The sequence below is a fragment of the Rhizobium sp. RU35A genome, from assembly GCF_900156005.1.
Classification (GTDB): domain Bacteria; phylum Pseudomonadota; class Alphaproteobacteria; order Rhizobiales; family Rhizobiaceae; genus Neorhizobium; species Neorhizobium straminoryzae.
Map to the genome: position 1 here is coordinate 57,672 of NZ_FTMR01000005.1, position 57,267 is coordinate 114,938.

Here is a 57,267-nt window from a genome sequence, read left to right on the forward strand (position 1 = left end):
TGCGACGGAAATCGGCAATCTCACCTCGTTTGATGCCGGTGCTGCCTTTGCCTGGCGCGCGGTCGATACACTCATCAGCCATCCGTCCACGCCGGTACCCCTGAAGGAACGTTATCTCAAGGCAAACGAGGGCTATTTCAAGGGTGACTTTGCCACCTGGCGGTCCGGCATTGTCGCGAAACTCGTTGCGGGCGAGGGCTCGCCCGTCGGGATCGACGAGTGGCGTCCAAAGGTGACGGCTGCACTCGGATTGATCGCCGATGTCGCCTCGCTTGCCATGGACAGTCTCAACGAAAGTGCGGCCAACAGCCGCTCAAGCGCGCAGGTGAAGCTTATCGGCTTCTCGGCGCTCTTCGTCATCGTCATGGCCATCGGTATCGGCGGCATGGCGACGGTGGTGCTGCGGGTCGTCCGTCCGATCGGTCGCCTGACGCGTTGCATGAACAGTCTTGCCGAGGGCAATCGCAATGTTATTGTTCCCGGCGCCGCCCGTCATGACGAGATCGGCGAGATGGCCCGTTCGGTCGAGGTTTTCCGCCAGGCGGCCATTCGCAATGCCCAGTTGGAGGCAGAGGCAGAGGAAAACCGCCGCCGCGCCGAAGCGGAACGGGAAGAGTTGCAGCGCCGCGCGGAGGAGGATGCCAATGACCGCCTGAACAGGGCAACGGGTGCGCTTGCCGCGGGCCTGAAGCGGCTGGCCGCCGGCGATCTGCTCTGCGAGATCCAGCAGCAGTTCGCGCCGCAGTTCGAGCCGCTGCGTCACGACTTCAACACGTCGGTCTCGCAACTGCGCGACATGCTGCTGTCGGTCGGCCAGTCGGCGACCGTGGTCAATGGCGGATCCGCCGAAATTTCCGGCGCCTCGGACAATCTCGCCAAGCGGACGGAACAGCAGGCTGCCTCGCTCGAGGAAACGGCGGCGGCGCTGGAGGAGATTACCACCAATGTGAAGATGACCTCGCAGCGGGCGGTCGAGGCGCGTGATCTTGTCCGTGGCGCCCGCGGCAAGGCAGATCAGTCGGGCGTCGTCGTCGACAATGCCGTGCGCGCGATGCAGCGTATCGAGCATGCCTCCGGGCAGATCAGCCAGATCATCTCCGTCATCGACGAGATCGCCTTCCAGACCAATCTGCTCGCGCTGAACGCTGGTGTTGAAGCCGCCCGGGCCGGCGAGGCGGGCAAGGGCTTTGCCGTTGTCGCCCAGGAAGTGCGCGAACTCGCGCAGCGTTCCGCCAATGCCGCCAAGGAGATCAAGGTCCTGATCGGCAATTCCGAAACGGCTGTCAACGAAGGCGTCAAGCTGGTCAATGAAACCGGCTCCGGTCTGGCGGCAATCGCTGAAGTGGTTCAGGCGATCAGCGGCCATATGGATGCGATTGCCTCTGCCGCGCAGGAACAGTCATCAGGCCTCGGGGAGCTTAACACCGCGGTCAATCAGATGGACCAGTCCACCCAGCAGAATGCGGCTATGGTCGAGGAAATGAATGCCGCCGGCGTCAGCCTCGCGCAGGAAAGCTACAAGCTCAGCGAGCTCCTGTCGCACTTCCAGCTTGGCTCCGCCCGCCAGCCGGCAGGTGTGTCGACCCAGCAACTGCGGGCAACGGGTACGCAGATGAGAGCCGCCGTCGCGCCGCCAGCGCCCCGCCCCTCGTCGGCAGGCCGCATGTCGGCTCCGGCACCGCGCATCCAGGGCAATGCCGCGCTTGCGCAGTCCAAGGACTGGGAGGAGTTCTGAGGTCCGGCCCGCTGTTCAATACGGCACATCAGGCATATATATTTCGTAGCGCTCCGAAAGAAATCGATCAAGAAACACAAGGCCCCGCACCGCAACGCAGTGCGGGGTCTCTCATATTTTAGGCGGTTTTTTAACCCAAATTTGGGATGGCATCCTTTAATCATTGTGCATTGCAACACAAATGGGATTGCCATGACACTCTCGCTCAAGTCCATTTTGGTCGGCATTTTCGCAGCGCTCAGTTTGCTTGTCAGCGTGCTGGTCGGCTCAGCCTTCCTGTCTTCCATCGGCGATTATCGCCGCTATGACGAAATCGTGCGGCTGGCGGCGTTGGACCAGGCCCTGTTCAACACCCTGCTGGCCTTCCGCAACGAGCGCGGCGACGGGCCGCCAGCTCTGGCGCTTCCGTCCGACAAGGCCGATGGTGCGATCGGCCAGTTGCGAAAGGACCGCGCCGACACGGTGCAGGCCTGGGCGGATGTCTTGTTCTCCCGGCCTTATGTTAGCGCTAACATTCTGGAGGAGCCGCTGCGGTCGGTCGCTGCGGACTATCGGATGGTGGAGAGCGTCCGGGAGCGTCTCGATCAGATGCTCACCCTGCCGCTCGACAGCCGCGACAAGGCTTTCGGCACGATCTGGATGAATGAGACCCAGAAGTTCCTCAACAGCATGGAGAACGCTTCCGGCCTGGTTGGCGAGCGCATCCGGGCCTTGGATCCGGCCATGGTGCCGGTCAGCCAGATTGCCTCGTCCTCCTGGAATGCCCGTGTGGCCGCCGGCAATGTCTCGCTCGTCATCAACGAGCCCGTCGCCAGCCATCGTGGCTTCAGCGAGGATGAATATGCCCGCATCATCGTCGGCGAGGCACGCATCAGCGCCCTCTGGCAGATCGTTGGCGCGCTTGTGGCACATCCGGCCACGGCACCGGAGCTGAAGGCCGCCTATGCCAAGGGCAATGCGGATTTCTTCACCAGCGATTTCGCGACCCGCCGCAAGCAGCTGATTGACAGCCTGCATCAGGGCAAGGCTCCGGCCATGGGGACCGATGAATGGCGCGCCGGCAACAAGGCGTCGCTGGCCTCCGTGGCCGAAGTGGCTTCCGTTTCCCGTCAGGTGCTGCTGCAGCGGGCCGAGGCGACGAAGTCTGACGCGCTCGGCCGTGCCGTGTCCTATGCGCTGCTGTTCATCGCCACGCTTGTGTTCGCCGCCGCTGGCATGGCCATCATCGTGCTGCGCGTGGCGCGTCCGATCGGCCGTCTCACGGACTGCATGGATGCATTGGCGCAGGGGAACCACGCCATCGGTGTTCCCGATCTTTTGCGCAAGGATGAAATCGGTGGCATGGCCCGTTCAGTCGAGGTCTTTCGACAGGCGGCCATCCGCAATGCGGAGCTGGAGGCCGAGGCCGAGGAAAGCCGGCGCAGCGCGGAGGCCGAGCGCGTGGAAATCCAGCGTCTGGCGGAGAGGGACGCTGATGCGCGCCTCAATGCCGCTACCCGCGCGCTGGCCGCCGGGTTGCAGCGTCTGGCCTCCGGCGACATGCTCTGCGAGATCGACGAGGCCTTCGCACCGCAGTTCGAAGCCCTGCGCCTCGACTTCAACCGCTCCGTTGCGCAGCTCCGATCGACGCTGCTGTCGGTGGGGCATGCGGTGACGGCCGTGACGAGCGGCAGCGGCGAGGTTGCCGGTGCGACGGAGGAGCTGTCCCGCCGCACGGAAGGTCAGGCATCTTCGCTGGAAGAGACGGCCGCGGCACTGGAAGAAATCACCGCCAACGTGCAGTCCACCTCGGCGCGCAGCGGAGAGGCACGCGATCTCGTGCGCGCCGCCAGCAGCCAGGCGGAGCAATCCGGCGTTGTGGTTGGCAATGCCGTTGCCGCGATGGAGCGGATCGAGACGGCTTCGCACCAGATCGGCCAGATCATCAGTGTCATCGATGAAATTGCCTTCCAGACCAATCTTCTGGCGCTCAATGCGGGCGTGGAGGCGGCACGCGCCGGGGACGCCGGCAAGGGCTTTGCGGTCGTTGCCCAGGAAGTGCGCGAGCTTGCCCAGCGCTCAGCCAATGCCGCCAAGGAGATCAAGACCCTGATCGGCAATTCCGAAGTGGCGGTGTCCGAAGGGGTCAGGCTGGTCAATGCCACGGGCGAGGGGCTTGGCATGATTGCCGGGCTTGTCATGGCGATCAACACTCACATGGACGCCATTGCATCCGCCGCACAGGAGCAGTCTTCCGGCCTTCGTGAAGTGAACACCGCCGTCAACCAGATGGACCAGGTGACCCAGCAGAATGCGGCGATGGTGGAGCAGATGAGCGCTGCCAGTGCCGGCCTGGCACAGGAGGCGATGCAGTTGTCGGCCCTGCTCCAGGGCTTCCGGATCAGCCCGTTCTCCCCGCCGGTGTCAGCACCGGCCCAGGGCGGCCGTCGCGCTGCATGATGCCAGGAGCCGCCGGCCCTGCTGACAGGCATGGCCGGCCATCACGTTTTCGCTTGGCGGATAAGGTCTCTTCCGCCCTCCGTGACTGAGGCGGAAGCCATCAGGAGGGGCGGCGCCACGGGTGCCGGCCTGCCCGCATCTGCACGGAGACCAGCCGCACCTTCAGCCGTGCGGCGCATGCCGGCGAGGCAGACGAAACCTGAAGATGATCCGGCGGGTTTGCCTGTCCAAAGCCCTTTGGTTCTCCGACTGCAAGGAACCATCGGTTATTTCTTTGCATCGCCCATAAACTGATCCTCAACCAGACTTCGTTGTCTACTGATCTTAGCCCGGGCCCGGGCAAGATTGATCATGGGGTCACTGCAGAGCACATGGGGCTGCAGTTGACGAGAGGGGGATAATCTATTGATTTCATTTGGCAGAATTCCGTTTCGCAAGGCGCTTTCGCTCCTCAGCTTCGTTCCGCTCGCTGCCGTCGTCGGCCTCGGTGCCGCGGTTGGTTGGAAGAGTTATGAAAACTACGACAAGCTTGAGCGCGCGCATGCGATGGCAATGCTCGCGCGCGGCGGCGGCGAGATGATGATGATCATGCCGATGGATGCCTCGGCATCTCCCGCAGAACGTCCGGCGATCCGTGCCACGACCGATCAGATCTACAAGGACATGACTGCACAACTCGGCCACCTGAAGGAACTCGGTTATGCGGACCCGTTCACCCAGAAGCTGGTGGCGGACCTTGAAGCGAACTATGCCCGCATTCCCGAATTCCGCCAGCTGCTGGATGCCGGCGACACCAATCCTCTGCTGCCCCTGCGTTATGCGCAGCCGATGGCCTCGGCTGCTCTGGCGCTGGCCTCGCGCGCCGGAAGCCTGACCGATGACGTGGCACTTGCGCGTGACATTCGCGGCTACCACGCCTGGATGAAGGTCAACGAAGGCTATCTCGTCCTGAACCGAATGGCCCAGTTCTACATCAAGAACGGCAGGTTCGGGAAAAGCGAGCAGGCGCGTTTCGATGGCGCGATCAACCAGATCCGCAATTTCGAACCCGCCTTTCGTGAACTCATCGCCCCTGATCTGCTGACGCGCTATGATGCGTTCTTCATGACGCCTGAGGGCGGGCTTATCACCAACATGATCAAGGCCATGGAAAGCCTGGAGGATTTCAAGGGCAAACCAGAAGAGTTCAGCCCCTTTGTCGAGGCGATGAACAAGCGGCGTGACTATGTGGCCGGCCTCCTGCGCGAAAATGGTGGCAAGCTTATTCAAAACGCCGAGGCCCGTCTGGAGTCTGCACGGACATCCATGATGCTGATCATGGGAGGCCTCACGATCTTCGTGCTCATGGTCGTCGCCTTTGGCGCGGCTATCACGCGCAGCCTTTCCTCTTCAATCCGCCGCATCGCACGCTCGATGACCGGTCTGGCGGATGGCGATACCGCCAGCAGCATTCCCTATACCGACCGCTCTGACGAGATCGGCGACATGGCGCAGTCTGTGGAAGTGTTCCGTCAGGCAGCAATCCGCAATGCACAGCTGGAGGCTGACGCGGCGGCAGGCCGCTCCCGCGCCGAAGTGGAGCGCGCTGAAATGCAGGCGCGGGCCGAAGCTGAGGCCGAGGAGCGCCTCGGCCAGACGACCCGCACCTTCGCGACCAGTCTTCGTCGTCTGGCGCAGGGCGATATGCTCTGCGAGATCGACACGCCGATGTCGACCCAGTTCGAGGCGCTGCGCGCCGACTTCAACACCTCGGTTCGCCAGCTGCGTGAGGCACTGCTCAGTGTCGGCCATTCTGTCTCCACCGTCACCGACGGTTCACGGGAAATCTCCGACGCGTCCGACAACCTGTCGAAGCGCACCGAGCAGCAGGCTGCCTCGCTGGAGGAAACCGCTGCCGCCCTTGAGGAGATCACCGCGAATGTGATCGCCACCTCCAAGCGTTCCGCCGAAGCGCGTGACGTTGTGCGTGAGGCCCGCAGCCGGGCGGACCAGTCCGGCGGCGTGGTGCGCAACGCCGTCGTTGCCATGGAACGCATCGAGGAAGCCTCGCGCCAGATCAACCAGATCATTTCCGTCATCGACGAGATTGCCTTCCAGACCAACCTGCTGGCGCTCAATGCCGGCGTCGAGGCGGCGCGTGCCGGCGAGGCGGGCAAGGGCTTTGCCGTGGTTGCCCAGGAGGTGCGCGAACTCGCCCAGCGCTCGGCCAATGCCGCCAAGGAGATCAAGGCGCTGATCGGCAATTCGACGGCAGCCGTTTCCGAAGGTGTGAAGCTGGTCAGCGATACGGGGCAGGGGCTGAGTGCCATCGAGCAACTTGTGCAGACGATCAACGCCCATATGGACGCCATTGCGACCGCCGCGCAGGAACAGTCCTCGGGCCTCGCCGAGGTCAACACCGCCGTCAACCACATGGACCAGGCGACGCAGCAGAATGCGGCGATGGTGGAAGAGATGAACGCGGCCGGCGCCGGCCTTGCCCAGGAAAGCTACAAGCTGAGCGAGCTTCTGTCGCACTTCCAGCTGGGCTCCGCGACGCAGCAGCTGCGGGCGACGGGCGCGCAGATGCGGGCGGCATCTTCTGCCGCGTCATCCCGCCCTGTATCGACGGCTCGCACTTCTGCTCCGGCACCGCGGGTGCAGGGCAATGCTGCCCTGGCCGCCTCCAAGGACTGGGAAGAGTTTTGAGCGCTTGCTCTTGCCGAAGCGCACAGGCAAAAGGGGCGGCCATCGGGTCGCCCTTTTCAATTTTGTCCGTCCAAGTCGAATCCAGCTTGCCTTGTTGATCTAAACCACATAAAGATATCTTTATATGTTGATTGAGATTGGGTCGCGCGATGAGCTTGTCGCTGGATAGCCTCGTTGGAATTCTGAAGACGGCCGGGGAACCCACCCGGTTCCGTCTGATCGCGCTTCTCGCGGGGGGCGATCTGACGGTGAGTGACCTGACCGATATTCTCGGCCAGTCGCAGCCGCGTATCTCCCGCCATCTGAAGCTCCTGGCCGAGGAAGGGCTTATCGAGCGCTACCAGGAAGGCGCCTGGGCCTATTTCCGCCTCAGGCAGGAGGGCGATGCCGCCATTCTGGCGCGCAACCTGCTGCAGTCCGTCGATGCAGGCGATCCGGTTCTGGCGCGCGACAACGAGCGTCTGCAGGCGGTCAAGCGGACCCGGGCTGAACGGGCCCAGGCCTATTTCAGCCGCAATGCTTCCGAATGGGATGCACTGCGTCGCCTGCATGTCAGCGACACCGATGTCGAAGCCGCCCTGCTGCGGGTGCTGGGCGAGGAGCCGGTCGACGCGCTGCTCGACCTCGGCACCGGCACCGGTCTTGTTCTGAAAATGCTGGAGGCCTCCTATCGCCGCGCCGTCGGTATCGATGCCAGCCGCGACATGCTGGCGGTGGCCCGTGCCAATCTCGACAAGGACGGCATTGTCAAGGCGAGCGTACGCCATGGCGATATCTTCAACCTGCCGCTCGAAGCAGGCGATTTCGATCTGATCACCATTCACCAGGTGCTGCACTTCCTGGACGAGCCGGAACGGGCCATCACCGAGGCGGCCCGGGTGCTGCGTCCCGGCGGACGCCTGGTGGTCGTTGATCTTGCCCCGCATGCTTTTGATTACTTGCGCGATGAACATGCGCATCTGCGCCTGGGCTTCTCCCACCAGACGGTGGCCGAGTGGCTCGAAAAGGTCGGTCTGACCGTATCCGACGTGATCGACCTTCCGCCGAAGCAAAAGGAGGCGGCTTCGGCATTGACCGTCACCATCTGGCTTGCCCATGCGCCCGCCGAGGCTGCAGTGCCGGCAAGGCCTTATCCCGTTCACTCTCTTCTGTCGGAAGTCGTGTCATGAACCCTGTTGCCAAAGCACCCCGTTCCGAATCGGCCCTGCGGGTATCCTTCGAGTTCTTCCCGCCGAAATCGCCTGACATGGAGCAGCAGCTCTGGCAGACGGTGCGTGAGCTTGCCCGCTACAATCCGGATTTCGTCTCCGTCACCTATGGCGCCGGCGGCACCACGAAGGCGCCGACCTTCTCCACCGTGGAGCGGATGATCGGTGAGATGCGCCTGCCGACGGCCTCGCACCTGACCTGCGTCGATGCCGACAAGGCGGAGACCCATCAGGTGATCGCTGACCTGCGCAAGCTTGGCGTTCGCCACATCGTGGCGCTGCGCGGTGATCCCGCCAGCGGCATCGGCACCGCCTACCAGCCGCATCCACAGGGCTATGCCAATGCCGCCGAGCTGGTGGCGGGCCTTAAGGAGATCGGTGGCTTCGAGATCTCGGTTTCCGCTTATCCGGAAAAGCATCCGGAAAGCGCCGATGTTTCGGCCGATATCGCCATGCTGAAGCGCAAGGCGGATGCGGGGGCTGACCGCGCCCTGACACAGTTCTTCTTCGACAATGACGTGTTCGAACGCTATCTGGATCAGGTGCGGGCGGCCGGCATCACCATTCCGGTCATTCCGGGCATCATGCCGATCCAGAATCTCACGCAGCTGAAGCGTTTCGCCAGCCGCTGCGGTTCCACGGTGCCGGCTTTCCTCGACGCGCGTTTCGAGGGGCTGGATGACAAGCCTGAGGATCGTGCGAAGGTCGCGGCCGATGTCGCGGCCGAGCAGATCGAGGATCTGATGCGGCGTGGTATTTTCGATGTCCATCTCTACACGATGAACCGCACGCCGCTGGTGGCGAGCGTGCTGCATCGTCTCGGCATTCTGCCGGTAGAAGCGGCCCAGGCCGGGGCGGCGGCCTGAGCCATCGTCAGGCGCGGGGCGAGTGACTCTCGCCCGGTCGCGGTTGTTCTTTTTTCAATCGGTATCGGTCAGCTCACCAGCCCTGACCATGGCCCGCTTCCCTCATCCGGGAAGCTGTCTGCTCAAACAAAGAGCATGGATGCAACGAACAGAAATGCTGCACCGACGAGAAGGACATTGAAGGAATGCGTGCGTCCCATGTCTGCCTCCTTGCGTTAACACACAGAATGTAAGTGCATTTTGCGAGACTTGAAAAGAAAATAATGTGCTGCATTGCGGCACGTTTTCGCCACAGTTGTGTTCGGCCTATGTTCAAGTCATTGAACATAAACGTCTTTTCAATTAACGGTCCTGGTAAATAAAGAGTGTAGAAAACTCTGCTCGTCGTTAACGCGCGTCACATTTCGTGAGGAATCGCTGCCTGCGAGGCGATGCATGTCGCGCTTTGCGACGTCCGGGTCTGGTGGAAATCGGCTGTTGCGCTGCAGCACGGGCGTGCCCCGGCAAGGGCAGTGTGCTGCCGATTCCTGATGCGACGGGTGTCCGGGCACCACAAGCAAAAGGGAGCGGATGGCGGCCGGATCGGCCCACACCCACTCCCGATGATGTGCATGCATGATGCGACGCTCCGATGGAGCCGGCGCGTGACGTCTGGACGCCCTCAGAGAGCGTTCAGCAGGGCCGGCGTCGGCCAGCCGTCGGCTGGCATGCCAAGGCGCTGCTGGGCCTTCTGTACCGCAATGCGTGTGCCGGACCCCAAAATGCCGTCGATATCGCCCACATCATGACCGACGCCGTCGAGCTTCGTCTGCAGCACCTTCATTTCCTCCACGCTGAGGCCCTGCTCGGGATTTCCCTTGGCATAGGCTGGCGCGCCGGAAAGACGGGTCGCGAAATAGGCGGCCGATGTCGTGTAGATGAACGACTTGTTCCACTCCAGATAGATCGAAAAGTTCGGGTAGGTGAGGAAGGCCGGCCCCTTGCGGCCCTGCGGCAGGATCAGCGCGGCCGGCAGGCTGCCGAACGTTGTGTTTCCGTCGCGGGGTTTCACGCCGAGGCGGAACCATTCCGAGGCGGGAATCTCGTTGCCGAGCCCGCTCTTTTCCCAGGGCAGGCTCTCCGGCACCTCGACCTCCTGGATCCAGGGCTGGCCGGCGCGGAAGCCGAGGCTCTTGATGAAGGAGGCTGCGGTCAGGATTGCGTCCGGCGCACTGGTCTTGACGTTGATGTGGCCGTCGCCATCGCCGTCGACGCCATGCGCGATGATGTCCTTCGGCAGCATCTGGACCTGGCCGATCTCGCCCGCCCAGGCGCCGGTATTGGTGGCGGGGTCAAGGTCGCCATGCTGCACCATCTGGATGAGCGCGATGAGTTGCGGACGGAAGAGCTCCGGGCGGCGGCAGTCATGCGCCAGCGTGACCAGCGCATTGCGCGTGTTGAAATCGCCCTGCACGGCACCGAAATCGGTTTCCATCGCCCAGAAGGCGGCGATCACGCCGGCCGGCACGCCGAACTCTTTTTCGGCGCGGGCAAAGACGTCCGCATACTGTTTCATTTTCTGCCGGCCGATGTCCAGGCGCCCCTGGCTGACCGTGCGCTGCGAGAATTCGAGGAAGGTCTGCCGGAACACGCCCTGCGCGCGGTCGCGCGACAGCACCTTCTGGTCGATGACGGCGCCAGCCAGCGCCTTGTCGGCCGCCGCCGCCGGAATGCCGATGGTAACGGCTTCCGTCTTCACCCCCTGCAGGAAGGACGCAAGGTCGCCACCACAGGCCGCGCTCTCCGCATTGGCGGAGGTGGCGAGAAGGGCGGCAAGGCCAAGCGCAAGGCAGGCGGGGCGGGTAAAGGCAAACGGCATCGGACAATCCTCATTCGGTCGAGCCCAAGCTCTCGGCGAGCTTTGTGACGGAAGATGGGCGACAGCCGGCTTTCGGCAAGCTCCGATATGCGACGTGGTTAGCGGCTTGCGATGGTGGTGCCGGCAGCGTTTACCTCGTTGAGGGCTGCAAGCCAGTCCTGCCACTCCTTCTTGGAGCCGGCAAACACGTTGATGTCGGTGCCGCCCTTGATGCCGGGGATGACGCCCGTCGACGTATACTGCCAGAACGACCAGCGCCGGCCCTGATAGGTCTTGTCCGGATGGGCGGCGACGGAGCGCACCCAGAAGGGGCGGTCCTCGAAGGTGCCGACGAGATTGTCGCGGTGGAAATCGACGGAGGTGTAGATGATCGGCCGCTTGCCGTAATAGGCCTCCAGCCGATCCATGAAGCGCTTCAGTTCGATGCGCACGGTTGCTGCCGGCGGGCGCGTGCGGCAGGTCTTGGAGGTATGGTTCCACTCGACGTCAACCACCGGCGGCAGGAAGCTTGCCGCCTTCGGCACATTGGCGATGAACCAGTCCGCCTGTTCGTCGGCGCTCGAGCAGAAATAGTAGAAGTGATAGGGCGCGTAGGGCAGGCCGACAGCCGCGGCGGAGCGCCAGTTGGTCTCGAAGGCGGGATCGATCACGTCCTTGCCCTCGGTCGCCTTGATGAAGACGAAGGAGACGTCCGAGCGCTTGACGGTCTGCCAGTCGATGTCGCCATTCCACTTGGAGATGTCGATGCCATGCACCGGATGACGGTCCGGATGGTTGCGGCCAAAATCCTGCGGATCGGTGTCGTGGAATTTTGTCTTGCGGATCGACCCCGTGGACATGAAGTCATAGCCGACCGAGCTGCATCCGGTGGCCAGCAGCGATGTGGCAAGAAGGACAGCAAGCAGCCGGGGCATTCGTCGATCCATGCGAAAAGAGATGAGGGCGCCATGCGAGCGGTGACGCGCGAGGCATGAGGATCTATGAATAGCTCCATCGTGGTAAACGATTGGTTAGAATCCGCTTGCCCAAGCGGCGTATATCAGGGAATTCTGATGTTGTCGCGCAACGATCCGTCAATTGCGTCCGGCCTGATCGTCCCGTCGGCGTATGATCACCCGCCAGGCATAGCCGCCATAGAGCGGCTGGAACATCATGTCCGCCCCGAATGGTGAAAGCCTGGACTCGATGGCTTCGGCGAGTGTTGCGCGTGGCGTGACGTGGAAACGGGCAAGCCAGGCCCTCAACGCGGTGCGGAACCAGCCGGGCAGTTGTTCCTGCTGACCGAAGTCGACAATGTGCAGAGAGCCGCCGGGCTTGAGTGCGCCAAGGGCTGCCTCGATCGCCTTCTCCCAGTCCGGGATCATCGAGAGGGCATAGGAGATCAGGATGCGGTCGAAGCCTGCAACGCCGAATTCCTCCGCCTGAAAGGTCGTGGCATCGGCCACCTTCACCTGCGGCGTCACGGCTTTGCCGCGGAAATTCGCACGGGTCGTCGCCAGCATCTCTGCGGAAATGTCCAGGCCGTAGAGATGAGCGGTCGGGAAGATGCGATGGGCAAGCAGAAGGTTGCGGCCCGTCCCGCAGCCGACTTCCAGAAGAGTGCCGCTCTTCGGCACCTGCAACTCGCGGATCGCGCGGTCGCGGCCGAGCAGGTAGTATTTGCGGGTGATGTCGTAGATGTGCCGCTGGTAGCGGTACATCCGGTCCATCCGGGCGGCGTGCTCCACGGCTGCCGCCGAACCGGCGCCGTCCAGGCTCATCACGCCGTCCTCGTGTAGATATGGAAGCCGCCGTAGATCGCCGACCGATCCTGCAGGTTCAGTTCCTGCGAACGCCCGGCGAGGTAGGTCCACTGGCCGTGAATGGCCGGCGACAGACGGTCCTCGATGATGCTCTTCTCGGCAGCGGTGCGGAAGATCACGCGGGCGCCGGGCGCGGCCGTGCGGGTGATCTCGGCCCAGAGTTCGTTCAGCTGGCGGTCGTTCATCCAGTCCTGCGCATCAAGCAGAACGTAGCGATCTACAGTGCCGGCTGCCTTTTCCGAGAGAAGCTCGGTGAAGGTGGCGTGATGCACTTTCACACGCGAGACATTGTTGCGGATCTGACGATAGTGTTCCGGCTTCAGATAGGTCGGCAGCTGGCCTTCATGCGGCCTGGCGTAGCGGCGGACGAAGGCCTGCCAGGCGAAATAGTTGTCGCGCAACGGAAAATGGCAGGCGAGCTTTTCCAGACGCTGGCGCAGCACCGGTGCGATCGAGCCTTCGGCGGCAAGACTTGCCAGTTCGTCATACTGCTGCGGGGGAATGCCGAGGCCGAACAGCGAGCTCTTGCGGCTGGTCAGCCAGCGAATCAGCGGCTTGTCGAACAGCGGCGCGATGTGGCTTTCGAAGAACTGGCGCTGTTCGCGCAGCGAGCGGGCATTGGCCATTTCGGTGAGGTCGACGCCATGCAGCCGCGCCAGCAGGTGGCCGGCCGCGATGAAGCGGCCGAGCAGGCCGGTGCGGTAGATGTTGCGGTCGAACACCGAGATGCGGCGGCGGCCGCTCAGCGTGCGCTTGTCCCAATAGGCGCGGGTCGCGGCATCGAGCTTCGGTGCGATGAAATTGTCATAGGCCTTGGTATTGGTACGCGTGTTTTCAGACGCCAGTAGCCGCACCACGTCGCTGTGGTTCGGGAGTGCCGAAAAAGCAGCCAGTTTCAAGCGGTTGAGCGCGATGTGGTGAGGATTGAGATCAACGACGTCGATCGAGGCCGGCTGGCAGGAGAGATAGGCCAGCATGTTGCAGCCACCCGAACCGATGGTGACGATGCTGTGACCTTCGCGCAGCTCCATGCCGGCCATGTCGACATCCGGATCCTCCCAGATTTGCGGATAGACGAGGCCGGAAAACATCAGGCCGAACAGCCGTTCTGACAGCCCGCTCTTCGACAGGGCCTTGTGTTGCAAGAGCGCAGTCTTCAGCTTGCCGTTCTTGAGGAAGCCGACGTCCGGTACGATCTCTGCCATGCGCTGCACCTTGTCCCCGTCATGAGTTTCGCAAGCGTCTAGCCGTCTGGTGCTACAGTTTGATGACGTGGCAAACCGCCGCCGCGCTTTGCCCCAGTTCTGAATGCAGGCGCTGGTCGGCCTTCACATTGCCGGGGTTTCCTGCTTGCATGCCGCGTCCAAAGGGAGTGACGACATGCGCATGCTCATCCGTCTTGCGAAACTGCTTCTCGTGCTGCTGGTGCTTGCCATCATTGGCGCGGTCGTATGGCTTTACGCCGTTCCGCCGGCCCTGCTGAGGGTCGGCAGCGGTTATGCAGCCAAGATCGTGTGCTCCAATGTGTTCATCGCCCATCGCAATGCGGCGGAAGTGCTGGCGGATGACGTGCAGGCGCCGGGGCACCCGCTTCTGCGGCTGATGCGGGTCGAGGTGAAGCCGCAGGAGATGCGGGTGCGGGCAGCGCTGCTGGGCGGCATCGCATCGCGCGAGGCCGTCTATCGACCGGGGCTCGGTTGCAGCGTGCTGGGCGATGACATGGCGCCGGCCCGGATGGTGGCGCCTGCCGTTGTGCAGGATGGCCCGGTAAATGCGTCCCTGCCGTGGCCGCAGGGCGAGACTGTCGCCTCATCGTCCGAGGCTGTGGCGCGTCTGCTGGCCCGCGAGGATCTGGTGGGCGTGGGGATGCGGGCGGTCGTGGTGGTCAAGGACGGTCGTATCGTCGGGGAACGCTACGGCGAAGGCTTTACGCCGGACACGCCGTTGCTGGGCTGGTCCATGACGAAGACGGTGAATGCCGCGCTGGTTGCGACCCTCATTCGCGACGGGCGCATGTCGCTTGGCGATGTCGGCCTTATTCCGGCCTGGCGTCAGGATGAGCGTGCCCGCATCACGCTTGGCCAGATGCTTTCGATGGAAAGCGGGCTTGTCTTCAACGAGGATTACGGTTCGGTCGCCGATGTCACGCGCATGCTCTATCTCGAGCCGGACATGGCGCGCTTTACCGAGGCGCTGCCTCTCGCGAGGGCGCCGGGCAGCGCCTTCAGCTATTCCTCGGGCACGGCGCTGCTTCTCTCACGCATCTGGCAGGACCGGTTCGGTGATCCCGCCTCCGCACTTGCCTATCCCCGTCAGGCCCTGTTCGGGCCGCTCGGCATGCGAAGTGCGGTTCTGGAGGTAGATGAGGCCGGCACCTTCGCCAGCAGTTCCTACATGTATGCCACGGCGCGGGACTGGGCGCGCTTCGGCCTGCTTCTCGCACAGAAGGGCGTGTGGAACGGCAAGGTGGTGCTGCCGGCTGATCTGGTGACGCTGATGCATACCCCAAACCGCCATTCGAATGGTCGCTATTCTCTGATGCAGACATGGCTGCCGCCAAGAGGGGAGGGGGGAGAGCGACTGCCGGTCGACATGTTTGCGCTACAGGGCCATGACGGTCAGTCCGTCACGGTGATCCCGTCGAAAGGCCTGGTCATTGTGCGGCTTGGTCTGTCGCCCGCCTGGACGGCTTACCGTCCGGGCAATCTGGTGCGGGAACTGGCAAAGGCGCTCGACTGAGCGCCTGTCCCCGTCGTTTCGCCGTCAATGCATGACGTGGAGAAGATCCTTGCGCTTGGCATCGTAGTAGTAGCCACGCGCATAAAGGCCGATCGCGTCGTCCGCCTCGTTGTCGGCCACCAGCCAGGCGCCGCGCAGATACTTGATCGCGTATTTCAGATTGGTTTCCGCGTCGAGAAGTCCTTCCGGACGGCCCTGATAGCCCATGGCCTTCGCCGTGGAGTAGCGGATCTGCATCAGGCCGAAATAGCCGTTCCGGTTATAGGCCTTCGGATTGTACTTGCTCTCACGATGGACGACGCGATGAACGAGGGATTCCGGCACGCCGTAAAGCCCGGCATAGCGCTTGATGAGATTGTTGAGTTCCGGAGTGCTGGCACCGGCCGTTTCCGGAATGGGGGCGCCGGGCGCTGGCGGGAAGAAATCCGCGGCCAGTGCGGAAACCGGCTGCGACGCGGAGGCATAGGCCAGCATGGAGGACGTGCCCGCCTGCTGCAGCTTCGGCCGCGGCGTCGGGATGGCGACAATGCTGCCGCGCAATTCATCGGGAATGGCATTGACCTGTTGCGGTGCGGGCGCGGCGGCTGCCACCACCGTCTTCGCCTGCGCGCCAAACAGCGGCTTGGGCTGGGGAATGGCAACATGGCCGGGCGCGGCGGTGCTGGCCATCTGAGCAGGCGCAGCTGCCGCCGAGGCGGTATTGGCGGGCTGCAGCGGCTGCGGTTCGGCCGGCGCACTCATCACATGCGATGCGGTGGCCACGTTGATTGCCTGCATGGCGCCGGTGGTGTCGAGCGGCGTCGGTGCAAGGCCAAGGACCGGCTGCGTGCCGGACGCCTGAGCCGCCAGTGCGGCGCGGACCGATTCATTCTGGCGTGCGAGTGCCCAGGTGCCGACAGGCAGTGCGACCTGATGCGTCACGCGGCCACCCTTCTCGGCGACGACGGTTGTCGAACCGGCCGGGGCCGCAATCGGGCCTTGCGCCGAGGCAGTTGCCGCTGCCGCGGCGGCTTCAATGGAGATACGTCCGCTTTTGGGTGTCGCCGCATGCGCATCAGCCACCTGGGTCGTGGCGTCCGCGGCTGCCGGCGTACCGGCCTGGGCAACCTCCTGGGTCTGACCCTTCTTGCCCTCCGCCGCCGTATTCGATGCCGAGTCAACGCTTGAGCAACCCGAAACGGCGCCGCAAATGGCCACCGCTACAACTGCGTTGCAACCGAAAAATCGGGTTATCGCCATTGTCTCACTTTCACGAAGTTGTGTTTCCCAGCCCGTGCGTGTCTTTCAAATCTTACGAATTCTTAACGCATTGGGCGCCGACCGGCAAGACCATGGCGATCAGGCGGCAATCCGGCGGTAGCCGGCGCTGACGGCACGGCGGGCGATGAAGCGGGTTCGGGGCTTCGGCGCGCCCGGTTTTCCAAGGCTTGCGCGCTTCAGACGGGCGGCACGCTGGCGTGCAAAAAGAAGCTGGATAAGCGGTGCGCCGACGCCGGCAACGGTAAAAGCGAGCGCGGCGTGCAGTCCAAGCTCCGCCAGATCCTGCGGCGAATCGACGGTCTGGAGAAGCAGGGCGGCGATGGCCACCGCCAGCCCAGGTCGAATCTGGCTAAGAAAGCCGCGGGACAGCGCTGAGAACAGCGTCTTCTCGCGAAGGTTGTCGTTGTCGGCCAGCCGAAGGCGCTGGCGTATCTGGAGACCACGCAGGACATGGATGGCGAGATAGGCAAGCGCCGACCATGAGAGAAGGTCGTGCATGCTGCGCAGCGAGTCCGACAGCCAGACATAAATGGCGAACGCGGCTGCAAAGCACAGAAGCGAGCCCAGCAGGATCGCGGGGATGAGGGCCATCGCCCGCGTCTTGCCACGGGCGAGGCTGTAATCCAGCATGATGCGGCCAGAGGCCGACGGCAGATCCAGGATCAGCAGGCACAGGATTGAAAAAACCAGCAGATCCCCGAGGCTCATCGCTTCCTCCAGCACGAAATCAAGGCCGCCCGGCCATTTTCGGGTGGCCGTGGCAGGAGCCGATCACACCGGCCGGAAGGGCTGCCCGATGAAGTCCATGACTTCGCCGAACCAGGGTGCGGTGAGATCGAAATGTTTGCCGCCCTTGATACGCGGGAATTCGATCGTGCGCAATTTCCCATTCTGGTCCTCGTCGTGACCGGTCACGCCGGAGACGCCATTCAGCGCACTTTCCACAGCCAGATCGACCATGCTCTGGATCAGGCGCAGATCGTCGCCATTGGCCGGCGCCGAGCGGGCATAATAGCCGGACTTCTGCACCATGGAGCGTTCGGCCTTCAGCAGGGCCGCAAAATGTTTCTGGAACCAGGAGCCGACATTGATGGTGTCGATCTTCACATGGCCGAAGGCATCCCGTTTCACGGTCTCGCCGGCCGCCTCGCGCTCGGCGACGATGGTGTCGAGGCCCGCCCCTTCCGAGACGAACAGCGTCACGAAGCCGCAACTGTCCATGATGGCGCGCAGGCGCTCGGCTTCCGCCTCCAGATCGAAGTGCATTTCCGGCAGGTAAAGGCCGTCGATGTTCTTCATCTGGGTGTTCATCATCAGGCCCTCGACATATTCATTGTCCCTGGTGTCCTGGATGTAGGCGCGGGCGGTGGCGGCCGTCAGCCAGCCGCAATGACGGCCCATCACCTCGTGGATGACCAGGGTGCGGGGGGCGGCACTCTGTTCGTTGCTGACGTGGTCGAAGAAGTGCGCGCCGACTTCGGCGGCCGTCCAGGCGCCGAGCGACTGGCGGATCGGTACGACATCGTTGTCCACCGTTTTCGGCAGGCCAACCACCGTCAGGTCGTAGCCGTGTGCGCCAAGATAGGCGGCCAGGTCGGCGGCGGTGGTGTTGGTATCGTCGCCACCGATCGTGTGGAGAATGGTCACGCCATCGGAGGCCAGCCGGTCTGCGGCCACCTTCAGCGGGTTCTCCCCTTCCTTGACGAGGCCGCGCTTCACGCAGTCCGCGACATTGGTCAGCTTCACGCGGCTGTTGCCGATCGGCGAGCCGCCGTACCGATGCAACAGATGGGCACGCTCGCGCATGTTGGCGGTGATCTCGATTCGATCCCCGAGCAGCAGGCCCTGATAGCCCGAGCGATAGGCGACGATATCCAGTTCGGGAGCAATATCCGTGTAGCGCTCGATCAATCCCCCGACCGCGGACGAAAGACAGGGTGCAAGCCCACCCGCCGTCAGCAACGCCACTTTCCGCTTCGCCATCGAACCTCCTTCTGCGCCTGCGCGCCTTGCCTTTTGACCGCAGAAGGTCTGCGACAGGAGATCGCAGCTGTAAAGTGAATTTCTCAAGAAAATCCGCTATTTCGCGGCGCTTTCGGAACAGTTGTGTTTTCAATCGGTTCAAATCCGCAGATGCCATTCCGCGCGTCTGCCCCTCTGTGGACAGAGCGTCAACCAAGCGCTTCGAAAGAGCGTGGCCGCATCGTTCAAGGCAGATCCGGGCCGTTCGAAATACCGTAGCATGACGAGAATTTAATCCCGCCGGTCGCCTGCGGCTGCTTGCCAAGGCGGCGGGAATTTGGTCAGGTGAGCCATGATCTTCGATTTCCTCTGCCTGAATGTGAGTTCTTTGTGGGAGCGGCTGCTCGGCAGCGTCGGCGACGCCGCCCATAATGCGCTGTCACGCGTGGTGGAGGCGATCCGCACGCTGTTCGAAGGCGATCCGGAAACGCGCCGTCGCGTGTCCTTTTCCGTTGCCATCATCGCGCTCTCCGCCAAGATGGCAAAGGCCGATGGCGCCGTGGTGGCCTCCGAGGTCGAGGCCTTCCGCCAGATCTTCGATTTTCCCGAGGAGGAGGCGCGCAACGTTGCCCGCCTCTACAATCTCGCCCGGCAGGATGTGGCCGGCTACGAGGCCTATGCGGAAAAGCTGGCCGGCCTCTGCGGCTCTGGTGACCAGAACTGCCCGATGCTGGAAAACGTGATCGACGGCCTGTTCCACATCGCCAAGGCCGACGGCATGGTGCACGAGAAGGAAATGGCCTTTCTCGCCCGCATTGCCGAAATCTTTCGCATCGACGAAGACCATTTCCGGCGCATCGAGGCACGCCACATGCATCTGGAAGGCATCGATCCCTATATGGTGCTCGGCGTTTCGCCGAAGGATGATTTCTCCGCCATTCGCAAGCGCTACCGCCATCTGGTGTCCGAACATCACCCGGACAAGCTGATTGCCCGCGGCGTGCCGGAAGCCTTGCATGCGGCCGCCAACGAGCGCATGGCGGCTCTCAACGCTGCCTATGCGGCGATTGCCAGGGAACGCAAGGCTGCATGAAGCTTGAGCCGGATTTTGCGGGCGCGCGCGTCGAGCCGTCGCCGAACCATGGCGAGCGCGTGGGCGGCGTGGCGCCGGACATCATTCTTCTGCACTATACGGGCATGGCCGATCACGGGCAGGCGCTGTCCTGGCTGAAGAACATCGAAAGTGAAGTGTCCAGCCATTATTTCGTCTGGCCGGACGGGCGCGTGGTGCAACTGGTGCCGGAAGCGCGCCGCGCCTGGCATGCGGGCAAAAGCTTCTGGGACGGCGAGACGGACATCAACTCCCGCTCGATCGGCATCGAGATCGCCAATGCCGGTCATCCGGGCGGCCTGCCGCCTTTTCCGGACGCGCAGATCGAGGCGGTGATCGCGCTCTGCCGCGACTGTGCCGAGCGCTGGTCGATCCGGCCCGAGCGCATCCTCGCCCATTCGGATGTCGCACCACGGCGCAAGGTCGATCCGGGCGAGCTTTTTCCGTGGGAGCGTCTGTTTCGGGCCGGCATCGGTCATTGGGTGGAGCCCGGTCCCATTCGTAGCGGCCGCTTCTTCCAGCGCGGCGAAAGTGGCCAGCCGGTGGAAGCGTTGCAGGGCATGCTGGCGCTCTATGGCTATAACGTGCCGCTTTCCGGCACCTTCTGCGACCAGACGGAAGGGGCGGTCGAGGCCTTTCAGCGGCATTTTCGTCCAGCCCGCGTCGATGGCATTGCCGACATGTCGACCATCGACACCCTGCACCGTCTTCTGACGGAACTGCCGCGCTTTCAGGGCACCAACTGAGGTCTCCGAAATCGCGCCGCGTGGCGGTGTCTGCCTGCGACAGCGCGCCTCTGGACGTGGAGGTTGCGGCTGGCTAAACCCGAAAGACTTTCACCTTTCTTCAGGAGCCGTCCGCATGACAGCCGATTTCCAGTTCATCGTAATCGGACGCGGCATGATGGGGGCTGCCGCCGCCCGGCATCTGAGTGCGGTCACGGATGGCGTGGCGTTGATCGGGCCGGACGAGCCGGCGGATGCCCGCACCCATCAGGGCGTGTTTGCCAGCCATTACGACGAGGCGCGCATCACCCGCACCATCGATCCCGATCCGGTCTGGGCGCTCCTCGCCAATCGCTCCATTGCCCGTTACGGCGAGATCGAGGCGCTGAGTGGCGTCACCTTCTATCATGAGGTCGGCTGCCTGATGGTGGCGCCCGACCGCCGCACCGGCCATGCCTATCTTCGCGGCATTCTGGACGCTGCCGAAGGCCTTGGCGTGACGACCGATCTGTTCGGCGAAGCGGCGCTGAAAGACCGCTTCGGCTATTTCGGCTTCGAGCCGGACTGCGAGGGCGTGTTCGAGGCTCGCCGTGCCGGCTATGTCAATCCGCGCGCGCTGGTGAAGGCGCAGTCCGTCGTGGCGGCCGGGCAGGGGGCAAGGCTTGTGGCTGAAACGGTGGTCTCCGTGCGCGACGAGGGCGGTCTAGCGGTGGTCAGGACTGCCGAGGGCGGTCGCTATACGGCGGAGAAGGCGCTGGTCGCCGCCGGCGGCTTCAGCATTGCCGAGGGACTGCTGCCGCAGCCGCCCGCCATGTCGGTCTATGGCCGCACGGTCACCTTCTTCGAGATCCCGGAGGCGGAGCTTGCCCGCTTTGCCGGCATGCCCTCGCTGATCTACGAGCCGCGCGATCCGAGCCGCCACATCTATATACTGCCGCCGGTGCGCTATCCGGACGGCAAGGTCTATCTCAAGATCGGTGGCGACCCGGACGATCTGATCCTGCGCAGCGATGCGGAACTGCGGGCCTGGTTCCGCTCCGGCGGGCGCGAGAGCGTGCGGGATCATCATTCAGCCTTCATGGAAACGCTGGTGCCGGAGATCGACCGCACGCGGGTGTCCATGGGCGCCTGCGTCGTGTCCAAGACGCCCTCCGGCTATCCGATCATCGCCTATACGTCGTCGCCGCGCATCGCGCTCCTGACCGGCGGCTGCGGCACGGCCGCCAAGAGCTCTGACGAGATCGGCCGTCTCGGTGCGGAACTTCTCCAGACGGGCAGCATCAGCTCCTTCGATTTCGACTTCTCACCAGTCGACGCCCGCTGACGTGAACGGCCATTGCGGGGTGACGGGATCGGCGATGAAGCCGTCAGCGTCCAACTGGGCGTGAGCGACAAGCCAGTCCCGCAGCAGCCGTGCGGGTTTTGAAAGCTTCGGCCGTTCCGTGGCCGGGTAGACCAGCAAACCGTCCCTGAATGTCAGAAAGCCGGCCGGTGCGATCAGGCTGCCGGATTTCAGCTCCTTCTCGATCAGGAATTTCGGGGCGATCGTCGCCCCCATGCCGCGTTCCGCCGCCTCGAAGGCGAGCGAGGAGAGGTCGAAGGTCAGTTCTCGTTGCCGGATGACGGTGATGTCCGCAAGCCGTGACCAGTGCTCCCAGGAGTTTTCTGCTTCCCGCCGTTGCAGGATCGTCTGAATCCGCAGCGTGGTGGCGGTCATCTCGAAGGGATAGGTGGGGGCAAGCACCACGCCGATATGGACATCGCCAAGCGAGACCGCCAGCGGATGCTCGACGTCGAGATGCTTCAGCCGGTCCCAGGAGATGACGAGATCGACCGGGCCTTCCGTCCGCCGGCTGCCTTGCGGGCCGACCACCCGGATCAACACGTCGATGTCGGGATATTCGACATTGAAGCGGGCAATCGTCGGGATCATCCATTGGCGGGCAAAGGTGGAACTGGCGGCCACCGTGACCGAGGCGCGCCCGCCGCCGGTAACCGCCGTATAGGTCCTTCGCATCTCGTCCATGCTGCGCGCCACTGTCTCCGCCAGCAGGCGACCGTCACTCGTCAGCTCCAGTTGCAGGCCGCGCTTGACGAACAGTTCGGTGCCCGAGTGATCCTGCAACTGGTGCAGCTGCTTGCTGACGGCGCTGTGCGTGCGACCGAGCATCTCGGCCGCACCGCCGACCGAGCCGGTGCGGAAGAATGCTTCCAGTGCCGAGAGCGAGGTCAGCGGCGGCAGCTTGTCCATGGCGGGAATTCATCTGTTAGAGTTTTTCTCACATAGTTTGTTCTCATTACTCAATTTTTCCGATGATCGAAAGGAGATAAATTCTGATCCCGACAAAGGAGAAGCGCCATGCGCCACACGATCGAGATGCCTTATATCCGCTACGAACCGGAACAGTTGACAGGCCGTCTGCACCAGAGACACACGGTCTTCGTTCCGTTCGAGGCCCTGGTCGAGACGCTGGTGCTCTGGCAATCCCGCCGGTGCATGCGCCGCCAGATGGCGCGCGATATGCGGAGCTTCAACGAAGCCATGTTCGAGGATGCCGGCACGACGCGCGAAGAGGCCGAGCGCGAGGTGCGCAAGCCGTTCTGGCGGGACTGAACCCGCATTTTTCCCGTGCGCGGATTTGCTGTGGCCTTTTCACGGCAAAGAGGCTATGACCCGCCCGCCAGTTGGCCGGGCAGCCGCGCTTTACCAATGCCGAAAGGCGGTAGGGTGAGGAAAGTCCGGGCTCCACGGAAACACGGTGCCGGATAACGTCCGGCGAGGGCGACCTCAGGGATAGTGCCACAGAAAGCAAACCGCCCCGCCTGCTCTCCGCTCGGTTCAGCGAGCGGAGAGTTGGCGGGGTAAGGGTGAAAGGGTGGGGTAAGAGCCCACCGCGGGACTGGCAACAGGACCGGCACGGTAAACCCCACCGGGAGCAAGACCGAATAGGGATGACGCGGGTGCCGCTTGCGGTGCCACAGCCTGTTTCCGGGCCAGTCATCCGGGTGGGTTGCGTGAGGCGGCGTGCAAGCGCCGTCCCAGATGAATGGCTGCCACGTTCCGATGCTCGCATCGGGGCCATACAGAACCCGGCTTACAGGCCAACTGGCATTTTTACCTCCAGACGAATCGCGGGATGCCTTTGTGCTGCTTTTTGCAGCGCTTTCACGCTAATGTTGCAGCGCAATGCAATCTGATTGCGCCTCATGATTGCAGTGACGGTGGCGCCTTTTCAGGGGTAGGATGCGATTGTTGTCGTGCCCCCAAGGACTTAGCCACGAGCCTCCGTCTTTCCGGTTGCTTTCATGTGCGGGCCTTCCGCCAGTCGTTGCTAACCCTTTGTTAAACTTAACAGGTTATAAATATTTCAGGTTGCCGCACGTCTGTGTGGCCGCTTCCCATTGACGCCCATATGGTCCCATGTTATCCCAAATTCACACTGCGAGAGGGCATCACATTGCCCATTCATCGGACAGGATTGGAGCGCTTCTTCAGGGAAGAAACGGGCGGGATGTATTCCGTCCGGGTGTGATGATTCTGTCCTTTGGCTCGCGTCTTGCGGGGCGTTTGCGCGCTTCGCACCGTTCCGGGGCGGGTGTATGGCGTGATGAACCGCTTCTTGTCCAATGCGACGAACAGGATCGATACGAAGGGGCGGGTCTCCGTGCCGGCGCCCTTTCGTGCGGTCCTCGCGCAGCGGAATGTCCAGGAGCTTTATTGTCTCCAGGACCTCGTGTTTCCGGCGATCAGCGTCGGCGGTCCGGACCTGCTCGAGCGGTACGAGCGGCAGATCGCCTCGGCGGATCCCTTTTCGCCGGAGGCCAATGCGATGTCGCTTCTCGTTCACGGCGGCGGCGTCTACATGCGGCTCGATGCGGAGGGCCGGCTGATGGTCACGGATTTCATCCGCGACTTCACCGGCATCACGACGGAGGTCACCTTCGTCGGTCGATCCGATCATTTTCAGCTTTGGCAGCCGCAGGCGTTTCACGAGGCGCAGGTGGCGGCGAGAGCGGGGCGTGCGACCTTCGGGGTGCGGCCCGCCTGATACAGGGGAGCGGAATGGCGGCTTATCTTGGCGACGGACACACCGAGGCCGATGGCGGACCGGTACGCCACATTCCGGTGATGCTGGAGGAGGTGCTCGAGGCGCTTGCTCCAGCCCCCGGTAGGGTTGTTCTCGATGGCACCTTCGGCGCGGGTGGGTACACCCGCGCCCTTCTTGCCGCGGGCGCCGACGTGATCGCGCTCGACCGCGATCCGAACGCCATCGCCGGAGGCCAGGCGCTGCTGGCCGAATCGAACGGACATCTGACGCTCATCCCCTCGCGCTTTTCCCTGCTTGCCGATCATGCGCCGGACGGCGGGCTCGACGGTGTTGTGCTGGACATCGGCGTTTCCTCCATGCAGATCGATGAGGCCGATCGCGGCTTCTCCTTCCAGAGAAACGGACCCCTCGACATGCGCATGTCGGCGTCGGGCGTCTCGGCGGCCGATGTGGTCAACCGCGCCAAGGCGGGTGATCTGGCCCGCATCTTCGGTTTTCTCGGTGAGGAAAAGCAGGCGGGCCGCATTGCGCGCGCCATCGAGAAGCGCCGCGCGAGCGAGCCTTTCGTCACCACCCGCGATCTCGCCAACCTCATCGAGGGCGTTAATCCGCGCAAGGCCAAGGACAAGATCCATCCGGCCACCCGCGTTTTCCAGGCGCTGCGCATCTTCGTCAATGACGAACTGGGCGAACTGGCGCGGGCGCTGTTTGCGGCCGAACGCGCCCTGAAGCCCGGTGGGCGGCTCGTCATCGTCAGTTTCCATTCTCTGGAAGATCGCATGGTCAAGCGCTTCCTGGCTGACCGCTCCGGACGTGCGGCCGGTTCGCGCCATCTGCCGATGGTCGAGGATCGCCCGGCCGTGTTCGAGCCGCTCGGCAAGGGCATGATGTCCGCCTCGAAGGCCGAGGCCGATGTCAATCCCCGGGCCCGTTCGGCAAAATTGCGGGCTGCCATCCGCACGACGGCTCTTGCCGGCAGCGCGGACCTTTCCATCTTTGATCTGCCTGATCTCGCCAGCCTCGACAAGTTGGGAGCCTGAACGATGTTGAGAAGCTTCGATCTGGTGCTGATCGGTGCAATGACCGCAACCGCGGTCGTGACCTACAGCATCAAGCACAGGGCCGAACTGAAGCTTGAGGAAGTCCATCGTCTGGAGCAGGAGATCAAGCTGGAATACGACACGATCGATCTTCTGAAGGCCGACTGGGCGCTGCTGACGCAGCCGAACCGTCTGCAGCGACTGATCAAGGTCTATCAGGACGAACTCGATCTTCAGCCGACAGCCCCGACCCAGCTTGCCATGCCAAAAGAGCTGCCGATGCCAAAATCGCAGCTGCCACAACCCGAAACGACCATTGAAAAGCTGATCGCCGGCAGCGATCCGGCAGTGGCCGCCGCCATTGCCGGCGTTGACGCCGCCAAGGCCAAGCGTCCTGCGGCGCCGGTGCCCGTGCCCAAGCCGCGCGGGACGGCCGGGATCGACGTGATTTCAACCGGAGCGGTGAACGACTGATGTCCTTTCTGTCCCGTGTCATGGTTCTGAAGAGCAGGGCGCATATTTCGGCCGGCGGTCGAGGTGTCGGCACATCCCTGCGCGGCGGTACGTTTGAAAGCGCCCGCAAGCGAAAGTCCGGCCAGACGCGCGTGCGCGTCGGCCTGATCATTGCCGGCTTTGCCGTCTGCTACTGCGCCATCGGCGCCAAACTTGCCTATTATGGGATGCTGGATCCGGAATCGACCGCGAGCATCATGCCCGCTGATCGCCTGATGGCTTCGCGCCCGGATCTTCTCGACCGCAATGGCGAAGTGCTGGCGACCGACATCCGCACCGTCTCGCTGTTTGCCGAGCCACACAAGATCGTCGATCCGGACGAGGTGATCGAGAAGCTGCGCACCGTGCTGCCGGATCTCGATACCAGGCAGATGTACAACAAGCTGTCGTCGAAGTCGCGATTCCAGTGGCTGCGTCGCCAGCTGACGCCGAAGCAGCAGAGCCAGATCCTGGCGCTCGGCATCCCTGGAATCGGCTTCCGTCCGGAAAAGCGCCGCTTCTATCCGGGTGGTCCGACGGCATCCCACATCGTGGGCTTCGTCAACATCGACAACCGCGGCGTGGCCGGCATGGAACGCTATGTCGATACGCAGGGACTGGCCGATCTCGCTGCCGTCGGCATGACCAGCGGCCAGCCGCTGGAGCCGGTGCGACTGTCCATCGATCTGCGCGTACAGTCGATCCTGCGCGACGTGCTGATGGAAAGCATCACCAAGTTTCGCGCCAAGGGCGCCGGCGCCGTTGTGCTTGACGTGCACACCGGCGAAGTCCTCGGCATGGCATCGGCCCCCGATTTCGATCCGAACGATCCGGCTGCCGGCGGTGAGGATGGCTGGCTGAACCGCATGTCGAACGGCACGTTCGAAATGGGCTCCACCTTCAAGTCCTTCACGCTGGCCATGGGTCTCGATAGCGGCAAGGTGAACATGAATGACATGTTCGACGCCCGCTACCCTATCCGCATCGGCGGCTACACCATCAAGGATTTCCACGGCCAGGGCCGCATGCTCAGCATTCCGGAAATCTTCCAGTATTCCTCCAACATCGGCACCGCCAAGATCGCCGATGTCGTCGGCATCGACGGGCACAAGGACTTCCTGACCAAGCTTGGCCTTCTCACCAAGATGCAGACCGAACTGCCCGAAGTGGCCATGCCCGGCCAGCCGCGAGAGTGGAAGAAGATCAACTCCATCACCATCTCCTTCGGCCATGGCGTGTCCACGACACCCTTGCAGACTGCCGTTGCCGGGGCGGCCCTTGTCAACGGCGGCAAGCTGATCGAGCCGACCTTCCTGCCGCGGACACGCCAGCAGGCGGATGAGGTGGCCAAGACCGTCATCAAGCCGCAGACCAGCGCCAACATGCGCTGGCTGTTTCGCTGGAACGGTGTGAAGGGGTCGGGCAAGAACGCGCTGGTCGAGGGCTTCAACGTCGGTGGCAAGACCGGCACGGCCGACAAGGTGATCAACGGCCGCTACAACCACGACCACAATTTCAACGCCTTTCTCGCGGCGTTTCCGATCTACGATCCGCAATATGTGGTGCTGACCTTCATCGACGATCCGCGCAGTGAAACCGATCATGCGGTGCTGGCCGGCAACAGCGCGGCTCCCATGGTCAAGGAGATCATCAGCCGCTCTGCTGCAATTCTCGGTGTAAAACCGCGCTTCGGCGAGGATGGCACCGCCATGCTTGTGTCCTATTAGGCCATAATGAATGGACCCCACGATTCGCGGCTCCCGAGGGGGCGCAGGTGAGAGAGGGTACCTATGAAGCTGAATGCACTCTCCGGGGGGGATTTTCCGGAGATTAACGAGATTCTGAAGGGTGAGGCTGGCGCATTGGATGTGACCGGCCTTTCTGCCGACAGCCGGACCGTAGCGCCCGGTTCCGTCTTCGTCGCGGTCGCCGGGACCAAAGGTGACGGCGCAGCCTATGTCGCGGACGCGGTATCGCGTGGTGCCGTGGCGGTCGTTTCCGCCCATCCGGTCGAAGCGCCGGTTCCCGTTCTGGTGGTGTCCGAGCCCCGTCGATTTCTGGCGCTGGCTGCTTCCCGTTTCCATGGCCGCCAGCCCGAAACCATGGTGGCCGTCACCGGCACGGCCGGCAAGACCTCCGTTGCTTCCTTCACCCGCCAGATCTGGGCGCATGCAGGCCTTGCCGCTGCCCAGATTGGCACGACCGGCGTCATCTCCCCGAGGCGCATTGAGGAAGGGGCGCTGACGACCCCCGATCCGGTGGCGCTGCATGCCCTGCTGGCCACCCTTGTGGCAGACGGTGTGACCCATGCCGCGATCGAGGCCTCCAGCCACGGTCTTGACCAGTTCCGCGTGGATGGCGTTCGGCTTGCTGCGGCAGCGTTCACCAATCTCGGACGGGATCATCTCGACTACCATCCGACCATGGAAGATTACATGGCCGCGAAGATGCACCTGTTCGACCGCGTGCTGCCGAAGGGAAGCCCGGCGGTGATCTTTGCCGACGATCCCTGGTCGGGCGAGGCGATCCGGGCGGCGAACGCGGCAGGGCAGCGCGTGCTGACCGTGGGTCGCGCCGGCACCTATCTCGCGCTGAAGCGGGTGGAGCATTTCCGCCACAAGCAGCGCATCGAGGTGCATGCCGAGGGCGAGATCTTCGAAATCGACATTCCGCTGGCCGGTGATTTCCAGGTGGCGAATGCGCTGGTGGCTGCCGGCCTCGCCATGGCCACGGGCACGCCGGCAGCGGTGGCGATGGCTGCGCTCGAAACGCTGATCGGTGCGGCCGGGCGTCTTGAACTGGTGGGTCAGACGAAGGCGGGTGCGCTGGCCTATGTCGACTATGCCCACAAGCCGGATGCGCTTGCCAATGTGCTGCAGTCTGTACGCCCCTTCACCAGCGGCCGTCTGATCGTCGTCTTCGGCTGCGGCGGGGACCGCGACAAGGGCAAGCGCCCGATCATGGGCGAGATTGCCACCCGGCTTGCCGATATCGCGATTGTCACCGACGACAATCCGCGGTCCGAGGATCCGGTGACAATCCGGGCAGAGATCATGGCAGCGGCACCCGGCGCCGTCGAGATCGGTGACCGCGCCGAGGCCATTCGCCATGCCGTCTCGCTGCTGGGTGCCGGTGACACGCTGATCGTGGCTGGCAAGGGGCATGAGGAGGGGCAGAAGATCGGTTCGGTGGTTCTGCCGTTTTCCGATCACGTCGAAATCCGAAAGGCAATGGAGGAGCTGAAAACGTGACCTGGTTGTGGAACACCGCTGAGATGATGGCTGTGATGGGCGGCCGCCCCGTGGGCTCCGGCCCCGCCGGCGTAACCGGCATTTCCATCGACAGCCGCTCTATCACACCCGGTGAAGCCTTCTTCGCCATCAAGGGCGAGCGGGTGGATGGCCATGATTATGCGACGCTGGCCGTCGCCAACGGCGCCTCGCTGATCGTCGTCAGCGAAGCGAAGCTGCCGGCGCTCGGCCGTCTTACCACGCCGATGATCGTGGTGGAGGATGTGCTGGCAGCGCTTGGCAAGCTGGCGGTGGCCGCGCGTGTCCGCAGCCGTGCGCAGATCGTTGCCGTCACCGGTTCCGTCGGCAAGACGACGACCAAGGAAATGCTGCGCAACGTACTGGCGCCGTCCGGCAGGGTGCATGCTGCCGTCGCCTCCTTCAACAATCACTGGGGCGTGCCGCTGACGCTGGCCCGCATGCCGGCGGACACCGATTACGGCGTGTTCGAGATCGGCATGAACCACCCGGATGAGATCCGCCCGCTGGTGAAGATGGTGCGGCCGCATGTTTCCGTCATCACCACGATCGCGCCGGCCCATCTCGGCAATTTCAAGAGCCTCGACGAGATCGCCGCTGCCAAGGCGGAAATTCTCGAAGGCGTTGAGCCGAACGGGGTCGCGCTTCTCAATCGGGACAACAAGTATTTCAGCTATCTGGAGCAGATGGCGCATGCGAATGGTGTGACCAATGTCCTCTCCTTTGGCCAGCATGCCAAGGCCGATTTCCGTCTGGCGGATTTCGAGGGCACCGGCGAGGGGTCGACCATCTGGGCAGTCGTCAACGGCGAGACGATGGAAGTGCATATCGGCGCACCCGGCCGGCACATTGCGGAAAACGCGATGATTGCGCTCGGCGTCGCCGCATTGTTCGGTGCCGATCTCGAAGCGGCGCGCGATGCGCTTGCCGGCATTCGCGCCGTCAAGGGGCGCGGCCAGCGCCATCGCCTGCAGCTTGGCGAGGGGCGCCTGACGCTGATCGACGAGAGCTACAATGCCAATCCCGCCTCCATGCGGGCTGCGATTTCGATCCTGGCGGCCACCGAGCCGGACGAGTCCGGACGCCGCATCGCCGTTCTTGGCGACATGCTGGAAATGGGCGAGTTTTCCGCCAAGGTTCACGAGGAGCTTGCAGGGCCGCTGCTGGCGGCCGGCATTGAACATGTGTGGCTTGCCGGCCCGGAGATGGCGGCGCTGCGCGATGCGCTGCCCGACAGCGTTCATGTGCAGCATTGCCCCACAACCGCCGAACTTTCCGACTTCGTGGTGCGCAATGTGATTCCCGGTGACGTGCTGATGGTGAAATCCTCCCTCGGCCTCGGCTTCGGGAAGATCGTTTCCGCACTTATTGACAACTACCCGGCATTGCCTGACACGGAGCGCCAACTTTGACCGGCATCAAGAAAGACCTCAAATGCTGATCTGGCTTGTGGAGCTTGCGGGCACCTTTCAAATCTTCAACCTGTTTCGATACATCACCTTCCGCACCGGCGCGGCGATGCTGACGGCGGCCCTGATCGTCTTCATGTTCGGTCCGCAGATGATTGCCTCGCTTCGCATCCGGCAGGGCAAGGGGCAGCCGATTCGCGCCGATGGCCCGCAGACGCATTTCAAGAAGGCCGGCACGCCCACCATGGGCGGCCTGATGATCCTGACCGGAATCGTCGGCGGTTCCCTGCTGTGGGCGGATCTTTCCAACATCTATGTGGTGGCCACGCTGCTCGTGACGCTCGGTTTCGGCGCCATCGGCTTCTATGACGATTATCTCAAGGTGACCAAGCAGACGGACAAGGGCTTTTCCGGCCGCGCCCGCCTCGGGCTCGAATTCCTGATCGCCGCGATTGCCGTCTATTTCATGATGCGCACCTCGATTGCCAACAGCCCGGCCGGCTCGACGCTTGGCACGTCGGTGGCATTTCCGTTCTTCAAGGAACTGACCCTCAATCTCGGCATCTTCTTCGTGCTGTTCGGCGGTTTCGTCATCGTCTCGGCCGGCAATGCCGTGAACCTGACGGATGGTCTGGATGGCCTGGCGATCGTTCCTGTCATGATTGCGGCGGCCTCCTTCGGCGTGATTGCCTATCTGGCCGGCAATGCGATCTTCGCCAATTACCTGCAGATCAACTTCGTGCCCGGTACCGGCGAACTCGCCGTTATCCTGGGGGCAGTGATCGGGGCAGGGCTCGGCTTCCTGTGGTTCAACGCGCCGCCGGCCGCCATCTTTATGGGGGATACCGGATCACTGTCGCTCGGTGGCCTGATCGGCTCCGTAGCGGTTGCCACCAAGCACGAGATCGTCATGGCGATCATCGGCGGCCTCTTCGTCATGGAAACGCTGTCGGTGATCATCCAGGTTGGTTTCTTCAAGATGACCGGGCGGCGCGTCTTCCTGATGGCGCCGATCCACCATCATTTCGAAAAGCTCGGCTGGACGGAAAGCCAGGTCGTGATCCGCTTCTGGATCATCGCCGTCGGCCTTGCCATCCTCGGTCTCTCCACCCTGAAGCTGCGGTGAGACCATGATCCCCGTCACCACATTTTCCGGCAGGAACGTTGCTCTTTTCGGTCTCGGCGGCTCGGGCCTTGCCACCGCGCATGCGCTGGTGGTGGGGGGCGCCGAGGTAACGGTCTGGGACGACAATCCGGACAGCGTGGAAAAGGCAGCTGCGGCAGGACTGGTGACGGCTGATCTGCGCGGCATCGACTGGGCGGCACAGGCCGCCCTCGTTTTGTCGCCCGGTGTGCCGCTCACCCATCCCAAGCCGCACTGGAGCGTGGATCTTGCCCATGCGGCAGGCGTCGAGATCATCGGTGACATCGAGCTATTCGTGCGTGAACGGCGGGCACAGGCGCCTGACTGTCCGTTCATCGCGATCACCGGCACCAACGGCAAGTCAACCACGACCGCACTGATTGCGCATATTCTGCGTGTCAGCGGTCGCGACACCCAGCTTGGTGGCAATATCGGCACGGCCATCCTGACGCTGGATCCCCCGAAGGCCGGGCGCTTCTACGTGGTGGAATGCTCCTCCTACCAGATCGACCTTGCCCCGACCATCGACCCGACGGCCGGCATCCTGCTGAACCTCACACCCGACCACCTCGACCGCCATGGCACCATGCAGCATTATGCCGAGGTGAAGGAGCGGCTGGTGGCCGGCAGCCGTACGGCGATCGTCGGCATTGACGACAGCTATTGCAGCCTGATTGCCGAACGGATCGAGCGCGCCGGAGTCGCGGTCCGCCGGATTTCCCGTCGCAGCGTTCTCGCCGATGGCTTTTATGCCGAGGCTGGCTGCATCATCCAGGCAAAGGGCGGTGCGACCACCATCGTTGCCGATCTGGCCGGAATCGACACCCTCAAGGGCGCGCACAACGCGCAGAATGCGGCTGCCGCCATTGCCGCCTGCCTTTCGGTCGGCCTGACGGTCGAGGAGGTTCAGGCAGGGCTGAAGAGTTTTCCCGGCCTAAAGCATCGCATGCAGCCGGTGGGACGCCAGGGGCCGATCGTCTTCGTCAATGATTCCAAGGCCACGAACGCGGAGGCTGCGGCACCGGCACTGTCGAGCTACGAGCGCATCTTCTGGATTGCCGGCGGCCTTCCGAAAGCGGGTGGCATCACAAGCCTCGCACCACTCTTCGGTCATATCGTGAAAGCCTATCTGATCGGCGAAGCTGCGGCAGAATTTGCCGCCACGCTGGGGGAGGCGGTGCCTTACGAGATTTCCGGCACGCTGGACCGGGCCGTCGCCCATGCTGCGCACGATGCCATTCAGGATGGCGCGCCTTCGGCGGTGATGCTGTCGCCCGCCTGTGCGAGCTTCGACCAGTTCAAGAATTTCGAGATCCGGGGTGAGACCTTCGTCTCCCTCGTGGCAGAGCTTGACGGCGTGTCCATGCTGGTCGAGCCGAACAAGGGGACGTGAGATGGTAAGCCGCGCAGACCGAGGGCCGCTCGCAGACTGGTTCTGGACGATCGATCGCTTTTTTCTGGCGACGTTCATCCTGCTGATGGGGATCGGCTTCATGCTGTCCTTTGCGGCCTCGCCGCCGGTTGCCGAACGCATCGGCCTGCCGAGTTTCCACTTCGTGGAACGCCACGCGGCCTTCCTGCTGCCCTCGCTCGCGGTGATGATTGGGCTCTCCTTCCTCTCGCCGCGGCAGGTCCGCCGTACCGCCGTGATCATTCTGATCCTCGCAATCGCGATGATGGTGCTGGCCCTGTTCTTCGGTGTCGAGATCAAGGGCGCGCGGCGCTGGTTCTCGGTCGGGCCGCTCTCCATCCAGCCCTCGGAGTTTCTGAAACCCGCCTTCGTGGTGGTCTGCGCCTGGCTGTTTGCCGAGCATTCGCGCCAGCCGGACATTCCGGGCAATCTGTTTGCGATGATCCTCTACGGGATCGTGGCGGCTCTTCTGATCGCCCAGCCCGACCTTGGCCAGACGATTTTGACCAGCACCGTCTGGGGTGCCATGTTCTTCATGGCCGGCATGCCCTGGCTGTGGATCTTCCTGCTCGGTGGCCTCGGCGTCGGCGGCATCTTTGCCGCCTATCATATTTTTCCGCACGTCGCCGGCCGTATCGACCGCTTCATGACCGGTGAGGGCGATACCTTCCAGGTGGATACCGCGCGCGAGGCGATCATCCGTGGCGACTGGTTCGGCCGTGGTCCCGGTGAGGGCATCGTGAAGCGCATCCTGCCGGACAGCCATACAGACTTCATCTTCTCGGTGGCAGCCGAAGAGTTCGGCATCATCTTCTGCATGGTGCTGGTCGCGATCTTCGCCTTCATCGTCGTACGCGGCCTTTCCCATGCCTATCGCGAGCGCAACGAGTTCAACCGCTTTGCGGTGGCCGGGCTTGTGCTGCAGATCGGTGTGCAGTCGATGATCAATGTCGGCGTCAATCTCGAACTCATGCCGGCCAAGGGCATGACGCTGCCGCTGATTTCCTATGGTGGTTCGTCCATGGTCGCCATCTGCGTGACGGCCGGTTTCATTCTGGCGCTCACGCGCCATCGCCCCGAGAAGCGGGCGCAGGAGCGCAGTCTCTTCCGCGTTTCGCACGGCGTACCCGCAGAGTAAGGGACAGCATGAGCAAGGGCATCATTCTGCTTGCCGCCGGCGGGACCGGCGGCCATCTTTTTCCGGCCGAGGCCTTGGGACATGAGTTGAGGCGACGCGGCTACAGCGTGCATCTGGTGACCGACAAGCGGGCCGAGCGGTTTGCCGGCACCTTTCCGGCCGACGAGATCCATGTGGTGCCGTCGGCGACCTTCGGGTCCAAGAATCCGGTTGCGGTGGCAAAGGCGCTGCTGACGCTCTGGAAGGGGCTGCGCTCGGCGCGGCGGCTGATGGGGAAGCTGAAGCCGCGCGCCGTCGTCGGCTTCGGTGGCTATCCCACCGTGCCGCCGCTGCTGGCCTCCACCGGGCTTGGCATCCCCTCGATCATTCACGAACAGAACGCGGTCATGGGGCGCGCCAACAAGGCGCTTGCCGCCCGCGTGCGGGCGATCGCCGGCGGCTTTCTGCCGCAGGGCGAGGGCACCCATGCCGCGAAGACGGTCACGACCGGCAATCCGGTGCGGCCGGCGGTTCTGGTCGCCGCCCAGCAGGCCTATCTGCCGTCCGCAGGCGATGATCCGTTTCATCTGGTCGTCTTTGGCGGCAGCCAGGGAGCCCAGTTCTTCTCCGGGGCCGTGCCGACCGCGCTGGCGCTTCTGCCGGAAAGCCTGCGCAAACGTATCCGGCTGACCCAGCAGGCACGCCCCGAAGACCGCCAGCAGGTGGAAGGCTGCATGGGCAAGCTTGCGATGGCGGCCGATATCTCGCCCTTCTTTGGCGACATGGCCGAGCGAATCGGTGCAGCCCATCTGGTGATCAGCCGTTCCGGCGCATCCACCGTCTCGGAAATTTCCGTGATCGGCCGCCCGGCAATCCTCGTGCCCTATCCTTATGCGCTTGACCACGACCAGGCCGCCAATGCCGCGGCGCTGGTGCGGGCAGGGGGCGCGGACGTGGTGCCGCAGGCGGAACTTTCGCCGGAAAAACTGGCGGGCATGATCACGGCTGCCATGCGTGAACCGGAGCGAATGGCGCAGATGGCGGCTGCGGCCCGCAAGGTGGGACACCCGGATGCGGCAAGCTTGCTCGCCGATCTGGTTGTCGGTATTGCCGACGGACAGGATGTTTCGAAATTCAGGGGAGTACGCGCATGAAGATGCCGAAGGCGATCGGGCTGGTCCATTTCATCGGGATCGGTGGCATCGGCATGAGCGGCATTGCCGAAGTGCTGCACAATCTCGGCCACCGCGTGCAAGGATCCGACCAGTCGGATGGCGCCAATGTCCAGCGCCTGCGCGACAAGGGCATTCCCGTGTTTGTCGGCCATCAGGCCGATAATTTGGGAGATGCCGAGGTGGTGGTCGTGTCCACCGCCATCCGCAAGAACAACCCGGAACTGGTCGCCGCGCGCGAAAAATCCCTGCCGATCGTGCGTCGTGCCGAAATGCTGGCGGAACTGATGCGTTTCCGCAATGCAATCGCCATCGGCGGCACGCATGGCAAGACCACGACCACCTCGATGGTCGCCGCCCTTCTGGAAGCCGGTTCGCTTGATCCGACCGTGATCAACGGCGGCATCATCAATGCCTATGGCACCAACGCCCGCATGGGCGAGGGCGAGTGGATGGTGGTGGAGGCCGACGAATCGGATGGCACCTTCCTGAAACTGCCGGCTGACGTGGCCGTCGTCACCAATATCGATCCCGAGCATCTCGACCATTATGGCAACTTTGATGCCGTGCGCGCCGCCTTCCGCCAGTTCGTGGAAAACGTGCCCTTCTACGGCTTCGGCGTGCTGTGCATCGACCATCCGGAAGTGCAGCAGCTGGTCGGCAAGATCGAGGATCGCAAGATCGTCACCTATGGCGAGAACCCGCAGGCCGATGCGCGCTTCTCCAACGTGCGCATGGAAGGAACGCGCTCGATCTTCGATATCGAGATCCGCCGCCGTCGCACCGGCCGCGTCTTCCAGTTCAAGGATCTGGCCTTGCCGATGCCTGGCCGTCACAACATTTCCAACGCCACGGCGGCGGTGGCCGTGGCCAACCGTCTCGGCATTTCCGAAGCGGATATCCGCAAGGGCCTTGCCGCCTTCGGCGGCGTCAAGCGCCGCTTCACGCTGACCGGCACCTGGAACGGCGTGTCCGTGTTCGACGATTACGGGCATCATCCGGTGGAAATCCGCGCCGTTCTGAAGGCCGCGCGCGAAAGCTGCCAGGGCCGTATCATTGCGGTGCATCAGCCGCACCGCTACAGCCGCCTCTCCAGCCTGTTTGAGGATTTCGTCACCTGCTTCAACGATGCCGACAGCATCCTGATTGCGCCGGTCTATGCGGCAGGCGAAGATGCGATCGAAGGGGCGAATTCCGAAGCGCTTGTGTCGCGCATCCGCGCGGGTGGTCACCGCGATGCCCGCTATCTTCCGACACCGGATGCGCTGCCGGGATTGATTGCCGGCATTGCAAAACCGGGTGATTTCGTGGTTCTTCTTGGGGCTGGCAATATCACGCAATGGGCGGCGGCCTTGCCACGGGAATTGGAAAGTATTTCGGGACAGTCTGCATGAAACAGGTGAATGGGGAAAAGCTGCTGGAATCTCTCGGGTCCGGGGTCAGCGCATTGCGAGGCCGGCTGACGCCCGACGCGCCGATGGAGCGCGTGACCTGGTTCCAGGCCGGTGGTCTGGCGGAACTGATGTTCCAGCCGCATGACGTGGACGATCTGGTGACCTTCCTGCAATTGGTTCCGGACGATGTGCCACTGACGGTCGTGGGCGTCGGCTCCAACCTTCTGGTGCGCGATGGTGGCATTCCGGGCGTGGTGATTCGTCTCTCCGCCAAGGGATTTGGCCAGCTGGAGCTTGCCGGCGACAACCGGATCACGGCCGGCGCGATCTGCCCGGACAAGTATATCGCGGCGATGGCCATGGATAACGGTATCGGCGGCTTTGCCTTCTATTACGGCATTCCGGGCTCGATCGGTGGCGCGCTGCGCATGAATGCCGGTGCCAATGGCAGTGAGACCGCCGCACGCGTCGTCGAAGTGCATGCCGTCGATCGCAAGGGCAAGAAGCACGTGCTCACCAATGCCGACATGGGCTACACCTACCGCCATTCGACGGCTGCGGCCGACCTGATCTTCACGCATGCCGTGTTCGAAGGCTATCCGGACGACCGCGCCAAGATCCGCGCCGAAATGGACGCCGTGCGCCAGCACCGCGAGACGGTGCAGCCGGTCAAGGAAAAGACCGGCGGCTCGACGTTCAAGAACCCGCCCGGCCATTCCGCCTGGGAACTGATCGATGATGCCGGCTGCCGCGGCCTGATGAATGGTGGCGCGCAGATGTCCTCGCTACATTGCAATTTCATGATCAATATCGGCCACGCGACCGGTTACGATCTGGAATATCTCGGCGAAACCGTGCGTCAGCGCGTGTTCGAAACCTCCGGCATCAAGCTGGAATGGGAAATCAAGCGCCTCGGCATCTTCATGCCGGGCCGCGAGATCCGGCCGTTCCAGGGTGTGACGACGGAGTGATCATGAGCGACGCCGACTTTCGTCTTCAGGAAGAGCGGCGTCGTGTTCTCGTCCAGAATGAGCGAAGAAAGCTGGCGGCCAATGCGCTCGACCGCCTTTCTACTGCCTCGGTTGGGGCTGGGCTCATTGCGCCGATGGCTTCCTTTTCGGGCAGTGTGTCGCTGGCCGGCCCCATAGCCGCCATCGTCGTGTCGACGATTGCTTGGCTTTCTGCAGCGTTGACATTACATTTCTTGGCACGGCAACAGCTGGGGAAGCTCCGCCTATGACGTTTGCGACGGCCTTCTATCTTTATATACTGCCGGGCGCGATCTGCGTGGTTGGGCTGGGCTGGATGCTGTTTGACCGTTGGCGGGAACGGCGGAGGACGCATCTTCATCCCGGGGAATGAATTCTGTTCAAGGTTTCCAACGAAAAAGCCCGCGAAGCCAGAGACTTCGCGGGCTTTTTTGTCATCCGGTCTTCGCCGTGGCTCAGACTTCTTCCTTGCCCGACAGCAGGATGCAAAGAAGCGTGATCACGGCGGAAAGGCCGAGATAATAGCCGACATAGGTCATGCCATAGGTCGTCTGCAGCCAGGTGGCGATGTAGGGGGCGAGCGATGCCCCGAAGATGCCGGCCAGGTTGAAGGTGATGGAGGAGCCGGTATAGCGCACGGCCGTCGGGAACGGCGCTGCGAGTGCCGTGCCGATCAGACCGTAGGTAACGCCCATCAGCGCCATGGATACGGCCGAGAAGATGAAGATCGCCGTCTCGCCACTCGTCATCAGGGTCGGCAGCAGGAAGGAGAACAGTCCGATCAGCACCGTGACGGCAATCAGCAGTTCGCGGCGCCCCACCCGGTCTGCCAGCTTGCCGGCGAGCGGAATGAACAGGCCGAACACCACCGAGCCCAGCAGCTGCACTTCGAGTGCATCGGTGAAGGGAATCTTCAGAACCTTCACATTGTAGGACAGCAGATAGGCCGAGCCGATGTAGAACAGCACGAAGGTGGCGAGCGCTACGAAGGTGCCGAGCAGCAGGCTGCGCTTGTGGTGACGGAACAGTTCGGCCACCGGTACCTCGACGCGCTCATGCTTGTCGATCGCCTTCTGGAAGGCCGGCGTCTCCGTGATCGACAGGCGAACCCAGAGGCCGACGGCAATCAGGAGAATGGAAGCGAGGAAAGGCACGCGCCAGCCCCAGCTCAGCAGCGCCTCCTGCGGCATGACGTGCAGCAGCAGCCAGAAGATGCCCGAGGACAGGAAGAGACCGACGGGCGCGCCGAGCTGCGGGAACATGCCATACCAGCTGCGCTTGCCGGGCGGGGCGTTTTCGGTGGCAAGCAGCACCGCGCCGCCCCATTCGCCGCCGAGACCGAAGCCCTGGCCGAAACGGCACAGCGCCAGAAGCAGCGGCGCGATAACGCCGATCTGTTCATAGGAGGGCAACAGGCCGATCACGACGGTGGAGATGCCCATGGTGAGCAGCGCGGCCACCAGCGTGGTCTTGCGGCCGACGCGGTCGCCGAAATGGCCGAACACCACGGCGCCGAAGGGGCGCGCGAAGAAGGCGATGGAGAAGGTGGCGAACGAGGCCAGCAGGGCGGTCATCGGGTCGCTGTTCGGAAAGAACAGCGTCGGGAACACCAGGACGGCCGCCGTCGCATAGACATAGAAGTCGAAGAATTCGATCGTCGTGCCGACAAGGCTCGCCGTCAGGACACGTGCAGGGGAGTTCAAAGCAGGTGTCAACGGCGCTGCTGCCGGCGACGCCTTTGGCATCGCATTTGTCATCATCATTTCCAATGAGGTTGAGCAGGAGCATTAAAAGGAAGGGTTTGCGCTGCCATAAAGCAGTTTTCCTGCGAATGAAACTTTTTTTGCGCATTTTTCTGACGCCATGCAGGGGGACCGCAAGCCCTGTGCCGCCACCCGCTGCCGCCTCGCGGGTTAACCAAAGTAAACGATTCATTAACTATGTTCAGGCTCTAATAAGGCTGCAGCGGGAATGATTCTCGGGCGATCACGGCAGCGTTCAGGGAGCGATTTATGGGTGGCAAGCATGTGGCGGTTCTGATGGGGGGATTGTCCTCCGAGCGCCCCGTGAGTCTGTCGTCCGGCAATGCCTGCGCAGCAGCGCTCGAGGCTGAAGGTTTCCGCGTGACCCGCATCGATGTCGGGAGTGATGTTGCGGCTGTTCTTGCCGATCTGCGTCCCGATGTGGCGTTCAATGCCCTGCACGGTCCGTTCGGCGAGGATGGGACCATTCAGGGCATTCTCGAATATCTTCAGATTCCCTATACGCATTCCGGCGTTCTGGCCTCGGCTCTTTCCATGGACAAGGCGCGTGCGAAGATTGTCGCTGCTGCCGCCGGGGTTCCCGTCGCAGCCGGTCTGGTGCTGGATCGCCACGAGATCGGTTCCGCGCATCCGATGGAGCCGCCTTACGTCGTCAAGCCGGTCTGTGAAGGGTCGTCTTTCGGTGTCGTGATCGTGCGCGAGGGGCAGTCGCATCCGCCTCAGGTGCTGGGCTCGTCCGATTGGCGTTATGGCGATCGCGTCCTGGTGGAGCGCTATGTGGCTGGTCGCGAACTGACCTGCGGCGTCATGGGTGACACGGTGCTGGGGGTTACCGAAGTGGTGCCGCTCTCTGGTGCCTTTTACGATTATGATGCGAAATATGCCGCCGGCGGTTCGTGTCACGTCATCCCGGCGGAAATTTCACCAAATATTTACCAAAACGTACAAACACTCGCTCTCAAGGCGCATCAGGCGATGGGATGTCGCGGTGTGAGTCGGTCCGACTTCCGCTTCAACGAACAATCGGCCGGGGATGGTGAGCTTGTCTGGCTGGAGGTGAATACCCAGCCCGGCATGACGCCAACCTCGCTGGTGCCCGAAATGGCCGCTCATGCCGGCCTTTCCTTTGGTGATCTCGTCCGCTGGATGGTGGAGGACGCATCGTGTTCGCGCTGAGAGACAAGAAAGCCCCGGTATCTCGCGGGCGCCCGTCGCAGTACCCGGTCGCCGATGACCGGATGGTGCTGCCGCGCCCGCTGCGTCGCGTCGTTCGTTTCTGTGTCAGCCTTGCGACGGGCCGCATTCATATTCCGCGCCACACCGGAACGGCGTCCGTTTTTCTGATGTTCGGCGCGGTCGGCTTTTACGGCATGTCTGTGGGTGGCCACACGCAGGATGTGGCGCAGGCCACGACGTCCGCCGCCGGTTTTGCCATCGAAAAGGTCATGGTCTCCGGCAATGTCCAGACCTCCGAGATCGACATCCTGCAGATGCTGGGTCTCGATGGCGCGACGTCGCTTCTGTCGCTCGATGTGGAGGGCGCCCGTCGTCGTCTCGGTGAGCTTCCCTGGGTGGAATATGCGGAGGTCCGCAAGATCTATCCGAAGACGATCGAGGTGACGCTGCGCGAGCGGCGCGCCTTCGGCATCTGGCAGCATGGCTCCGAACTCTCTCTGATCGAGAAGGATGGCAGCGTGATTGCGCCGCTGAGAGACAACAAGTTTGCGTCGCTCCCGCTGTTCGTTGGCCGCGATGCCGAAACGGCTGCTGCGGACTTCGAACAGGAAATGGCGAAATGGCCGGACCTGAAGCATCGCGTCCGCGCCTATGTGCGGGTTGCCAGCCGCCGTTGGGATCTCCATCTCGACAATGGCGTGGTGGTGAGCCTGCCGGAGACGGACGTGCAGCAGGCGCTGACGCTGCTGGCAAAGTTTCAGGCCTCCCAGGGCCTGCTGGAGCGCGATGTCGCCGCAGTCGACCTGCGCTTGCCCGACCGTACCACGGTCCGCTTGACGGAAGGGGCTGCCGAGCGCCGTGCCGCCGCCGTCGCCGCGCGCACCAAGGCGCTGCTGAAGACGGGGGGTGACACGTGAGCCTGTTCGGTTCTGCCGGTTTCGGCCTGCCCCGTCTGAAGCCCCTTTCGTCGAAGCGTTCGCACGTCGTGTCGGTGCTCGACATCGGTTCGAGCAAGGTTGTCTGCATGATCGGCCGTCTGACGCCGCGTGCGGAAAGTCAGATCTTGCCGAATCGCACGCATAGCGTTGAAATCATCGGTATCGGTCACCAGCGGTCGCGCGGCGTGAAGTCTGGCGTGATTGCTGATCTGGATGCGGTCGAGAGCGTCGTACGTCTCGCCGTCGATGCTGCCGAGCGTATGGCGGGGCTGACGGTCGACAGTCTTATCGTCAATGTCTCTGCTGGACGAATCACCAGCGATGTCTATACGGCGACGATCGATCTTGGCGGCCAGGAAGTGGAAGCCTCCGACCTGCGCAAGGTTCTGGCCGCAGCCAGCCACCAGTCGCTGCGTCAGGAGCGTGCCGTGCTGCATTCGCTGCCGACGGGCTTTTCTCTGGACGGCGAGCGCGGCATTCGCGATCCGCTCGGCATGTTCGGCGATCTTCTCGGGGTCGACATGCATGTGGTGGCTGCCGAGCGTGCGGCGCTGAAGAACCTGGAGCTGTGCGTCAACCGCGCGCATCTGTCGGTCGAAGGCATTGTGGCAACGCCCTATGCCAGCGGTCTGGCGGCTCTGGTGGACGATGAAGTGGAACTCGGCTGTGCGGCCATCGACATGGGCGGCGGCACCACCACGATCTCGGTCTTTGCCGAGGGCAAGCTTGTGCATACCGATGCGATCGGCATTGGTGGCCATCACGTGACAACGGACCTCGCACGCGGGCTGTCCACCCGCATCGAGGATGCCGAACGTCTGAAGGTGGTGCATGGCTCCGCCATCAGTACCGGTGCGGACGAGCGCGACATGATTGCCGTGCCGCCGATCGGCGAGGATGACCGCGACCTGCCGACGCAGGTGCCGCGATCCCTGGTGACCCGGATCGTGCGGGCCCGCCTGGAAGAAACGCTGGAGCTCATTCGCGACCGCATCCAGAAGTCGGGCTTCAGCCCGATCGTCGGCAAGCGTGTCGTGTTGACGGGCGGTGCGAGCCAGCTGACGGGCCTGCCGGAAACGGCACGCCGGATCTTGGCCCGCAATGTGCGGATCGGCCGCCCGATGGGGGTTTCGGGCCTGCCGGCCGCAGCCAAGGGCCCGGCCTTTTCTACCGCGGTCGGCCTGCTGATCTATCCGCAGGTGGCGGACATGGAAACACATGCCGGGCAGGGCGGGCTTCTGGCTTCGCTAGGCAATGGCAACAGCCGCATCGCCCGCATGGGGCAGTGGCTCAAGGAAAGTTTCTGACGCTTGAGGACAGGCGAGAGCGTCAGCCCAGTTGAAAGAATCGGCCCGCTTGGCGAGGCGGCCAGAGAAAGAAGGAACGGTTACATGCCCATCAATCTGCAAAAGCCGGATATCACCGAGCTGAAGCCTCGGATCACCGTCTTCGGCGTTGGCGGCGGCGGCGGCAACGCCGTCAACAACATGATCACCGCGGGCCTGGAAGGCGTCGATTTCGTCGTCGCCAATACCGATGCCCAGGCACTGACCATGTCCAAGGCCGAGCGCATCATCCAGATGGGTGTGCAGGTAACCGAAGGCCTCGGCGCAGGCTCGCAGCCGGAAGTCGGCCGCGCGGCCGCCGAGGAATGCCTGGATGAAATCATCGACCATCTCAGCAGCACCCATATGTGCTTCGTCACCGCCGGCATGGGCGGCGGCACGGGCACGGGGGCGGCACCGGTCGTGGCCCAGGCCGCCCGCAACAAGGGTATCCTGACCGTCGGCGTCGTCACCAAGCCGTTCCACTTCGAAGGTCAGCGCCGCATGCGCCTGGCGGAAATGGGTATCCAGGAACTGCAGAAGTCGGTCGATACGCTGATCGTCATCCCGAACCAGAACCTGTTCCGCATTGCCAACGACAAGACCACCTTTGCCGATGCCTTCGCAATGGCCGACCAGGTGCTCTACTCCGGCGTTGCCTGCATCACCGACCTGATGGTGAAGGAAGGTCTCATCAACCTCGACTTCGCCGACGTTCGCTCCGTGATGCGCGAAATGGGCCGCGCCATGATGGGCACCGGCGAAGCTTCCGGCCAGGGCCGCGCCATGCAGGCCGCCGAAGCCGCGATTGCCAACCCGCTGCTCGATGAAACCTCGATGAAGGGTGCGCAGGGCCTCCTGATCTCCATCACCGGCGGTCGTGACCTCACCCTGTTCGAAGTCGACGAAGCGGCCACCCGCATCCGCGAGGAAGTCGATCCGGACGCCAACATCATCCTCGGCGCGACCTTCGACGAAGCCCTGGAAGGCGTGATCCGCGTGTCCGTCGTTGCCACCGGCATCGACCGCGCCATGACCGAAAACGACCTGCGTGCCGCTGAAATGCGCGCTGCGCAGAAGCCGATTATCCGTCCCTCCGCGGCCGTTGCTTCGGCACCGGCCGCAGCCCAGCCTGCAATGGCGCAGGCACCCCGTTCCGTCCCGGTTGACCCGGTTGCCGAAACGATCCGTCAGGCGGAAGCCCAGATGGAACGCGAACTGTCGATCTCCAGCCTGCAGCCCTCGGCTCCGGCCCCGCAGCCTGTTCATCACCAGCCGGCACCGGTTGCCGCTCAGGATGAATTCCGCCCGCAGAGCCGCCTGTTTCAGTCGGCCGAGCCGGTCATGAACCGTCCCGTCCAGGCGCCGGCTCCGGCCCCTGTCCAGCAGGCGGCTCCGGTCTATGCCGCCCAGCCGCAGCCCGCACCGATGATGGCACAGCCGCAGCCGATGCAGATGCCTGCGGCTCCCCGTATGGCGCCGCAGCCGATGGAACAGGCCGCGCCCGTCATTCGCACCGCGCCCGAGCAGGTTCGCATGCCGCGCGTCGAGGATTTCCCGCCGGTCGTGAAGGCCGAGATGGAACACCGCAGCCAGCCGGTTCAGCCTGCCGGCGAAGAGCGTGGCCCGATGGGCCTCCTCAAGCGGATCACCAACTCGCTCGGCCGCCGCGAAGACGACGAAGCCAATGTCGGTGAAATGACGTCGGCGCCGGCGGCATCCTCGCAGCAGCGTCGTCCGCTGTCGCCGGAGGCAAGCCTCTATGCGCCGCGCCGCGGCAACCTCGATGACCATGGTCGCGCCGCTCCGTCCTCGCGCGCGCATCATGAAGACGATCAGCTGGAAATTCCGGCTTTCCTGCGCCGTCAGTCCACCTGACGGCCAGAGGCCCGGTGAAGAACCGGGCCACATCTCTCCGCCTCGCAAGCCTGAGAAGAAAATGCCCGGACCGCTTCGGCGTTCCGGGCATTTTCTGTTGAAGCAAGGCGGTTGAAAGGACCGCTCAGTGGGTGAGGCGGATATCGGTGACCTGGGTTCCCTTGGGGCTCCAGCTGACGGAGACCACATCGCCGAAGCTGTCGGGAAAGATGAAGGTCTGCAGATCCGGCATGTTGCCGCGCACGGTCACGGCATAGGCAGTCGTGCTCCCGGAGGGGAGCTTGCCGACGAACATGATGGACTGCGTCGTTCGATCCGGATTGCGGATCTTCAGCGACCTGACCCGGAATGTCTGCTGCGACTGCAGCGCGACATTGAAGTTCAGCGACTCGCTGCCCGGAAAGGCGAGGGTGCGTTTGCTCTGCTGGTCGCGTGCGGCAAAGATGCATTTCTGGCCGTCATCGCAAGGACGCAGCCCGATGCGTGCAGACAGGATGTAGCCGTCCTCGCCATAAGCGGGGGTCGAGGTACCCACATCGAGTCCAGACATGGTTAACAGACTGTCATGGCCGCTGCCGGCACAGTCGTCCCGCCCGCTGACGGCGGGCTGCTGTGATGACATTGCGACGTCGGTGATGCGCAGGCCGCAGGGGCTCGCCGCCACGGCCGGTGAAGTCAAGGAGAGACCGGAAATTGCGAATGTTATGTATATCGCAGATGAAATACATGCTGCCATCTGCGGCTTTGGCCTGAAACGACGCCATGGCGCCTTGTTTGCTGTCGGCATGAGCGTCTCCTCCGTGTTTTTCGTTGTTTTTTACGCTTTTTTGCACAGTATTTAAAGTGTGACGCCATCGTCAAGCCACAGTCTGACGTGCAGCCCGATCCCTGTTCACACTTTCTGTATGCCTTGCGAAAAACTCCGTGAAATCAAACGGGTGACTTCGTAACAGAGCGAAAGAAACAGTGATTTGGAATGGGCGCGCGGTCGCCGTATGTACATAATCGAGAAAGATCGGTTCATCCGTCCAGGCGGATTTAAGAAACCGGAAAGAAACTGCATCACCGGCTTCCGGGCGTGCGGCATGACAAAGGCAAGACACATGACCATCGGACTTCTGGGCTTTCAGACGACAATCGCCGCTCCCGTGACGCTTTCGGGAATCGGCGTTCACTCGGGAAGCCCGGTTTCGATCACGTTCCAGCCTGCAGAAGCAGGTACCGGGATCGTCTTCAGCCGTCAGTTCGCCGATGGCGCTACGGCCGAATATCGCGCTGTTTCCTCGAATGTCGGCAATACCGATCTCTGCACCGTGCTCGGCACCTCGCTCAGCCGTTCCGTTGCTACCATCGAACATGTCATGGCGGCGCTCTATGCGCTTGGTCTCGACAACCTGGTGGTGGAAGTGGACGGCGCGGAAATGCCGATCATGGACGGTTCCTCGATCGCCTTCATCGAAGCCATCGAGCAGGCCGGCATCGTCAATCTCGGTGAAAAGCGTCGCTACATCCGCGTGCTGAAGCCGGTGCGCATCGATTCGGGCGCTTCCTGGTCTGAGTTTCGGCCCCATGATGGCACGCGCTTCGAAGTCGAGATCGATTTTGCCTCGCCGCTGATCGGCCGCCAGTCCTGGCAGGGCGAACTGACAGCGCAGGTGTTTCGTGACGAGCTGGCGCGCGCGCGGACCTTTGGCTTCATGCGCGATGTGGAGCGCCTGTGGGCGGCCGGTTTCGCACTTGGCTCCTCGCTCGAAAATTCCGTGGTGATTTCCGACGACGATACGGTCGTCAATGTCGAGGGCCTGCGTTATGCGGACGAGTTCGTCCGCCACAAGACGCTCGATGCCGTCGGCGATCTGGCTCTCGCCGGTGCGCAGTTCATTGGCTGCTACCGTTCCTATCGCGGCGGCCACAAGATGAACGCCAACGCGCTGAAGGCGTTGCTCAGCGACCGCTCTGCCTATGAGATCGTGGAGGCGCCGATGCGTAGCCAGCGGGTGCGTGCCCGCGAGTTTGTCGCCGTCAGCACCGCAGAATTTGCACCCTGGGCCGGCTGAGAAGCTCCGGGCAGGTTGAGGGCTTGGCCGTCTCCTTCGAGGCGGCCTTTCTTTTTGCAAACAGGCCCTTCCTGCCGCCATAAATTTGCGTCAAAGCGCCATCATTGCGTTGCTCTGCCGCTTCCTTTATGGCTACAAGGCCTCTCGGGCGGACGATGTAACATCGCGTGACAATCGGGAACTGTCGAATGACTGAGACGAAGTCTGTTGGAATAAGGAACACGGCGCGCATTGCTGCGGTGTCCCTGCTTTTGGTCGGTACCAGTGTCCTGGTCACCGCTTGCCAGTCAGACCCGGACATCGACATCACCAAGCTTGGCCTGAACGTGGATCCGCCGGAGCAGCTCTACAACCAGGGCCTGGCGAACATGAAGGCGGGCAATCTGGCCGAAGCCAGCCGCAAGTTCGACGCGATCGACAAGCAGAATCCGTTCACCGACTGGGCGCGCAAGGCGCTGGTGATGAGCACTTTCACCAAGTATCGTCTGGCGCGCTACGACGATGCGGTTACCACCGGCAACCGCTACATGAAGCAATATCCGCAGTCGGAAGATTCGGCCTACGTGCAGTATCTGGTGGGCCTGTCCTACTCCAAGCAGATCGTCGACGTGACACAGGACCAGAAGATGGCCCGCAGCACGATCGACGCCATGCAGAAGGTCGTCAACAACTATCCGAAGTCGGAATATGTCGAGGATGCGCAGGCGAAGATCCGCTTTGCGCGTGACCAGTTGGCCGGCAAGGAAATGCAGATCGGCCGCTATTATCTCGAGCGCAAGGAATATCTGGCAGCGATCGCCCGCTTCCGCAACGTGGTGGAAAACTACGGCAATACCAACCAGGTCGAGGAGGCTCTCGCGCGTCTGGTCGAGTCCTATTATGCCATGGGCGTGACGGAAGAGGCGCAGACGGCGGCCGCTGTGCTGGGGCACAACTATCCGGACAGCCAGTGGTATACCGACTCCTTCAAACTGCTGAAGGGCGGCGGCCTGGAGCCGCGTGAGAACCGCGGTTCGTGGATTTCGCGCGCCGGAGCCAAGTTGATCGGCGCCTGAACGGGAAGACCATGCTTATCCAGTTGTCGATCCGTGATATCGTCCTGATCGAGCGGCTGGACCTCGGCTTTGAAAGCGGTCTGTCCGTGCTGACGGGCGAGACGGGGGCCGGTAAATCCATTCTGCTCGACAGCCTGTCGCTGGCGCTCGGTGGCCGTGGCGACGGCGGCCTCGTGCGCCATGGCCTGGACAAGGGCCAGGTGACGGCAGTGTTCGATATCGCAGCGAATCATCCCGCGCGTCTTCTTCTGCGCGAGAATGGGCTGGATGACGAGGGTGACCTGATCTTTCGTCGTGTGCAGTCGGCTGATGGACGCACCAAGGCCTCCATCAATGACCAGCCGGTAAGCGTGCAGCTGATGCGCCAGATTGGCCAGATGCTGGTGGAAATTCACGGCCAGCATGATGACCGCGCACTCGTCGACATCAACGCCCATCGCACGCTGCTGGATGCCTTTGCCGGGCTGACCGAGATGGTGGGCGAGGTATCCGTCCTCTATCGCACGTGGCGGGAGGCGGAGCGGGCCCTGAAGACGCATCGCGCCCGTGTTGAAGCCGCAGCCCGCGAGGCCGATTATCTGCGCGCCTCCGTCGAGGAATTGCGGGCGCTGAGCCCCCGCGACGGCGAGGAGGACGAGCTTGCCGAGCATCGCGCCCGGATGCAGAAATCCGAACGTATCGCCGGTGACATTGCCGAGGCTTCCGAGTTCCTGAACGGCAACGGTTCGCCCGTGCCGCTTATCGCCTCGCTGGTGCGCCGGCTCGAGCGCAAGAGCCATGAGGCCCCGGGTCTTCTGGAAGAAACGGTGCAACTGCTCGATTCGGCGCTCGACAATCTGTCCAATGCGCAGATGGAGGTGGAGGCCGCTCTTCGCCGCACCGAATTCGATCCGCGCGAGCTGGAGCGTGTCGAGGAGCGCCTCTTTGCTCTGCGCGCCGCCAGCCGCAAATATTCCGTGGCGGTGGCCGATCTTCCGGCGCTGGCGGAAAAGATGGTGGCCGATCTCGCCGATCTCGATGCGGGCGAGGAGCGGTTGGGTCAGCTGGAAAAGACGGCCGAAGCGGCACATGCTGCCTTTGACCGGGCCGCGCGGTCGCTGTCTGCCGAGCGACACAAGGCTGCCACGGGACTGGCTGACGCCGTCATGGCCGAACTGCCGGCGCTGAAGCTGGAGCGTGCCCGCTTCATGGTCAATGTCACCGCCGATCCGGACAATGCGGCGGCGGAAGGCATCGATACCGTCGAATTCCACGTGCAGACCAATCCCGGCACGCGGCCCGGGCCGATCATGAAGGTGGCCTCCGGGGGTGAGCTTTCCCGCTTCCTGCTGGCGCTGAAGGTGGCGCTTGCCGACCGAGGCTCTGCGCCGACGCTCGTTTTCGATGAGATCGACACCGGCGTTGGCGGTGCGGTGGCCGATGCCATCGGCCAGCGGCTGAAGCGGCTGTCGGACAAGGTGCAGGTTCTCTCCGTCACCCATGCGCCGCAGGTGGCGGCGCGGGCGGCGACCCATCTCCTGATTTCCAAGGGGCCTGCCAGCGACGGTTCGGACAAGATCGCCACCCGCGTTGCCACCATGTCGCCGGATCATCGGGCCGAGGAGATCGCCCGCATGCTGTCGGGCGCCTCCGTCACGGATGAGGCACGCGCCGCCGCAGCGCGCCTGCTGGCCGGCAACGGCTGACCCGGCACGGGCTTGCGCCTGTTTGGCCCGGCAATGCGTGGTGCCGGATCGCCGGGGCCCGCCCGGTCGCAACCAGACGGGCCGTTGTTACCTTGGCATCGCAGACCTCATTTCGCGGAGAAAGCATCGGCGCGGCGCCCTGCCATGCGATGTAGCACGTCATCCTTCCAGATGTAGCGGTGGACGATCACCATGCCCACATGGCCGGCGACCAAAGCGAGCAGTGTCCAGGCCAGCAGGCCATGGGCGGCATGGCCGGCATCGACCATCCATTGCACCTTTTCAGGCGCACCCGGCAGCACCGGCAGACCGAAGACGGCCACGCCACGGCCCGAGCCATAGGCGCGCAGCAGTGCCAGCAGCGGCACGATGAGCATCAGCGCGTAGAGCCCGAGATGGCCAAGGCGCGCGGCAAGCGCCACGAAGCCTGTTCCGTGCGGCGGGCGGCGGGCCAGATTTGAGATGCCCCAGAGCGCGCGCAGAATCGCAAGCGCCATCAGGATGGTGCCGACCGAGGCATGCGTGCCGGTGAAAACGCCAACCAGCGGGGTTCGGCCGAGCACGAGCTTTAAGGTCATTCCGACAAATTGCCAGGCAAACAGCAGCGCCATGCCCCAGTGCAGCACGCGGGTGACGGTGCCATAGGTGAGGTCATTGTCGACAAGAGCGGAGGAGGGGGTGAGGGAGGCGGTGTCGCGCAGGGAGTGCGCCATGGGAAAACTCCGGGAGAAGAGTTCATGAGAGGAATTGTGCACTGCACTCGTTAGCGCCGCGCTTTCCCGGCTGTCCACACACGCCACGACACATTGTCGTCATTGCCGGTCGGACGACCGCAACGATGTGGATGATGCCTTGCCGCGCGCCTTTCCCGTTTTGCCAAGGACCGCTTTCGTCTAAAACCCCCTGACGCCTGCGGATGGAGAAGAACCCATGGTCGATCATCGCACATCTGTCGAATCGCTCGGCGAAGACGAGGCGCGGGCGGAGCTTGCCTGGCTTGCCGCCGAGATTGCCCGCCACGACCTTCTCTACCATCAGGGCGATCAGCCGGAGATTTCCGACGCGGATTACGATGCGCTGAAGCGCCGCAACGACGCCATCGAGGCCCGCTTCCCGCAGCTCGTGCGCGAAGACAGCCCGTCGCAGCGCGTCGGCGCGGCCCCGGCTTCGGCCTTCGCCCAGATCACGCATTCCCGGCCGATGCTCTCGCTCGACAACACGTTTTCCGACGAGGACGTTCAGGATTTCGTCGGCTCCGTCTATCGATTCCTCGGGCGCCTGCCGGACGATTCGATTGCCTTCACCGCCGAACCGAAGATCGACGGTCTCTCGATGTCGATCCGCTACGAGAACGGCCGCATGGTGAGCGCCGCCACCCGCGGCGATGGCACGACGGGCGAAAACGTCACCGCCAATATCCGCACCATCGGAGAAATCCCGCAGCAACTGCCGGCCGGCGTTCCGGCGGTGGTGGAGGTGCGCGGCGAGGTCTACATGGCCAAGAGCGATTTTCTGGCGCTGAATGCCCAGATGGAGGCGGAGGGCAAGCAGACCTATGTCAACCCGCGTAACACGGCCGCCGGTTCGCTGCGTCAGCTCGACCCGAAGGTGACGGCAAGCCGCAAGCTGCGCTTCTTCGCCTATGCCTGGGGCGAGATGTCGGAAATGCCGGCCGACACCCAGCTGGGCATGGTCGAAACCTTTACGCGCTGGGGTTTTCCGGTCAATCCGCTGATGAAGCGGCTGTCTTCGGTGGCGGACATTCTCGCACATTACCGTGAGATCGGCCTGAAACGTCCTGATCTCGATTATGATATCGATGGCGTCGTCTACAAGGTGGATGAGCTGGCGCTGCAGGAGCGGCTCGGTTTCCGCTCACGCTCGCCGCGTTGGGCGACCGCCCACAAGTTCCCGGCCGAGCAGGCTTTTACGACGGTGGAGAATATCGACATCCAGGTGGGGCGCACCGGCGCGCTGACGCCCGTCGCGCGCCTGACGCCGGTCACCGTCGGCGGCGTGGTGGTGACGAATGCCACCCTGCACAACGAGGATTACATCAGGGGCATCGGCAATTCCGGGGACCGCATCCGTCCGGAAGAGCATGACATCCGCATTGGCGACACGGTGATCGTCCAGCGCGCCGGCGATGTCATTCCGCAGGTGCTGGATGTGGTGCTGGAGAAGCGGCCGGCGGATGCCGTGGCTTACGAATTTCCGAAGAAGTGCCCGGTCTGCGGCAGCCATGCGGTGCGCGAGCGCAACGAGAAGACGGGCCGCCTCGATTCGGTCACCCGCTGCACCGGCGGCTTCGTCTGCCGTGCCCAGGCGGTGGAGCATCTGAAACATTTCGTCTCCCGCAACGCCTATGACATCGAGGGGCTGGGCTCGAAGCAGATCGACTTCTTCTTCGAGGCAGAGGACCCCGCCCTGCAGATCCGCACCGCGCCGGACATTTTCACGCTGAAGAAGCGTCAGGAGGCGTCCCCGCTCACCAAGCTTGAAAACATCGATGGTTTCGGCAAGGTCAGCGTGAAGAAGCTGTTCGATGCGATCGACAATCGCCGCGATATTGCGCTCAACCGTTTCATCTTTGCGCTCGGCATCCGCCATGTGGGGGAGACCACGGCGAAGCTTCTGGCGCGCGCCTATGGCACTTATGCAGCCTTTGAAAGCGCCATGCAGCAGTCCGCTTCCTTCTCCGGCGACGCCTGGGAGGAGTTGAATGCCATCGAGGGTATCGGCGAGGTGATGGCGCGCGCCATCGTCGAATTCTTCAAGGAGCCGCGCAATATCGAGGTGATCTCTCGCCTGCTTGAGGAGGTGACGCCGCAAGCCATGGAACAGGTGGTGGCGACCGGCAGCCCGGTGGCCGGCAAGACCGTCGTCTTCACCGGCTCGCTGGAAAAGTTCACGCGTGACGAGGCCAAGGCGCGCGCCGAAAGCCTGGGAGCCAAGGTGGCCGGGTCGGTGTCGAAGAAGACTGATATTCTCGTGGCCGGGCCGGGCGCCGGCTCAAAGCTCGACAAGGCCCGTGAACTCGGCATCCAGACGCTGGACGAAGACGAGTGGCTGGCACTGATCGGCGGATGATGGTTCGGCTGCGACCCTGATCCGGGGCCGATGGCCTGCCATCCGGCGGATCGCGGGCGCGGTCGGTCAGTCGGCGTTCACCACGCCAAAAAGCCCTTCGATCGTCTCCGTGTCCAGTTCGATCAGCCAGAGGTCGCTGTCGAACCGGCGTTCGCGTGCGATGAGCGTGTCCACGTCCGGGGCCTCCACCCGCTGAAGGCGGCGTTCGAAGCGACGCTCCCCGTCGTCGTCGGCGAGCATCTGCGGTGCCGGACCATAGAGGTCTTCCGTGCCGTCCCGGAACCGGTGGCGGATGAAGATGGCGCCGGCCTGTTCGGCGCCGCGCTGTTCCACCGCCGCAAAGCCGCCGGCTGAAAACACCCGCCTGAGCAGGGCGGACACGAAGATATCGGATCGGAGACGCATGCTGCCCTCGCTGTCATGGACCGGAATTTGTGAGCCTTCTGCGCCAACGTCACCGGCAATACAAGCCAGCGACCGGCGATTGGCGCATCGACGCGCTTGATACGCGCACGGGCATCGCATGCGCTTCATGGGCGGAAGTCGGGACAGTCATGCGGCGGTCTTCAGCATATCTTATCGATTGCGCTGCAGCATCCTTGTGGCTTTCGCGCAAGCTTGAGCCTCTATCAGCATCATCGTGAGCGGCAGAAGCGACCGCCCGGTCATGCACAGGAGGGGAAATGGCGAAATACAAATACCAGCAGCATCTGGTTTCGTCCAATGTGCCGGCCTTCGACAAGGAGTGGCAGCCCGGACAGGTGCCGCTCAATTCCGGCATCTACCGCTGCAAGACCTGCGGCGACGAGGTGGCGGTCGGCAAGGGACAGGCGCTGCCGCGCGATCATCACACCCATCCCGTTCTAGGGCCGGTGTCCTGGATGATGCTCGTCTTTGCCCAGGAACATCCGAAGTGAGGCTCTGTTGCCGCGCCGCTTCGCTTTGACGGAGGTGGTTCGCAGCGTGCCGGGTGAAAAAAACTAGAGTGCTCCGATCGATTTCAGCTTGTCCAGAACCGCCTGTGACGGTTCGCCGGTGACCGGCAAGCGGTAATGCTTCTGGAAATGCCGGATGGCGGCCTTTGTCGTGTCGCCGACCACGCCATCAACGGTCACGTCACGATAGGCGATGTTCTGCAGTCCGCGCTGGATCTCGAGCACACGCTGTACTTCCGCGCTGGCGGAAACCGGAACCGGCTTCAGGGGATCCTGCACGACCTGCTTGGCGCGTGAAACCGAAGCGATATCGGCAGGCGGTCGTGGTGGCGGGGCAACCGGGGCCTGCAGGTCGCTGGCGGCGCGAATGGCAGCTGCTACCGGATCCTCCGCCTGCGCCTTCAGCAAAGGCCGCGGCTGCGGAACGACGTGGGGAATGACGGCCGGCGTCGAATCGCCTGCGACCGGTGTGGCGCCCGTCTGCCCGACCACCTGCTGAACCGCAGCCACCGGCGTCGCGATGGGTCGTGCCGGAGTTTCTGTGGCGGCAGCCGCCTGATCCGGCTGTTCCGGCGCGCGGGCAATGTGGAAGGTCGTCACATCCCCCTGTGCGGGGAAGCGATTGGGGCGATAGCCGGCGATCGCCTCCATGTCGCCGGGATCCCGGGTCGCGAGAAACGGCGAGGGGTGGCTGCGCGGCTGGTACCAAAGCGCATTGCCGGCAACGAAGGAGAACACGACGCAAAGGCCGAGCGTGCCGAAGACGGTGCGGGGATAGCGGGCGATCTGGCTGCCGGCTGCCGAAAAGACCTGGACCACAAGGCTCGGCCTGCGAGCCGAAGCCTTTCTGCGGTCAGGCGATTTTCGCTTTCGCGCCGTCATGCGCCAATCCCTGTCTACTCGTTACGGACCCCATGGCAAGATGGGCCAGGCGCGGCGGGAATTCAAGCGGTTCGCTGGCGTCCGGCGTAAGCGCTTCCGCCTCCTGTCCCGCAGCCGGCAGGGTTACCGTTACCACGGTTCCCTCGCCAAGGCGACTTTCGATCTGGAACTGTCCACCGTGCAGGGCCACGAGGCCCTTGACCAGCGCAAGACCAAGGCCGGTGCCTTCGTAGGCACGGTTATAGGCATCGTCTACCTGCATGAAGGGCTGGCCGACCAGCGACAGCTTGTCGGCGGCAATGCCGATGCCGGTATCGCTGACGATAAGTGTGACACCGCTCTCGGCTGCCACCGCATCAATGGTCACGACACCGCCGGCCGGCGTGAACTTGATGGCATTGCAGGCAAGGTTGATCAGGATCTGCTGCACGGCCCGGCGGTCGGCGTTGAGGTCGGCAAGCCCGCGGGTCACACGGGTCGTCAGCGTCACGCCTTTGTTGCGGGCCTGGAGATCCAGCATGGCGCGGCAGGCCTCCACTGCATCGCCGATGCGGAAGGGTTCGGTGACCAGCGCATAGCGCCCGGCTTCCAGCCGGCTCATGTCCAGCATGGTGTTGACGACGGAAAGAAGATGTGCGCCGGACTGGCGGATCAGGCCGACATATTCCTTCTGCCGCTCGCTCTCCAGACGCCCGAAATATTCGCCGGCCAGCACGTCGGAGAAGCCGAGGATGGCGTTCAGCGGCGTGCGCAGCTCATGGCTTACAGCGGCAAGGAAACGGGATTTCGCCTCGTTGGCAGCGCGCACTTCGGCAGCGCAGGCCTCCACCTCGTCGCGCAGGCACTGTTCCTGCGTGATGTCGCGGATCTGCACAAACACCTGGCGCAGCTCGCCGCTCTGATCGGCGACCGCACTGAGTTCGACGCGGACGCCAAGGAACTGGCGGCCGCCCTGCACGGTAAACCCCTGCTCGATGCGCAGATCGACGCTGGCGCTCGCTGCACCCTGGCGCAGCGCGTCCAGCGCCTGCAGCACGGCGATCCGATCGGAGACGTGGGCAATTTCCGCCAGCGCCAGTCCCTCGCGGTCGCGCAGGGAAGACGGCAGCAGGTCGCGCTCGCGGCCACCGGTCCGCTGGATCATCCCCTGCGGATCGCAGAGCAGCACCAGGCCGGGGCAGGCATCAAAGGCGAGATCGGCGCTGTTGCATTCAACCGTGTCCGTGCGGCCAGTCCGCGACAGCGTGACGGCGGCGGCGGAGACAGAAAGCAGGCAGACGAGCACCAGGGAAACGCCGAGCGGCAGGGCAATCGCCGGGCTGGCGATCATCGACAGGACGGACGGTACCAGCACGAGAGCGGTGAGCGCACCCAGCATCAGCAGACGCAGGGCCGTCCTGTCAGTGGCATGTGCCACCTCCCGGTCACCCAGCTGCTGCAGCCAGCGGCCGCCCAGGTGATCCAGCACCTGAATGGCTCTGCTGCCAATGGAATGGAATACGCGCACGCCTGTACCTTACCGCGAACTCTTGATGGCCCGACCATAGGCGGCAGTGGCTTAAGGAAAGGATAAAAATCACGCGGCTGGAGGGTGCCGCACGGCGCAATTTGCCGTTTTAGATGTTTCGCTTTGAGGCATCTATCGTTGTGGTTAACGTGCCGTAAGCGCGAGAACAGGCCTTATTTTAGCAAAAATGTTAGGTTTTGATGCAGGTGGCCTGAAAGTTTCGCTTTGTTTTCCCGGGGAGGCGCGGTAATGAAGGTTAACGTCATCCGTTAAAAAGCGAACGGAACGGGTATGGAACCTTCCGCCGGGGATGATCGTTAGAATGCGATTTAAATTCGAGAAGAAGTTGAGCAGTTGCTGTAATAGCGCGTTTTTCCAGTGCCTCTAGGCTCGGTGTTGTGCCTCGGACAAGGGTCTGAGGAAGTGCCGGTCAGGCGGGTGAAAGCAGATGTGGTTTCTGATCAAGGGTAGCGTTTTCTTTGCGATGGGTCTGGTCGTGCTGTCCTATTTCAGCACGAACCCGAATCCCGTGACTGCCGGAGAAAAAACGTTCCAGGTTTCGGATGCCATCAACGCGGCAACGGAAGCTTATTCCTATCTCAGCGCGATCTGTGTCGAAAAGCCGGATGTCTGTCAGAAGGGTAGCGAAACGCTGACGGCACTTGGCTTCCGCGCCAAGGAAGGGGCCCGCGTCGCCTTCCAGTTCCTCGACAGCCAGCTTTCCGCGGACAAGGCACCCGATCAGGTCGCGAAATCTGTCGAGTCGACCGGTGCGCCCACCGTGGTCGACGTGCCGCGCGGCGCGCGTCAGCCCCTGCCGCAGCGGGTCGCCAACAACCAGACGTTCCGCGGCGACGATTTCATCTCCACCGGCTCGGTGCCGGTGCCGCTCGCCCGTCCCATCCACTAGATTTCCGGCAAGAGTGAATAACGACACCCGTACGCATCGCGTAACGATGTGTCTGTGTTGATAGCGAAGACAGCGCGACAGGATGAAGGCCTGCCGCAGGCTGATTGATGCGGGGTGGGGTTCTGTGAGGCTGGCGGGGCTGTCCGGCGGCTCCCGCTGGTGTTCAGCGTCTCACCCGCGCCATGGT

Annotated in this window: 49 protein-coding genes and 1 other RNA gene (2 of these 50 running past the window's edge); 35 read left to right on the plus strand and 15 right to left on the minus strand. The window is 63.3% G+C overall.

From position 1 onward, the window contains the following. From F3H95_RS12645 to metF, 5 genes are all read left to right on the plus strand, one after another. Positions 1-1,735 carry the 3' portion of a methyl-accepting chemotaxis protein gene (locus tag F3H95_RS12645; RefSeq protein ID WP_149746480.1) on the plus strand. The gene continues 572 nt to the left of window position 1, outside the view, so 1,735 of the gene's 2,307 nt are visible here — the last part of the coding sequence; its start codon lies off the left edge, out of view; its stop codon occupies positions 1,733-1,735. A 192-nt stretch (positions 1,736-1,927) separates the two neighbouring features. Continuing rightward, on the plus strand, positions 1,928-4,174 hold the full coding sequence (locus F3H95_RS27465) for a methyl-accepting chemotaxis protein (RefSeq protein WP_149746271.1): 2,247 nt from the start codon (positions 1,928-1,930) through the stop codon (positions 4,172-4,174). A gap of 405 nt (positions 4,175-4,579) precedes the next feature. Then, on the plus strand, positions 4,580-6,862 hold the full coding sequence (locus F3H95_RS12655) for a methyl-accepting chemotaxis protein (protein WP_244618002.1): 2,283 nt from the start codon (positions 4,580-4,582) through the stop codon (positions 6,860-6,862). A 149-nt stretch (positions 6,863-7,011) separates the two neighbouring features. Beyond that, on the plus strand, positions 7,012-8,031 hold the full coding sequence (locus F3H95_RS12660; RefSeq protein ID WP_149746272.1) for a metalloregulator ArsR/SmtB family transcription factor: 1,020 nt from the start codon (positions 7,012-7,014) through the stop codon (positions 8,029-8,031). Continuing rightward, the gene (gene metF / locus F3H95_RS12665; protein ID WP_149746273.1) at positions 8,028-8,936 is read left to right on the plus strand and encodes a methylenetetrahydrofolate reductase [NAD(P)H]; all 909 of its coding nucleotides are present in this window, start codon (positions 8,028-8,030) and stop codon (positions 8,934-8,936) included. Before F3H95_RS12660 ends, metF begins: the two co-directional genes overlap by 4 nt. Positions 8,937-9,597: 661 nt before the next feature. Here the strand turns inward: metF and F3H95_RS12670 are convergent. The 4 genes from F3H95_RS12670 to F3H95_RS12685 form a co-directional block, all read right to left on the minus strand. Further along, positions 9,598-10,794 (minus strand): lytic murein transglycosylase, encoded by a 1,197-nt coding sequence (locus F3H95_RS12670; RefSeq protein WP_149746274.1) that lies wholly within the window; start codon positions 10,792-10,794, stop codon positions 9,598-9,600. 98 nt (positions 10,795-10,892) lie between these two features. After that, positions 10,893-11,708 (minus strand): GH25 family lysozyme, encoded by an 816-nt coding sequence (locus tag F3H95_RS12675; protein ID WP_143126123.1) that lies wholly within the window; start codon positions 11,706-11,708, stop codon positions 10,893-10,895. Between the two features lie 159 nt (positions 11,709-11,867). Next, a complete protein-coding gene (locus F3H95_RS12680; RefSeq protein ID WP_149746275.1) occupies positions 11,868-12,554 on the minus strand; it encodes a class I SAM-dependent methyltransferase in 687 nt (228 codons plus the stop codon). Then, a complete protein-coding gene (locus tag F3H95_RS12685) occupies positions 12,554-13,801 on the minus strand; it encodes a DUF3419 family protein (protein WP_149746276.1) in 1,248 nt (415 codons plus the stop codon). Before F3H95_RS12685 ends, F3H95_RS12680 begins: the two co-directional genes overlap by 1 nt. Positions 13,802-13,976: 175 nt before the next feature. On the opposite strand from F3H95_RS12685, the gene F3H95_RS12690 reads away from it, so the two are divergent. Next, positions 13,977-15,335 carry a serine hydrolase gene (locus F3H95_RS12690; RefSeq protein WP_149746277.1) on the plus strand — a complete coding sequence of 453 codons (1,359 nt, stop codon included), beginning with the start codon at positions 13,977-13,979 and terminating at the stop codon, positions 15,333-15,335. 24 nt (positions 15,336-15,359) lie between these two features. Here F3H95_RS12690 and F3H95_RS27470 read toward each other — a convergent pair whose 3' ends face one another. The 3 genes from F3H95_RS27470 to F3H95_RS12705 all read right to left on the minus strand — a co-directional run bounded on the left by F3H95_RS27470 (position 15,360) and on the right by F3H95_RS12705 (position 18,578). Next, positions 15,360-16,532, minus strand: a complete 1,173-nt coding sequence (locus F3H95_RS27470; protein ID WP_244618003.1) for a lytic transglycosylase domain-containing protein — start codon at positions 16,530-16,532, stop codon at positions 15,360-15,362. 141 nt (positions 16,533-16,673) lie between these two features. Next, positions 16,674-17,303 carry a hypothetical protein gene (locus F3H95_RS12700; RefSeq protein WP_149746278.1) on the minus strand — a complete coding sequence of 210 codons (630 nt, stop codon included), beginning with the start codon at positions 17,301-17,303 and terminating at the stop codon, positions 16,674-16,676. Positions 17,304-17,366: 63 nt separating this feature from the next. Continuing rightward, positions 17,367-18,578 (minus strand): pyrophosphate--fructose-6-phosphate 1-phosphotransferase, encoded by a 1,212-nt coding sequence (locus tag F3H95_RS12705; RefSeq protein WP_143126118.1) that lies wholly within the window; start codon positions 18,576-18,578, stop codon positions 17,367-17,369. Between the two features lie 331 nt (positions 18,579-18,909). On the opposite strand from F3H95_RS12705, the gene F3H95_RS12710 reads away from it, so the two are divergent. From F3H95_RS12710 to F3H95_RS12720, 3 genes are all read left to right on the plus strand, one after another. After that, a complete protein-coding gene (locus F3H95_RS12710) occupies positions 18,910-19,650 on the plus strand; it encodes a DnaJ family molecular chaperone (RefSeq protein WP_188134380.1) in 741 nt (246 codons plus the stop codon). Next, positions 19,647-20,414 (plus strand): N-acetylmuramoyl-L-alanine amidase, encoded by a 768-nt coding sequence (locus F3H95_RS12715; RefSeq protein ID WP_143126117.1) that lies wholly within the window; start codon positions 19,647-19,649, stop codon positions 20,412-20,414. The genes F3H95_RS12710 and F3H95_RS12715 overlap by 4 nt, the downstream gene beginning before the upstream one ends. Positions 20,415-20,529: 115 nt before the next feature. Continuing rightward, positions 20,530-21,717, plus strand: coding sequence for an FAD-dependent oxidoreductase (locus F3H95_RS12720; RefSeq protein ID WP_149746279.1), 1,188 nt, complete (start codon positions 20,530-20,532; stop codon positions 21,715-21,717). Here the strand turns inward: F3H95_RS12720 and F3H95_RS12725 are convergent. Then, positions 21,697-22,644: a LysR substrate-binding domain-containing protein gene (locus F3H95_RS12725; protein WP_143126115.1), complete on the minus strand. Its 948-nt coding sequence runs from the start codon at positions 22,642-22,644 to the stop codon at positions 21,697-21,699. The two genes, F3H95_RS12720 and F3H95_RS12725, sit on opposite strands and share 21 nt — an antisense overlap. Before the next feature lie 108 nt (positions 22,645-22,752). Between F3H95_RS12725 and F3H95_RS12730 the strand changes: the two genes are divergently transcribed. The 15 genes from F3H95_RS12730 (at position 22,753) to F3H95_RS12800 (ending at position 38,130) form a co-directional block, all read left to right on the plus strand. Further along, the gene (locus tag F3H95_RS12730) at positions 22,753-23,007 is read left to right on the plus strand and encodes a hypothetical protein (RefSeq protein WP_149746280.1); all 255 of its coding nucleotides are present in this window, start codon (positions 22,753-22,755) and stop codon (positions 23,005-23,007) included. Positions 23,008-23,074: 67 nt separating this feature from the next. Beyond that, positions 23,075-23,507: RNase P RNA component class A (gene rnpB / locus F3H95_RS12735), an RNA gene on the plus strand. 494 nt (positions 23,508-24,001) lie between these two features. Continuing rightward, positions 24,002-24,442: a division/cell wall cluster transcriptional repressor MraZ gene (gene mraZ, locus F3H95_RS12740; RefSeq protein WP_143126113.1), complete on the plus strand. Its 441-nt coding sequence runs from the start codon at positions 24,002-24,004 to the stop codon at positions 24,440-24,442. Between the two features lie 14 nt (positions 24,443-24,456). Then, positions 24,457-25,482, plus strand: a complete 1,026-nt coding sequence (gene rsmH, locus F3H95_RS12745; RefSeq protein WP_149746281.1) for a 16S rRNA (cytosine(1402)-N(4))-methyltransferase RsmH — start codon at positions 24,457-24,459, stop codon at positions 25,480-25,482. A 3-nt stretch (positions 25,483-25,485) separates the two neighbouring features. Continuing rightward, positions 25,486-25,956 (plus strand): hypothetical protein, encoded by a 471-nt coding sequence (locus F3H95_RS12750; RefSeq protein ID WP_143126111.1) that lies wholly within the window; start codon positions 25,486-25,488, stop codon positions 25,954-25,956. After that, entirely contained in the window at positions 25,956-27,701 is a 1,746-nt protein-coding gene (locus F3H95_RS12755) for a penicillin-binding protein 2 (RefSeq protein WP_149746282.1), read from the plus strand. The genes F3H95_RS12750 and F3H95_RS12755 overlap by 1 nt, the downstream gene beginning before the upstream one ends. A 63-nt stretch (positions 27,702-27,764) precedes the next feature. After that, positions 27,765-29,225, plus strand: coding sequence for a UDP-N-acetylmuramoyl-L-alanyl-D-glutamate--2,6-diaminopimelate ligase (locus tag F3H95_RS12760; RefSeq protein ID WP_149746283.1), 1,461 nt, complete (start codon positions 27,765-27,767; stop codon positions 29,223-29,225). Beyond that, positions 29,222-30,655, plus strand: coding sequence for a UDP-N-acetylmuramoylalanyl-D-glutamyl-2,6-diaminopimelate--D-alanyl-D-alanine ligase (locus F3H95_RS12765; protein ID WP_149746284.1), 1,434 nt, complete (start codon positions 29,222-29,224; stop codon positions 30,653-30,655). Before F3H95_RS12760 ends, F3H95_RS12765 begins: the two co-directional genes overlap by 4 nt. A gap of 22 nt (positions 30,656-30,677) precedes the next feature. Continuing rightward, positions 30,678-31,778 carry a phospho-N-acetylmuramoyl-pentapeptide-transferase gene (gene mraY / locus F3H95_RS12770; RefSeq protein ID WP_143126107.1) on the plus strand — a complete coding sequence of 367 codons (1,101 nt, stop codon included), beginning with the start codon at positions 30,678-30,680 and terminating at the stop codon, positions 31,776-31,778. Between the two features lie 4 nt (positions 31,779-31,782). Then, a complete protein-coding gene (gene murD, locus F3H95_RS12775; RefSeq protein ID WP_149746285.1) occupies positions 31,783-33,189 on the plus strand; it encodes a UDP-N-acetylmuramoyl-L-alanine--D-glutamate ligase in 1,407 nt (468 codons plus the stop codon). 1 nt (position 33,190) lies between these two features. Beyond that, a complete protein-coding gene (ftsW, locus tag F3H95_RS12780; protein WP_143126105.1) occupies positions 33,191-34,345 on the plus strand; it encodes a putative lipid II flippase FtsW in 1,155 nt (384 codons plus the stop codon). Between the two features lie 8 nt (positions 34,346-34,353). Beyond that, positions 34,354-35,478 (plus strand): undecaprenyldiphospho-muramoylpentapeptide beta-N-acetylglucosaminyltransferase, encoded by a 1,125-nt coding sequence (gene murG / locus F3H95_RS12785; protein ID WP_149746286.1) that lies wholly within the window; start codon positions 34,354-34,356, stop codon positions 35,476-35,478. Beyond that, positions 35,475-36,890: a UDP-N-acetylmuramate--L-alanine ligase gene (murC, locus tag F3H95_RS12790; protein WP_143126103.1), complete on the plus strand. Its 1,416-nt coding sequence runs from the start codon at positions 35,475-35,477 to the stop codon at positions 36,888-36,890. The genes murG and murC overlap by 4 nt, the downstream gene beginning before the upstream one ends. Continuing rightward, positions 36,887-37,861, plus strand: coding sequence for a UDP-N-acetylmuramate dehydrogenase (murB, locus tag F3H95_RS12795; RefSeq protein ID WP_149746287.1), 975 nt, complete (start codon positions 36,887-36,889; stop codon positions 37,859-37,861). Before murC ends, murB begins: the two co-directional genes overlap by 4 nt. Positions 37,862-37,863: 2 nt before the next feature. Continuing rightward, positions 37,864-38,130 (plus strand): hypothetical protein, encoded by a 267-nt coding sequence (locus F3H95_RS12800; protein WP_143126101.1) that lies wholly within the window; start codon positions 37,864-37,866, stop codon positions 38,128-38,130. 204 nt (positions 38,131-38,334) lie between these two features. On the opposite strand, the gene F3H95_RS12805 is transcribed toward F3H95_RS12800, so the two are convergent. Beyond that, on the minus strand, positions 38,335-39,636 hold the full coding sequence (locus F3H95_RS12805) for an MFS transporter (protein WP_149746288.1): 1,302 nt from the start codon (positions 39,634-39,636) through the stop codon (positions 38,335-38,337). A 255-nt stretch (positions 39,637-39,891) separates the two neighbouring features. Between F3H95_RS12805 and F3H95_RS12810 the strand changes: the two genes are divergently transcribed. From F3H95_RS12810 to ftsZ, 4 genes are all read left to right on the plus strand, one after another. Beyond that, positions 39,892-40,818, plus strand: a complete 927-nt coding sequence (locus F3H95_RS12810) for a D-alanine--D-alanine ligase (protein WP_149746289.1) — start codon at positions 39,892-39,894, stop codon at positions 40,816-40,818. After that, positions 40,815-41,735 carry a cell division protein FtsQ/DivIB gene (locus F3H95_RS12815; protein ID WP_244618014.1) on the plus strand — a complete coding sequence of 307 codons (921 nt, stop codon included), beginning with the start codon at positions 40,815-40,817 and terminating at the stop codon, positions 41,733-41,735. The genes F3H95_RS12810 and F3H95_RS12815 overlap by 4 nt, the downstream gene beginning before the upstream one ends. Further along, on the plus strand, positions 41,732-43,063 hold the full coding sequence (ftsA, locus tag F3H95_RS12820) for a cell division protein FtsA (protein WP_143126098.1): 1,332 nt from the start codon (positions 41,732-41,734) through the stop codon (positions 43,061-43,063). The genes F3H95_RS12815 and ftsA overlap by 4 nt, the downstream gene beginning before the upstream one ends. Positions 43,064-43,147: 84 nt before the next feature. After that, positions 43,148-44,959: a cell division protein FtsZ gene (ftsZ, locus tag F3H95_RS12825; protein ID WP_149746290.1), complete on the plus strand. Its 1,812-nt coding sequence runs from the start codon at positions 43,148-43,150 to the stop codon at positions 44,957-44,959. Between the two features lie 124 nt (positions 44,960-45,083). Here ftsZ and F3H95_RS12830 read toward each other — a convergent pair whose 3' ends face one another. Then, on the minus strand, positions 45,084-45,509 hold the full coding sequence (locus F3H95_RS12830) for a hypothetical protein (RefSeq protein WP_149746291.1): 426 nt from the start codon (positions 45,507-45,509) through the stop codon (positions 45,084-45,086). Between F3H95_RS12830 and F3H95_RS12835 the strand changes: the two genes are divergently transcribed. The 4 genes from F3H95_RS12835 to recN all read left to right on the plus strand — a co-directional run bounded on the left by F3H95_RS12835 (position 45,508) and on the right by recN (position 49,756). Continuing rightward, positions 45,508-45,801: a hypothetical protein gene (locus F3H95_RS12835; protein WP_149746292.1), complete on the plus strand. Its 294-nt coding sequence runs from the start codon at positions 45,508-45,510 to the stop codon at positions 45,799-45,801. The genes F3H95_RS12830 and F3H95_RS12835 overlap by 2 nt on opposite strands. A 261-nt stretch (positions 45,802-46,062) precedes the next feature. After that, on the plus strand, positions 46,063-47,016 hold the full coding sequence (gene lpxC, locus F3H95_RS12840; RefSeq protein WP_149746293.1) for a UDP-3-O-acyl-N-acetylglucosamine deacetylase: 954 nt from the start codon (positions 46,063-46,065) through the stop codon (positions 47,014-47,016). 188 nt (positions 47,017-47,204) lie between these two features. Continuing rightward, a complete protein-coding gene (locus tag F3H95_RS12845; RefSeq protein WP_143126093.1) occupies positions 47,205-48,071 on the plus strand; it encodes an outer membrane protein assembly factor BamD in 867 nt (288 codons plus the stop codon). A gap of 11 nt (positions 48,072-48,082) precedes the next feature. Continuing rightward, the gene (recN, locus tag F3H95_RS12850; RefSeq protein ID WP_149746294.1) at positions 48,083-49,756 is read left to right on the plus strand and encodes a DNA repair protein RecN; all 1,674 of its coding nucleotides are present in this window, start codon (positions 48,083-48,085) and stop codon (positions 49,754-49,756) included. Between the two features lie 107 nt (positions 49,757-49,863). Here recN and F3H95_RS12855 read toward each other — a convergent pair whose 3' ends face one another. After that, positions 49,864-50,469, minus strand: coding sequence for a cytochrome b (locus F3H95_RS12855; protein WP_149746295.1), 606 nt, complete (start codon positions 50,467-50,469; stop codon positions 49,864-49,866). Positions 50,470-50,686: 217 nt separating this feature from the next. On the opposite strand from F3H95_RS12855, the gene ligA reads away from it, so the two are divergent. After that, positions 50,687-52,846, plus strand: a complete 2,160-nt coding sequence (ligA, locus tag F3H95_RS12860; RefSeq protein WP_149746296.1) for an NAD-dependent DNA ligase LigA — start codon at positions 50,687-50,689, stop codon at positions 52,844-52,846. 66 nt (positions 52,847-52,912) lie between these two features. On the opposite strand, the gene F3H95_RS12865 is transcribed toward ligA, so the two are convergent. Beyond that, positions 52,913-53,251: a DUF1491 family protein gene (locus F3H95_RS12865; protein ID WP_143126089.1), complete on the minus strand. Its 339-nt coding sequence runs from the start codon at positions 53,249-53,251 to the stop codon at positions 52,913-52,915. 278 nt (positions 53,252-53,529) lie between these two features. On the opposite strand from F3H95_RS12865, the gene F3H95_RS12870 reads away from it, so the two are divergent. Beyond that, positions 53,530-53,763, plus strand: a complete 234-nt coding sequence (locus F3H95_RS12870) for a hypothetical protein (protein WP_143126088.1) — start codon at positions 53,530-53,532, stop codon at positions 53,761-53,763. 63 nt (positions 53,764-53,826) lie between these two features. On the opposite strand, the gene F3H95_RS12875 is transcribed toward F3H95_RS12870, so the two are convergent. Together F3H95_RS12875 and F3H95_RS12880 are read right to left on the minus strand one after the other, a co-directional pair. Continuing rightward, positions 53,827-54,663 carry a peptidoglycan-binding domain-containing protein gene (locus F3H95_RS12875; protein WP_149746297.1) on the minus strand — a complete coding sequence of 279 codons (837 nt, stop codon included), beginning with the start codon at positions 54,661-54,663 and terminating at the stop codon, positions 53,827-53,829. After that, positions 54,635-56,131, minus strand: a complete 1,497-nt coding sequence (locus F3H95_RS12880; protein ID WP_185969873.1) for a HAMP domain-containing sensor histidine kinase — start codon at positions 56,129-56,131, stop codon at positions 54,635-54,637. Before F3H95_RS12880 ends, F3H95_RS12875 begins: the two co-directional genes overlap by 29 nt. Before the next feature lie 487 nt (positions 56,132-56,618). On the opposite strand from F3H95_RS12880, the gene F3H95_RS12885 reads away from it, so the two are divergent. Next, positions 56,619-57,080, plus strand: coding sequence for a DUF5330 domain-containing protein (locus tag F3H95_RS12885; protein ID WP_149746298.1), 462 nt, complete (start codon positions 56,619-56,621; stop codon positions 57,078-57,080). Between the two features lie 163 nt (positions 57,081-57,243). Here the strand turns inward: F3H95_RS12885 and F3H95_RS12890 are convergent, their stop codons facing one another. Beyond that, positions 57,244-57,267, minus strand: the final stretch of a protein-coding gene (locus F3H95_RS12890) for a GNAT family N-acetyltransferase (protein WP_149746299.1). Its footprint extends 510 nt past the window's final position; 24 of the gene's 534 nt are visible here — the last part of the coding sequence; its start codon lies beyond the right edge, outside the window; the stop codon is at positions 57,244-57,246.

Excerpts from the sequence above, each read along its gene's own strand:
- F3H95_RS12710 (WP_188134380.1), top strand. The coding sequence starts at position 18,910 with ATGATCTTCGATTTCCTCTGCCTGAATGTGAGTTCTTTGTGGGAGCGG.
- F3H95_RS12750 (WP_143126111.1), top strand. The coding sequence starts at position 25,486 with ATGTTGAGAAGCTTCGATCTGGTGCTGATCGGTGCAATGACCGCAACC.
- murD (WP_149746285.1), top strand. The coding sequence starts at position 31,783 with ATGATCCCCGTCACCACATTTTCCGGCAGGAACGTTGCTCTTTTCGGT.
- F3H95_RS12800 (WP_143126101.1), top strand. The coding sequence starts at position 37,864 with ATGAGCGACGCCGACTTTCGTCTTCAGGAAGAGCGGCGTCGTGTTCTC.
- F3H95_RS12845 (WP_143126093.1), top strand. The coding sequence starts at position 47,205 with ATGACTGAGACGAAGTCTGTTGGAATAAGGAACACGGCGCGCATTGCT.
- ligA (WP_149746296.1), top strand. The coding sequence starts at position 50,687 with ATGGTCGATCATCGCACATCTGTCGAATCGCTCGGCGAAGACGAGGCG.
- murB (WP_149746287.1), top strand. The coding sequence starts at position 36,887 with ATGAAACAGGTGAATGGGGAAAAGCTGCTGGAATCTCTCGGGTCCGGG.
- metF (WP_149746273.1), top strand. The coding sequence starts at position 8,028 with ATGAACCCTGTTGCCAAAGCACCCCGTTCCGAATCGGCCCTGCGGGTA.
- murG (WP_149746286.1), top strand. The coding sequence starts at position 34,354 with ATGAGCAAGGGCATCATTCTGCTTGCCGCCGGCGGGACCGGCGGCCAT.
- murC (WP_143126103.1), top strand. The coding sequence starts at position 35,475 with ATGAAGATGCCGAAGGCGATCGGGCTGGTCCATTTCATCGGGATCGGT.
- F3H95_RS12805 (WP_149746288.1), bottom strand. The coding sequence starts at position 39,636 with ATGACAAATGCGATGCCAAAGGCGTCGCCGGCAGCAGCGCCGTTGACA.
- F3H95_RS12760 (WP_149746283.1), top strand. The coding sequence starts at position 27,765 with ATGAAGCTGAATGCACTCTCCGGGGGGGATTTTCCGGAGATTAACGAG.
- F3H95_RS12730 (WP_149746280.1), top strand. The coding sequence starts at position 22,753 with ATGCGCCACACGATCGAGATGCCTTATATCCGCTACGAACCGGAACAG.
- F3H95_RS12755 (WP_149746282.1), top strand. The coding sequence starts at position 25,956 with ATGTCCTTTCTGTCCCGTGTCATGGTTCTGAAGAGCAGGGCGCATATT.
- F3H95_RS12660 (WP_149746272.1), top strand. The coding sequence starts at position 7,012 with ATGAGCTTGTCGCTGGATAGCCTCGTTGGAATTCTGAAGACGGCCGGG.
- ftsW (WP_143126105.1), top strand. The coding sequence starts at position 33,191 with ATGGTAAGCCGCGCAGACCGAGGGCCGCTCGCAGACTGGTTCTGGACG.
- F3H95_RS12875 (WP_149746297.1), bottom strand. The coding sequence starts at position 54,663 with ATGACGGCGCGAAAGCGAAAATCGCCTGACCGCAGAAAGGCTTCGGCT.
- recN (WP_149746294.1), top strand. The coding sequence starts at position 48,083 with ATGCTTATCCAGTTGTCGATCCGTGATATCGTCCTGATCGAGCGGCTG.
- F3H95_RS12700 (WP_149746278.1), bottom strand. The coding sequence starts at position 17,303 with ATGAGCCTCGGGGATCTGCTGGTTTTTTCAATCCTGTGCCTGCTGATC.
- F3H95_RS12830 (WP_149746291.1), bottom strand. The coding sequence starts at position 45,509 with ATGTCTGGACTCGATGTGGGTACCTCGACCCCCGCTTATGGCGAGGAC.
- F3H95_RS12690 (WP_149746277.1), top strand. The coding sequence starts at position 13,977 with ATGCGCATGCTCATCCGTCTTGCGAAACTGCTTCTCGTGCTGCTGGTG.
- lpxC (WP_149746293.1), top strand. The coding sequence starts at position 46,063 with ATGACCATCGGACTTCTGGGCTTTCAGACGACAATCGCCGCTCCCGTG.
- F3H95_RS12685 (WP_149746276.1), bottom strand. The coding sequence starts at position 13,801 with ATGGCAGAGATCGTACCGGACGTCGGCTTCCTCAAGAACGGCAAGCTG.
- F3H95_RS12725 (WP_143126115.1), bottom strand. The coding sequence starts at position 22,644 with ATGGACAAGCTGCCGCCGCTGACCTCGCTCTCGGCACTGGAAGCATTC.
- ftsZ (WP_149746290.1), top strand. The coding sequence starts at position 43,148 with ATGCCCATCAATCTGCAAAAGCCGGATATCACCGAGCTGAAGCCTCGG.
- mraZ (WP_143126113.1), top strand. The coding sequence starts at position 24,002 with ATGAACCGCTTCTTGTCCAATGCGACGAACAGGATCGATACGAAGGGG.
- rsmH (WP_149746281.1), top strand. The coding sequence starts at position 24,457 with ATGGCGGCTTATCTTGGCGACGGACACACCGAGGCCGATGGCGGACCG.
- F3H95_RS12680 (WP_149746275.1), bottom strand. The coding sequence starts at position 12,554 with ATGAGCCTGGACGGCGCCGGTTCGGCGGCAGCCGTGGAGCACGCCGCC.
- F3H95_RS12865 (WP_143126089.1), bottom strand. The coding sequence starts at position 53,251 with ATGCGTCTCCGATCCGATATCTTCGTGTCCGCCCTGCTCAGGCGGGTG.
- F3H95_RS12835 (WP_149746292.1), top strand. The coding sequence starts at position 45,508 with ATGGTTAACAGACTGTCATGGCCGCTGCCGGCACAGTCGTCCCGCCCG.
- F3H95_RS12670 (WP_149746274.1), bottom strand. The coding sequence starts at position 10,794 with ATGCCGTTTGCCTTTACCCGCCCCGCCTGCCTTGCGCTTGGCCTTGCC.
- F3H95_RS12870 (WP_143126088.1), top strand. The coding sequence starts at position 53,530 with ATGGCGAAATACAAATACCAGCAGCATCTGGTTTCGTCCAATGTGCCG.
- F3H95_RS12675 (WP_143126123.1), bottom strand. The coding sequence starts at position 11,708 with ATGCCCCGGCTGCTTGCTGTCCTTCTTGCCACATCGCTGCTGGCCACC.
- F3H95_RS12705 (WP_143126118.1), bottom strand. The coding sequence starts at position 18,578 with ATGGCGAAGCGGAAAGTGGCGTTGCTGACGGCGGGTGGGCTTGCACCC.
- F3H95_RS12810 (WP_149746289.1), top strand. The coding sequence starts at position 39,892 with ATGGGTGGCAAGCATGTGGCGGTTCTGATGGGGGGATTGTCCTCCGAG.
- F3H95_RS12720 (WP_149746279.1), top strand. The coding sequence starts at position 20,530 with ATGACAGCCGATTTCCAGTTCATCGTAATCGGACGCGGCATGATGGGG.
- F3H95_RS12715 (WP_143126117.1), top strand. The coding sequence starts at position 19,647 with ATGAAGCTTGAGCCGGATTTTGCGGGCGCGCGCGTCGAGCCGTCGCCG.
- mraY (WP_143126107.1), top strand. The coding sequence starts at position 30,678 with ATGCTGATCTGGCTTGTGGAGCTTGCGGGCACCTTTCAAATCTTCAAC.
- F3H95_RS12885 (WP_149746298.1), top strand. The coding sequence starts at position 56,619 with ATGTGGTTTCTGATCAAGGGTAGCGTTTTCTTTGCGATGGGTCTGGTC.
- F3H95_RS12855 (WP_149746295.1), bottom strand. The coding sequence starts at position 50,469 with ATGGCGCACTCCCTGCGCGACACCGCCTCCCTCACCCCCTCCTCCGCT.
- F3H95_RS27465 (WP_149746271.1), top strand. The coding sequence starts at position 1,928 with ATGACACTCTCGCTCAAGTCCATTTTGGTCGGCATTTTCGCAGCGCTC.